At 42.0% G+C, this 57671-nt stretch carries 51 protein-coding genes, 1 tRNA gene, 1 pseudogene and 1 other annotated feature (2 of these 54 running past the window's edge); of the genes and pseudogenes, 27 read left to right on the top strand and 26 right to left on the bottom strand.

Features of this window, described 5'->3' with window-relative positions; all coding sequences use genetic code 11:
* Positions 1-309 (top strand): annotated as a pseudogene (locus AC1F2U_RS13095) (elongation factor G) (its annotated part extends 1059 nt beyond the left edge of the window); the annotation flags it as partial.
* Between the two features lie 61 nt (positions 310-370).
* Here the strand turns inward: AC1F2U_RS13095 and AC1F2U_RS13090 are convergent.
* On the bottom strand, positions 371-841 hold the full coding sequence (locus AC1F2U_RS13090; RefSeq protein ID WP_480261501.1) for a hypothetical protein: 471 nt from the start codon (positions 839-841) through the stop codon (positions 371-373).
* 188 nt (positions 842-1029) lie between these two features.
* On the opposite strand from AC1F2U_RS13090, the gene AC1F2U_RS13085 reads away from it, so the two are divergent.
* Positions 1030-1680, top strand: a complete 651-nt coding sequence (locus tag AC1F2U_RS13085; protein WP_480261500.1) for a Uma2 family endonuclease — start codon at positions 1030-1032, stop codon at positions 1678-1680.
* Between the two features lie 136 nt (positions 1681-1816).
* On the opposite strand, the gene rplL is transcribed toward AC1F2U_RS13085, so the two are convergent.
* From rplL to rplS, 8 genes are all read right to left on the bottom strand, one after another.
* Positions 1817-2206: a 50S ribosomal protein L7/L12 gene (gene rplL / locus AC1F2U_RS13080; RefSeq protein WP_322703945.1), complete on the bottom strand. Its 390-nt coding sequence runs from the start codon at positions 2204-2206 to the stop codon at positions 1817-1819.
* 86 nt (positions 2207-2292) lie between these two features.
* Complete coding sequence (gene rplJ / locus AC1F2U_RS13075) at positions 2293-2907, bottom strand: 50S ribosomal protein L10 (RefSeq protein ID WP_480261499.1); 615 nt, start codon at positions 2905-2907, stop codon at positions 2293-2295.
* A 63-nt stretch (positions 2908-2970) separates the two neighbouring features.
* Positions 2971-3138: a sequence feature (ribosomal protein L10 leader region), on the bottom strand.
* A gap of 56 nt (positions 3139-3194) precedes the next feature.
* The gene (gene rplA / locus AC1F2U_RS13070) at positions 3195-3908 is read right to left on the bottom strand and encodes a 50S ribosomal protein L1 (RefSeq protein WP_194043412.1); all 714 of its coding nucleotides are present in this window, start codon (positions 3906-3908) and stop codon (positions 3195-3197) included.
* Positions 3909-4041: 133 nt separating this feature from the next.
* Entirely contained in the window at positions 4042-4467 is a 426-nt protein-coding gene (gene rplK / locus AC1F2U_RS13065) for a 50S ribosomal protein L11 (protein WP_094348918.1), read from the bottom strand.
* A 6-nt stretch (positions 4468-4473) separates the two neighbouring features.
* A complete protein-coding gene (gene nusG, locus AC1F2U_RS13060; protein ID WP_094348919.1) occupies positions 4474-5124 on the bottom strand; it encodes a transcription termination/antitermination protein NusG in 651 nt (216 codons plus the stop codon).
* Positions 5124-5345 (bottom strand): preprotein translocase subunit SecE, encoded by a 222-nt coding sequence (gene secE / locus AC1F2U_RS13055; protein WP_480261498.1) that lies wholly within the window; start codon positions 5343-5345, stop codon positions 5124-5126. Before secE ends, nusG begins: the two co-directional genes overlap by 1 nt.
* Positions 5346-5532: 187 nt before the next feature.
* Positions 5533-5605: transfer RNA gene (locus AC1F2U_RS13050), tRNA-Trp, on the bottom strand.
* A 152-nt stretch (positions 5606-5757) separates the two neighbouring features.
* A complete protein-coding gene (rplS, locus tag AC1F2U_RS13045) occupies positions 5758-6120 on the bottom strand; it encodes a 50S ribosomal protein L19 (protein ID WP_094348921.1) in 363 nt (120 codons plus the stop codon).
* A gap of 153 nt (positions 6121-6273) precedes the next feature.
* On the opposite strand from rplS, the gene AC1F2U_RS13040 reads away from it, so the two are divergent.
* Complete coding sequence (locus tag AC1F2U_RS13040; RefSeq protein WP_480261497.1) at positions 6274-7332, top strand: glycosyltransferase family 2 protein; 1059 nt, start codon at positions 6274-6276, stop codon at positions 7330-7332.
* Here AC1F2U_RS13040 and AC1F2U_RS13035 read toward each other — a convergent pair.
* Positions 7329-7547 (bottom strand): hypothetical protein, encoded by a 219-nt coding sequence (locus AC1F2U_RS13035; RefSeq protein ID WP_480261496.1) that lies wholly within the window; start codon positions 7545-7547, stop codon positions 7329-7331. The genes AC1F2U_RS13040 and AC1F2U_RS13035 overlap by 4 nt on opposite strands.
* A gap of 455 nt (positions 7548-8002) precedes the next feature.
* On the opposite strand from AC1F2U_RS13035, the gene AC1F2U_RS13030 reads away from it, so the two are divergent.
* Entirely contained in the window at positions 8003-9061 is a 1059-nt protein-coding gene (locus AC1F2U_RS13030; protein ID WP_480261495.1) for a glycosyltransferase family 4 protein, read from the top strand.
* 102 nt (positions 9062-9163) lie between these two features.
* On the opposite strand, the gene AC1F2U_RS13025 is transcribed toward AC1F2U_RS13030, so the two are convergent.
* Complete coding sequence (locus AC1F2U_RS13025) at positions 9164-9820, bottom strand: hypothetical protein (RefSeq protein WP_480261494.1); 657 nt, start codon at positions 9818-9820, stop codon at positions 9164-9166.
* Positions 9821-10147: 327 nt separating this feature from the next.
* Here AC1F2U_RS13025 and AC1F2U_RS13020 point away from each other — a divergent pair, with 327 nt between their 5' ends.
* Positions 10148-10657 (top strand): hypothetical protein, encoded by a 510-nt coding sequence (locus AC1F2U_RS13020; protein ID WP_480261493.1) that lies wholly within the window; start codon positions 10148-10150, stop codon positions 10655-10657.
* An 8-nt stretch (positions 10658-10665) separates the two neighbouring features.
* Here the strand turns inward: AC1F2U_RS13020 and AC1F2U_RS13015 are convergent, their stop codons facing one another.
* Positions 10666-11493, bottom strand: a complete 828-nt coding sequence (locus tag AC1F2U_RS13015) for an ABC transporter permease (RefSeq protein ID WP_480261492.1) — start codon at positions 11491-11493, stop codon at positions 10666-10668.
* A 355-nt stretch (positions 11494-11848) separates the two neighbouring features.
* On the opposite strand from AC1F2U_RS13015, the gene AC1F2U_RS13010 reads away from it, so the two are divergent.
* On the top strand, positions 11849-12388 hold the full coding sequence (locus AC1F2U_RS13010; RefSeq protein WP_480261491.1) for a DUF3172 domain-containing protein: 540 nt from the start codon (positions 11849-11851) through the stop codon (positions 12386-12388).
* 114 nt (positions 12389-12502) lie between these two features.
* Here the strand turns inward: AC1F2U_RS13010 and AC1F2U_RS13005 are convergent, their stop codons facing one another.
* A complete protein-coding gene (locus AC1F2U_RS13005; RefSeq protein ID WP_480261490.1) occupies positions 12503-13267 on the bottom strand; it encodes a DeoR/GlpR family DNA-binding transcription regulator in 765 nt (254 codons plus the stop codon).
* Between the two features lie 296 nt (positions 13268-13563).
* On the opposite strand from AC1F2U_RS13005, the gene AC1F2U_RS13000 reads away from it, so the two are divergent.
* Complete coding sequence (locus tag AC1F2U_RS13000) at positions 13564-15483, top strand: transketolase C-terminal domain-containing protein (protein ID WP_480261489.1); 1920 nt, start codon at positions 13564-13566, stop codon at positions 15481-15483.
* Between the two features lie 128 nt (positions 15484-15611).
* Here AC1F2U_RS13000 and AC1F2U_RS12995 read toward each other — a convergent pair whose 3' ends face one another.
* The 7 genes from AC1F2U_RS12995 to AC1F2U_RS12965 form a co-directional block, all read right to left on the bottom strand.
* Positions 15612-16445 carry an AMIN domain-containing protein gene (locus tag AC1F2U_RS12995; RefSeq protein WP_480261488.1) on the bottom strand — a complete coding sequence of 278 codons (834 nt, stop codon included), beginning with the start codon at positions 16443-16445 and terminating at the stop codon, positions 15612-15614.
* 106 nt (positions 16446-16551) lie between these two features.
* Positions 16552-17034, bottom strand: a complete 483-nt coding sequence (locus AC1F2U_RS12990) for a hypothetical protein (protein WP_480261487.1) — start codon at positions 17032-17034, stop codon at positions 16552-16554.
* A gap of 4 nt (positions 17035-17038) precedes the next feature.
* Positions 17039-19225 (bottom strand): cation:proton antiporter, encoded by a 2187-nt coding sequence (locus AC1F2U_RS12985; protein ID WP_480261486.1) that lies wholly within the window; start codon positions 19223-19225, stop codon positions 17039-17041.
* Positions 19226-19495: 270 nt separating this feature from the next.
* A complete protein-coding gene (locus AC1F2U_RS12980; RefSeq protein ID WP_480261485.1) occupies positions 19496-20782 on the bottom strand; it encodes a cation:proton antiporter in 1287 nt (428 codons plus the stop codon).
* Between the two features lie 407 nt (positions 20783-21189).
* Positions 21190-21624 carry a hypothetical protein gene (locus AC1F2U_RS12975; RefSeq protein ID WP_480261484.1) on the bottom strand — a complete coding sequence of 145 codons (435 nt, stop codon included), beginning with the start codon at positions 21622-21624 and terminating at the stop codon, positions 21190-21192.
* 312 nt (positions 21625-21936) lie between these two features.
* Complete coding sequence (locus tag AC1F2U_RS12970; protein WP_480261483.1) at positions 21937-22683, bottom strand: GDSL-type esterase/lipase family protein; 747 nt, start codon at positions 22681-22683, stop codon at positions 21937-21939.
* Positions 22684-22865: 182 nt separating this feature from the next.
* The gene (locus tag AC1F2U_RS12965) at positions 22866-23123 is read right to left on the bottom strand and encodes a hypothetical protein (RefSeq protein ID WP_480261482.1); all 258 of its coding nucleotides are present in this window, start codon (positions 23121-23123) and stop codon (positions 22866-22868) included.
* Between the two features lie 173 nt (positions 23124-23296).
* Between AC1F2U_RS12965 and AC1F2U_RS12960 the strand changes: the two genes are divergently transcribed.
* The gene (locus AC1F2U_RS12960; protein ID WP_480261481.1) at positions 23297-24862 is read left to right on the top strand and encodes a P-loop domain-containing protein; all 1566 of its coding nucleotides are present in this window, start codon (positions 23297-23299) and stop codon (positions 24860-24862) included.
* Position 24863: 1 nt separating this feature from the next.
* A complete protein-coding gene (locus AC1F2U_RS12955) occupies positions 24864-27218 on the top strand; it encodes a WD40 repeat domain-containing protein (RefSeq protein WP_480261480.1) in 2355 nt (784 codons plus the stop codon).
* Between the two features lie 14 nt (positions 27219-27232).
* Here the strand turns inward: AC1F2U_RS12955 and AC1F2U_RS12950 are convergent, their stop codons facing one another.
* Positions 27233-27796 (bottom strand): Uma2 family endonuclease, encoded by a 564-nt coding sequence (locus tag AC1F2U_RS12950; protein ID WP_480261506.1) that lies wholly within the window; start codon positions 27794-27796, stop codon positions 27233-27235.
* A 45-nt stretch (positions 27797-27841) separates the two neighbouring features.
* On the opposite strand from AC1F2U_RS12950, the gene AC1F2U_RS12945 reads away from it, so the two are divergent.
* Together AC1F2U_RS12945 and AC1F2U_RS12940 are read left to right on the top strand one after the other, a co-directional pair.
* Positions 27842-29134, top strand: coding sequence for a TniB family NTP-binding protein (locus tag AC1F2U_RS12945; RefSeq protein ID WP_480261478.1), 1293 nt, complete (start codon positions 27842-27844; stop codon positions 29132-29134).
* 401 nt (positions 29135-29535) lie between these two features.
* Positions 29536-30738 carry an AAA family ATPase gene (locus AC1F2U_RS12940; RefSeq protein ID WP_480261477.1) on the top strand — a complete coding sequence of 401 codons (1203 nt, stop codon included), beginning with the start codon at positions 29536-29538 and terminating at the stop codon, positions 30736-30738.
* Positions 30739-30747: 9 nt separating this feature from the next.
* On the opposite strand, the gene AC1F2U_RS12935 is transcribed toward AC1F2U_RS12940, so the two are convergent.
* Both AC1F2U_RS12935 and AC1F2U_RS12930 read right to left on the bottom strand, forming a co-directional pair.
* On the bottom strand, positions 30748-31620 hold the full coding sequence (locus tag AC1F2U_RS12935; protein WP_480261475.1) for a response regulator: 873 nt from the start codon (positions 31618-31620) through the stop codon (positions 30748-30750).
* 124 nt (positions 31621-31744) lie between these two features.
* Complete coding sequence (locus AC1F2U_RS12930; protein WP_480261505.1) at positions 31745-33724, bottom strand: scytonemin biosynthesis sensor histidine kinase; 1980 nt, start codon at positions 33722-33724, stop codon at positions 31745-31747.
* A gap of 1662 nt (positions 33725-35386) precedes the next feature.
* On the opposite strand from AC1F2U_RS12930, the gene scyA reads away from it, so the two are divergent.
* From scyA to scyF, 6 genes are all read left to right on the top strand, one after another.
* Complete coding sequence (gene scyA, locus AC1F2U_RS12925; protein ID WP_480261474.1) at positions 35387-37264, top strand: scytonemin biosynthesis protein ScyA; 1878 nt, start codon at positions 35387-35389, stop codon at positions 37262-37264.
* Between the two features lie 311 nt (positions 37265-37575).
* Complete coding sequence (scyB, locus tag AC1F2U_RS12920) at positions 37576-38637, top strand: tryptophan dehydrogenase ScyB (protein WP_480261473.1); 1062 nt, start codon at positions 37576-37578, stop codon at positions 38635-38637.
* 25 nt (positions 38638-38662) lie between these two features.
* Positions 38663-39631, top strand: a complete 969-nt coding sequence (gene scyC / locus AC1F2U_RS12915) for a scytonemin biosynthesis cyclase/decarboxylase ScyC (RefSeq protein WP_480261472.1) — start codon at positions 38663-38665, stop codon at positions 39629-39631.
* A 104-nt stretch (positions 39632-39735) separates the two neighbouring features.
* A complete protein-coding gene (locus AC1F2U_RS12910) occupies positions 39736-40995 on the top strand; it encodes a ScyD/ScyE family protein (RefSeq protein ID WP_480261471.1) in 1260 nt (419 codons plus the stop codon).
* A 157-nt stretch (positions 40996-41152) separates the two neighbouring features.
* Positions 41153-42526 carry a ScyD/ScyE family protein gene (locus tag AC1F2U_RS12905; RefSeq protein WP_480261469.1) on the top strand — a complete coding sequence of 458 codons (1374 nt, stop codon included), beginning with the start codon at positions 41153-41155 and terminating at the stop codon, positions 42524-42526.
* 171 nt (positions 42527-42697) lie between these two features.
* The gene (scyF, locus tag AC1F2U_RS12900; protein WP_480261468.1) at positions 42698-43894 is read left to right on the top strand and encodes a scytonemin biosynthesis PEP-CTERM protein ScyF; all 1197 of its coding nucleotides are present in this window, start codon (positions 42698-42700) and stop codon (positions 43892-43894) included.
* 4 nt (positions 43895-43898) lie between these two features.
* On the opposite strand, the gene AC1F2U_RS12895 is transcribed toward scyF, so the two are convergent.
* Positions 43899-44324 (bottom strand): hypothetical protein, encoded by a 426-nt coding sequence (locus AC1F2U_RS12895; protein ID WP_480261467.1) that lies wholly within the window; start codon positions 44322-44324, stop codon positions 43899-43901.
* A gap of 376 nt (positions 44325-44700) precedes the next feature.
* On the opposite strand from AC1F2U_RS12895, the gene AC1F2U_RS12890 reads away from it, so the two are divergent.
* From AC1F2U_RS12890 to AC1F2U_RS12870, 5 genes are all read left to right on the top strand, one after another.
* On the top strand, positions 44701-45990 hold the full coding sequence (locus AC1F2U_RS12890) for a glycosyltransferase family 4 protein (RefSeq protein WP_480261466.1): 1290 nt from the start codon (positions 44701-44703) through the stop codon (positions 45988-45990).
* Positions 45991-46008: 18 nt separating this feature from the next.
* Entirely contained in the window at positions 46009-47100 is a 1092-nt protein-coding gene (gene tyrA / locus AC1F2U_RS12885) for a bifunctional chorismate mutase/prephenate dehydrogenase (protein WP_480261465.1), read from the top strand.
* 12 nt (positions 47101-47112) lie between these two features.
* Positions 47113-47757, top strand: coding sequence for a DsbA family oxidoreductase (locus AC1F2U_RS12880; RefSeq protein ID WP_480261464.1), 645 nt, complete (start codon positions 47113-47115; stop codon positions 47755-47757).
* Complete coding sequence (locus tag AC1F2U_RS12875; protein WP_480261462.1) at positions 47754-48950, top strand: 3-dehydroquinate synthase; 1197 nt, start codon at positions 47754-47756, stop codon at positions 48948-48950. Before AC1F2U_RS12880 ends, AC1F2U_RS12875 begins: the two co-directional genes overlap by 4 nt.
* A gap of 357 nt (positions 48951-49307) precedes the next feature.
* Positions 49308-51518, top strand: a complete 2211-nt coding sequence (locus AC1F2U_RS12870; protein WP_480261461.1) for an anthranilate synthase — start codon at positions 49308-49310, stop codon at positions 51516-51518.
* On the opposite strand, the gene AC1F2U_RS12865 is transcribed toward AC1F2U_RS12870, so the two are convergent.
* A complete protein-coding gene (locus tag AC1F2U_RS12865) occupies positions 51499-51714 on the bottom strand; it encodes a hypothetical protein (RefSeq protein ID WP_480261460.1) in 216 nt (71 codons plus the stop codon). The genes AC1F2U_RS12870 and AC1F2U_RS12865 overlap by 20 nt on opposite strands.
* On the opposite strand from AC1F2U_RS12865, the gene trpC reads away from it, so the two are divergent.
* Positions 51703-52530, top strand: a complete 828-nt coding sequence (trpC, locus tag AC1F2U_RS12860) for an indole-3-glycerol phosphate synthase TrpC (protein ID WP_480261459.1) — start codon at positions 51703-51705, stop codon at positions 52528-52530. The genes AC1F2U_RS12865 and trpC overlap by 12 nt on opposite strands.
* A 46-nt stretch (positions 52531-52576) precedes the next feature.
* Here trpC and AC1F2U_RS12855 read toward each other — a convergent pair whose 3' ends face one another.
* Positions 52577-52843: a hypothetical protein gene (locus tag AC1F2U_RS12855; RefSeq protein WP_480261458.1), complete on the bottom strand. Its 267-nt coding sequence runs from the start codon at positions 52841-52843 to the stop codon at positions 52577-52579.
* A gap of 102 nt (positions 52844-52945) precedes the next feature.
* Between AC1F2U_RS12855 and trpA the strand changes: the two genes are divergently transcribed.
* The 4 genes from trpA to trpD all read left to right on the top strand — a co-directional run.
* A complete protein-coding gene (gene trpA / locus AC1F2U_RS12850) occupies positions 52946-53779 on the top strand; it encodes a tryptophan synthase subunit alpha (RefSeq protein WP_480261457.1) in 834 nt (277 codons plus the stop codon).
* A gap of 260 nt (positions 53780-54039) precedes the next feature.
* Positions 54040-55266: a tyrosinase family protein gene (locus AC1F2U_RS12845; protein ID WP_480261456.1), complete on the top strand. Its 1227-nt coding sequence runs from the start codon at positions 54040-54042 to the stop codon at positions 55264-55266.
* Between the two features lie 71 nt (positions 55267-55337).
* Complete coding sequence (trpB, locus tag AC1F2U_RS12840; protein ID WP_480261455.1) at positions 55338-56567, top strand: tryptophan synthase subunit beta; 1230 nt, start codon at positions 55338-55340, stop codon at positions 56565-56567.
* Between the two features lie 72 nt (positions 56568-56639).
* On the top strand, positions 56640-57671 hold the 5' portion of the coding sequence (gene trpD, locus AC1F2U_RS12835; RefSeq protein WP_480261504.1) for an anthranilate phosphoribosyltransferase. Its footprint extends 66 nt past the window's final position; the window shows 1032 of its 1098 coding nt (coding positions 1-1032); the start codon lies at positions 56640-56642; the stop codon falls past the right edge of the window.

Raw genomic sequence — 57671 nt, 5'->3', positions numbered from 1 at the left:
TTAGAACCAATTCTGCGGATAGAAGTGACTACACCGAGCGAATTTACCTCCAAAGTGCTGCAACTGTTGAGTGGTAGACGGGGGCAAATTTTAGGCTATGAGGGTAGAAACGATTGGCAAGGCTGGGATAATGTCTCTGCATACTTACCACAAGCAGAGATGCAGAATTTTATTGTAGAGCTGCGATCGCTCACCTTGGGCGTTGGTTCCTTCCACTGGGAATATGACCATCTCCAAGAAGTGCCAGAAAAGCTTGCCGAACGTGTCATTCATAGCAATGGCAATGGTGGTAATGGCAACGGCAAGTAATTAATTTTGGATCTATATAAAATCAAAACCCTGCATTTAAATTTGCAGGGCTTTTTGTTTGTTAATGAATATTTAATTCGTTTTGGACGTGCTGTTGAAACGTTAATCCTTCTGTACTCCACCGGTCTTGGAATGCTCGTATATTTTCCAATTTTATTGCTTTTCCAGTAGGAGGGAATTTAATCGCACAATCAAATATTTTACTGTTATCTGGAGGATGCTCCCAATTATCCGTCATCCAAATCACCTGAACAAGGCGATAAATATTAAATTCATCTCCAGCATTTTTATCAGGATAAACTTGCTTATTCAGCATTTTAACAATGTGCGTTACTTTGCTACGTTGTCTTAAAATCATCAGTTCACCTTCTTGTGGCACCCTTGCACCTTTTTCATCTCTATTTTTTAAATTTCTCCAATGTAATGCAAATATTTTTAATTCTGGATGTATATTAGGTATGCTGGGATAAGCCCAAGGTTCACCATTTAAAGGTTTTACGTTTTTAGTCCAAATTAATCCATTTAAATCCATAACTATTTCTCAATCTTGTTTTAATAGAGAAGCTTCAGTTATAGTTTTCCCTAAAATCTTGCTAAAATAACAAAACTTCGTTTTTGCACATATCATCAATAAAAAGTTTGATAGTTAAATATTATTTTTTGCTACGATAGTTACATCTTGGCTTTTACAATCTAAACCTGAAATTTCAATGGTAAATAATGGTAACACTTCAATTGCGACAATTAAGTGTTCCGCCGGGACATAGAGTAATACTCCACGATGTTAGCTGGCAAGAATTTGAGGCAATTTTAGAAGAACTTGGCGACCATCGAGCCACTCGATTGGCTTACAGCCAGGGAACTTTGGAGATGAGAATGCCATTACCAAAGCATGAAAAAGCCAAAGTCATCATTGGGGATTTGGTGAAAATTTTGTTGGAAGAGCTAGAGATTGACTGTGAAACATTTGGCTCAACCACTTTCAAACGTGAAGATATGGCTTTTGGTGTAGAGCCTGATGACTCTTTCTACATTCAAAATCATGCTCAAATGATTGGTAAAGAGCGAATAGACTTGACGGTTGACCCGCCACCTGACCTTGCAATTGAAGTTGATGTTACTTCCAAAACTCAACTAGATGCTTACGAAGCATTGCAAGTTCCTGAACTGTGGCGATATGAAAATGGCAAGCTACAAATTAATATTCTTCAGGATGGCAAATACATTGAGTCTGAAATTAGTTCTACTTTTCCCAACTTACCCATTGTTGAAGAAATTCCCCGATTTGTCGAACAAAGCCGAACTTTAGGTAGAAGTCCAACCCTTAGAGCATTTCGTCAATGGGTAAGAAAGCAAATCAATCCAACTTAATATAACCCTTGCTTTTTTAACAACAAATGAACGTTGTAATACTTAATAGTATTTTTATCTACAACAGAAGACTCTACGATAAAAAAAAGGAGCCTAACTTAGGCTCCTTAATAAAAAACTGGTAATAGAATTGTGACTACTTAACAGTCACCTTACCGCCAGCTTCTTCGATGCGCTTCTTAGCATCTTCAGCAGCATCCTTAGCAATACCTTCTTTAACTGCCTTGGGCGCAGCTTCTACCAAATCTTTAGCTTCTTTCAGACCCAAACCAGTCAATTCCCGAACAATCTTCAGTACGGCAATCTTCTTATCAGCTGGGACTGATTCGAGAATCACTTCAAACTCAGTTTGCTCAACAGCTTCTTCAGCAGGAGCAGCAGCAGCACCAGGACCTGCAAACGCTACGCCAACAGGTGCAGCAGCACTTACACCAAAAGCTTCTTCAATTTGCTTGACTAATTCAGAAGCTTCCAGCAAAGAAAGAGTTTTTAGTTGTTCTAAAATGTTATCGGTTGTAGCAGACATTGATATAACTCCTGTAATTTTGATTATTTATTTGTCATGGGTCATTAGTCTTTAACTATAGACTTTTGACTGATGAACCACGAAGTCTATTCAGCAGCAGTTTCAGTGCTACTATCACTTTCAGCAGTGCTTTCGGTGCCGCTATCTTGTACAGCAGCAGTTTCGGTACTACCACCACTTTGCTCTTGGTCGGCCACAGCCTGCAAAGCACGAGCCAGTGAACCAGGAACTTCGTTGATACCCACAGCAATCTTGGTAGCCAAGGAATTGATAGCCCCAGCAATTTGTGCGATGAGTTGTTCCTTAGATGGCAAGTCTCCTAGTACCTTGACATCAGGTTCTTTGAGTAGGCGACCTTCCAGTACACCACCGCGAAGTTCTGTCTTCTTGGTGACTTTTTGGAATTCTTGGTACGCCTTAATTGCCGATGAAAAATCATCTTTTACCAGCAAAAAGGCGGAAGAACCATTGAGCAATTCTGACAAAGGCTGCCATTTTTCATCGTCTTTGATGGCAATGCCCATTAAGGTGTTCTTCGTCACCTTACAAACAGTGCCACTGGGACGTAACCGCCGCCGTAAGTCTGTGATTTCCGAAACTGTTAACCCCTGATAATCAATTACCAGTGCCAGAGTTGACTCACTCAAAGTTTCTTTGAGGTCAGCTACTATTTCTTGTTTATTTTCTAGTGTTCTACCCATTCCAATCTCACCTCCTTAAAACAATCGGGGAAGTGCCCTAGTTGTGTGTTTTTTCTCAACCTGAACCCAAACAACAAACCCCAGCTAAGTTAGCCGGGGTTTAGTAGTAAGACTCTTGACGCCATAGTTATCACACCTTTATGGGTGGTAATTCTGACAATTAGAGTTTTAACCTCGGCAGGATATTAAGTTATTAGCACCTGCTGTCTCCGGCTTTGCTTATTTAATTTTGTCATTTGTCCTTAGTCATTTGTCCTTTGCCTTTACAAATGACTAATGACTAAAAATTAACCTGCTTGGCTCAGTTTCAAATCTCGTAGGGCACTGATATCAACTTTAATTGATGGCCCCATAGTGGCTGACACATAAAATGTGCGCCAATAACGACCTTTAGCTCCTGAAGGACGGTTACGGTCAATCGTCTCCTGCAATGCCTTCAGGTTGACTAACAAATCTTCAGGCGAGAAGGTTGTCTTACCAAACATAACATGGACAATACCAGTTCGGTCAGCCCGGAATTCTAATTTACCAGCTTTGAATTCTGCGATCGCACCTGCTAAGTCAAATGTTACGGTTCCACCCTTGGGGGATGGCATCAAACCACGCGGACCAAGCAATTTACCCAGCTTTGCCACTTGTGGCATCACATCGGGTGTGGCAATCAGCTTGTCAAAATCCATTCTACCTTTCTGGATTTCGTCAATTAGTTCTTCTGACCCAACTAAATCAGCACCAGCGTTGCTGGCTTCGTTTACCTTTTCGCCTCTGGCTATCACCGCCACTCGGACGATTTGTCCTGTACCTTTGGGCAGTGCTACCGTTGTCCGCAACTGTTGGTCTGTATACTTAGGGTCAATTCCCAACCGGATATGCGCTTCCGCAGCTTCGGTAAATTTAGCTGTTGCTGTGTCTTTAAGAAGAGCTAAAGCCTCTAGGGGATGATAATCTTTTTCTTCTACTTTTGCTTGCAGACCCTGCAAACGACGCGATATTTTTGGCATTTGTTCTCCTGGGGTAATTCCGAAGCCTCGCCTCTCCCCCGATAATTTTTAGTTATTTGTCCTTTGTCATTTGTCCTTTGTCTTTTGTCATTTGTTGATTTTTTACTAATGACCAATGACCAATGACCAATGACTAATCTGTAACTGTTACACCCATATTTTTAGCCGTTCCTGCCACAATCTTCATTGCCGCGTCTATGTCGTTGGCATTGAGGTCGGGGAGTTTTGTTTGGGCTATTTCTTGCAATTGTGCTTTGGTAATTGACCCAACCTTCTTTTTGTTGGGTTCATTCGAGCCTTTTTCAACTTTCGCCGCCTTCCGAATCAGTACTGATGCGGGTGGCGTTTTGAGTACGAATGTAAAACTCCGGTCTTCAAAAACCGAAATTTCTACAGGTATCACCATTCCAGCTTGGTCTGCTGTTTTGGCGTTGTACTCTTTACAAAACATCATGATGTTGACACCATGTTGACCCAAGGCGGGACCAACTGGCGGTGCTGGGTTGGCTTTTCCAGCATTCAGGGCCAGTTTAATGACCGCCACTACTTTCTTCGCCATTTGTATTTAACTCTGTTTCTCTACCTGATTAAATTCCAATTCTACTGGTGTATCCCTGCCGAAAATTGAGAGCAAGGCTTTAAGTTTACTCCGTTCTGGAGAGACTTCAATCACCTCGCCTTCAAAGTCTTTAAATGGACCAGAAAGCACCATTATCTTATCACCAGTAGCCATGTCAATTTTGACAACAGCTTCTTGTTCGCTGGTTTGTTTGAATATACGTTCAACTTCTGAAGAACTCAGTGGTATGGGGTTGACATGACCGCGACCCTTGCTGCTACCACGTTTTTGTTCTGAACCGACAAAGTTAATTACATGAGAGGTGTTGCGTACCACCTGCCAAGTATCATCATCCATCATCATCCGCACCAGCACATAACCAGGGAAAACTTTTTCTTCTGTATGCTGGCGACTGCCATCTTTACGGATTTTCACCGCTGGCGTCTGCGGAATTTCTACCTGGATAATTTTGTCAGCGACATCAAAAGTTTGAATGCGTTGCTCTAAGTTAGTCTTTACACGCTTCTCACAGCCTGAAGCTACTTGTACTGCATACCAGCGTGCTTCTTTTGACGCTGCCTCTGCTGCTTCTGCTGCTTCTGCTGTTTCTTCTGACTGCAACATTGAGTTGCGTGGTTCATCTGTTGCAAAACTCATTAGAACACCTGTTTTGCTGCCCAAGCAAACAATCCATCGACCAAGTATATCAAAGATGCGGAAAGTGCCACCATTAACAACACAGCGGCGGATTCGCTCACTATCTGTTTCCGACTGGGCCAAACTACTTTTTCAAGTTCTTCTTTGGTTCCCTGTATGAAGTTGCCAAAGCTAAACCCATTTGGGGTTTCTGGCAATTCTGCTTCACTTTTTTTGGCCACGACCGTTATCCCCCGTTTCTTATACTAGATCCTGTTTAATTGTCATCTAGGTTTGCAGTTTCGACTCTATTTCACTTACTGGAAGCAAAACAACTACAAATACAATAAGTTTACCCGAAATTATTAGCGCTAACTGCTATATTAGCAGCAGCGTAATTATTTCGGGCTTTGTTTTTTTGCTCTTGAGCGCGCCCTGGAGGACTTGAACCCCCGACATCAGGTTTTGGAGACCTGCGTTCTACCAACTGAACTAAGAGCGCACAAGCTGTTTTTGATTCAGTGATTGCGCTGAACTAAATTTCAGTTTAACGCAATATGCGATTTATATCATACCTTAATTTTGTCGGGAAAACAAGTCAGCGGCAGATGCCGCTTGCAGCTTGAGATTTCTCCCATACTTTTGCAGGACGAATCACAAAGGGCGGTCAAACCGTTGCTTGATTCGGGTTGCTTTACCTACGCGATCGCGGAGATAATATAGTTTAGCACGGCGCACTTTACCGCGACGTAACACCTTAATGCTGTCAATCCGGGGAGAATGCAACAGAAATACCCGCTCAACGCCCACGCCTTGAAAAACCTTACGAACTGTAATAGTTTCGTTGATGCCGCCATTGCGCTTGGCAATCACAACTCCCTCGTAGGGTTGCACGCGGTATTTTTCGCCTTCCTTGATTTTCACTCCCACTTTTACAGTGTCGCCCACATAAATGTCGGGCAGATTCGATTTTATCTGTTCCGCTTCAATGGAGCGGATAATCTCTTGAGCGTTCATAGTCTTTCTGTCTGCTTAAAAAAAACTCACGATCATCAATGATAAATCGATAATCCTATTTCAGTCTACTTGTTAGGATTGATAATTGTACTGATACAACAGCCTGCATATCGAAGCTATATTGCAAAATGCCGTACTACAAAGGAAAAATTTATGAAATTTAGTATCGTTATCAGTACCTATAATCGCTTGAATTTACTGAAAAGAGCAATTGATTCGGCTCGTAACCAAACAATCGAGTGCGAGGTAGTTGTTGCCGACGATTGTTCTTCTGATGACACCCAAACCTATCTCAAAAGCTTAGGGGACAAGGTTGTTTATCATCGTAACGAAGTAAACCAAGGTCATGCAGCAACAGTAAATGCTGGAGTTGCCAAAGCTAGCGGCGACTGGATTAAGTTTTTAGATGATGACGACTATTTAGCGCCTAACTGCATAGAAGAGATGGCAAAGGCGATCGCACTTCGTCCCGAAGCTGTAATCTGCTCTTGTGTGGCGGCTCAGGTGGATGGCAATGAAGTTGAACTCTCTCGCACCCCCCAAGTTGGCCCCGGTTTAGCTTTTTATATCCCCCAAGCCGATATTCACTACGGGATGCTTTTAGAGCTTGTACCCTTTGGCACACCTGTACAAGTAGCTTGTCGACGTGATGCTTTCTTACAAAGTGGTGGTTGGGACTCCACACTCGATGCTAACTGTGATGACATCGATTCCTGGATTCGAATTGCTCAGTTTGGCGATGCTATTTTCTTCAACCAGTGTCTTGCTTACCGCACTATCTGGCCGGGTGCGTATAATCAGAAGTTTTCTTTGTCTCGGCGGTTGGCGACAAATATTTTAATGAAGGAAAAAATTTACGCCTTGGTAAATGAGCAACATCGCTCACAGATTCCCGCCTTTCAGGATATAAAAAATTACCTGAAACTCCATTGGATTTTAGTAGCACTGAAGCAAAAAAATCTCAAGAGTTTTCTTTCAATGATAGATCTATCTATACTTTCTCCTCGGTCTTGGAAGTTTTTGCTAACTGCTATTTCATCACGCCGCTCTCAGGGAAACAATTCTCAGGTTCGTAAACTTGTATTGATTGAGTTTTACTATGATGTCTGGCAAAATTCCCAGGATAAAAGCGCCAGTTTTCAGAACTTAAGATTAGATTCTGTGCCACTGGTGGACTTGCCTGTGAGCGCTCAGTCGAACTCTGAACGCTAGACGAGGAAGTTACTACCAACTACCAGATTTGTCGTAGTGAAATTATCCGAAGTCTCCAAGGTGTAAAAAGAATAATAACCAAGGACTTTAACTTCTGTAAAAGTACCCGATTGCAAAAATTGTAGGTTGCCATCAGACCAGGTTATGTGTATATGAGGTGGTAATTGTGGAATTTGATTAGCAGTGTGGAGTCTGTAAAGTTGCCATTTTGTCACCTCAAACTAAGGTTATGAGTTCAACTCAAACTGACTGAAGCTTTATCATTACCGGGCTTTCACACAATTATTAACAGTAATAATGAATTATTTGTTACCATTAATTTCCTTCTTTATCATCAAGCAAATTGCTGTTTCTTAAGCGGTATATAAAAGCTTTTATTCTCTGTTTTGGCTGCCATGCTGTACTAGAGTTTCGATACTAAGTATTGGGAAATATAAAATTTAAGATAACAGATTCAGTCTTCAGAATTTTGAAGTTTTACCCCGATTTATCGAGCCGTTACTGAATAAGTCTTTAAGCTAAGTAACTGGTAATAAGCGCTCTTAATCAGTAGAAAGTGGTTAATTTTACGCACTACTGACTACTTTTTAGTTGTCGCTGAAGACCTCAATAATTATGTTGATTTATACTCTGTTACTTATCTTTATTTTTTATATACATGTCAAAGATTATGCGAATCATACATATTTTGAACCACGTTCAAGAAATAGGTAACGGTATTGTGAATGTGGCTGTGGATCTGGCTTGTCTACAGGCAAAATCTGGTTATGAGGTAGCGGTTGTTTCTGCTGGTGGAGAATACGAGGCTTTACTAGAGCTTTGTGGTGTCAAACATTACCACTTGAACCAAAGCAGGAAACCGATAAATACGATTAAAGCAGCTATACGTTACCGAGCGATCGCAGCTGAATTTCAACCAGATATTGTTCACGCTCACATGATGACGGGAGTAATATTAGCACGCATTTTTAAAGGAAACAAATATGCTTTAGTTTCTACAGTCCACAATGAATTTCAGCGTGCCAGCCTGCTGATGGGTTTAGCTGACAGAGTAATTGCTGTTAGTCAGGCTGTATGTGATTCTATGATTAGGCGTGGTATTCCAGAAAACAAGTTGCGGGTGGTATGTAACGGCACTTTAGGTAGTCCCCGCACCCGACAGATACAAGATTATCTACCTTTACCATTACAGCATCCAGCGATCGCCACTGTAGCCGGTATGTATCAACGCAAGGGAATTGCTGAGTTAATTGCTGCCTTTGAACAAGTTGCTTCAGATTTTCCCCAAGCCCATCTTTATTTGGTAGGAAATGGCCCTGATAAACAGCTATTTGAAGCACAGGCACAAGCAACTTCTGTAAAAGAACGCATTCACTTTGAAGGTTTCCAACCAGAACCTCAACGCTATCTGATATCTTGTGACATATTTGTGCTGGCTTCCCACCGCGACCCTTGCCCTTTGGTACTTTCAGAAGCTAGAGAAACTGGAACTGCGATCGTCGGCACTCAGGTAGACGGGATTCCTGAAGCTTTAGACAACGGGCGAGCAGGTCTTTTGGTGCCAGCAAAAGATAGTCATGCTTTAGCTGGGGTTTTAGTGCAATTACTGAGTAATGCCGAGATGCTGCAAGAGTGGAAACAGCGGGCAAAGAAAAACCTAGACAGGCTGAATGTTGCCCGCGTTCATCAGGAAACTATGACAGTGTATCGGGAGCTAATTACAGAATGAAGGCAGAGGGGCAGAGGGGCAGAGGGGCAGAGGGGAAAGACTTACTACAACTTCTCCCTTGCTCCCCTGCTCCCCTGCTCCTCTGCTTTTTCCCCAGTCCTCTTAACAGAGCGATCGCTTTAGTTTTAAAGCTACGCCTAAAGCGCCAAAAACCAGTACGCCCAAAACGTTAGTTGATTCAGGAACAGCCGTGTAATAAGAAGCCACTCTGATCGGCCCGTCTTTATCTTCTTGCTCTGCTGGAATTGGTGGAATGATTCCAGCACCCGGCGCTAGATTAGGCAGGGTAGCGAATGGATTGTAAAACAAGCTTCCGTTTGGGATGACGCCACCACTAAAAGTGATAGTACTACCAGCAATGGTAATGTCTGTAAAAATATCCTTGAGATCGGGGTTAGCAGAGTTACCAATCTTCCCATCTCCATTAACATCTCCCCACTGCACTGGTTCATTATCAAATGGTGGAGTTGAATTCGGATTACTATAGGACAGTGTTTTTAAATCAAAGACCAAGCTTTTTATATCGTAACCAGTGGCATTTACAAAGTTATTAGCTACATCTGGAACACCATATTCTATTACTTCCCCTGGTAGAAAACCTGTAAGGGTTCTTGGTTTTTTTGCCTCGAATACTTCTTGATTTTTAGTCGTCACAATGGGTTCTACAAAAATGACGGCTCTTGCTGGTGTCGAAGACAAAAAACTAATTCCTGCTGCTCCGAGAACAGACAAGGCTATTTTTGTGGCAATTCTAGTCATATTTGTGTCCTTTGGATATTGATTTGCAGAATGCTATACCGCATGGTTTAAATCAAACAACAAAAACTCACTCTAAAACTGCTATCTATCTGCTAGATAAATAGTGGTTAATGTGTTTTTGCTCACTGAGTTGATATCTACTCATAGGTTGATTTATAAAGCAATTCTTGTAATGCTTTATCATGATAACTAGTAATTTCACGCAATCTTTATAAAAAATCCAAATTATCACTTATACATTGACAGATTAGACAATATGTGAAAGATAAATAATTAATTGGTTAATTGCTGTCTTAATAGGACGCTACATAGCAGGTTTGAGATGAAATGGTTATAAGATTTAGAGCCTATGGCAAACGACTTTCTGATTTTGAGCAAGAAATTTTAGTACGTTGTCCCCAATGCGAGCGCATTGCCAAGATATTGACTCTAAGCTCTGAGCAATCAAGCCTCAGTTCCATCAAAAGAATTACCTGTCAGCACTGTAGCTATACAAAACAACAGTCAAAAGATGGCAATCGAAAAGCCGCATTGCTACTGTGGCAGAACAATTATGGAAATAAAAGAAATTCCAGCTATGAAATATTAGACCATTTTTTTGGCTTGCCCCTGTGGCTGCAAATCTCTTGTTGCGGTCAGTTACTATGGGCTTATAATGAGGCACATTTGAACTTTCTGGAAAGCTATGTTCGATCGAGGTTGCGAGAACGCTTGCCAGATGAGTCATTAGGCTGGCACAATGGCAGTCTTGCCAGTCGCTTACCCCGATGGATCAAGCTAACGCACCATCGGGAAAAAGTTTTACAGAAAATTCAACAGTTAAAGCACAAGTTGTAATGCAAGCTTTAATCTTGTTGATGAGCAAACTTATAACCACCCCAGAGAGAAAGAGCGATCGCGATCGCCAACAAAATCGGTATGCTGTACCAAGGGAACTGAGACAAGGGTAAATGAGCAACTGCACGCAATCCAATGCTGGCGTAGGTTAGTGGCAGCAGGTAAACTAAAACTTTGAGAGCCGCTGGTAATGTAGCAGGGTCAAAGAAAGTTGCTCCTAAAAAGGACATGGGGATAATAATAAAATTATTGTAAAGTCCGACTGATTCGAGCGATCGCACACTCAACCCTACAATCACCCCCAATCCAGCAAATACCGCGCAATTTAGCACTACTAACAGTAAAAACAGTGGGTTGAGAAAATTCCAGTTTCCACTAAACAGCAGCGCTACCAAAATCACGGAACCAGAAGTCATCAAACCCCGCACGACTCCCGCCAGCATTTTACCGATGTACAGCGCTAAGGGATTTATGGGAGTTAACAACAATTCCTCAAAGGTTTTGGTAAATAGTCTGTCTCCACAAATTGAAAATGTTGTTCCAGCAAAGCTAACCGTCATCGACGACAGCGCCACCATTCCCGGTAATATAAATTCCAAATAGTTGTCATAGTTACCACTAATTCCCGAACCGGGTTTGATGGAACTACCTAAACCCAAGCCAAAAGCTAAAATATATATCAGTGGCGATATTAAGCCTGATGCAGCAACTGGTAAAATTCTCACGCGTAAATCTAGCCAATCTCCCCAGAAAATAGTCAGACTATCAGCTAGGAAGATTTGAAGTTGCGAATTTTTGAACCTCTTGCCCGAAGGTAGCGCTCTTTGAAATGTCACTTGCTTTCAATTAGTTATTAAAATTTCATTAAATCTTAATTTACATTGTTTTACACATCAATTACTAGGGGAAAAAAAATATTTCATCCGAAAAATTGAAAATTAACAACAAAAGTTAGATGGTTTAAGCATTCTGACTAGATTAATTGTGAAAACTAAATTAGCTATATTTGATAACAATTAAAAGTATTAAAATTTTGTGCCAATATCTAGATAAACTAGTATTTTTCTCATTTAACAAGAATATCGCAGAGAAAATCACAGGCAATTACAGTCAAGAATAGGCATACTGAAAGAGGGAGAAAAAACTTTAAACCACTCCCTCCCAAATCGGCGTGAAGGTGATTAAGCAACAATGACACGTAAATCTACTGGTAGATCGGCTACTACTTCTAAACCCTCTATTTTCCAATCCCCTCTATTTAACTTCACCACCATCGCAATTATGGGAGGGGTGTTGATTTTGGGAATTGGGATTGGCATTGCTTTTAGTTCTACAACCACATTGGCTCCATCAAATGTGGCTTCTCGTGAATTTATAGACACCAAAGCACCGAACCCTGAAATTTGCGTGCAGTACGGAGCCAGCGCGATGGTGATGGACGCTAGACTGTTTGTTACTCTCAACCCCTTTAATGTTTATGTTGCCCAGCCTAGTATGCGTCCTGGATGTGTGATCCGACAAAATAACTGGGCGCTTTTAGAGCAGCGTAAGCTAGTAACATCCGATCAGGTAAGAGATTGCAAAAATCGCCTGAACACCTTTGGTTTTACAGGTAACTTGGATAGTGGCCAACCTGATATTAGGTGTATATATCAGAATGAAGCTGCTCAAAACTTCTTCACCGCTCAACCGGGAGCAGTTGGAACACCTCAAGAAACGGATAGATTTTAGATTTGGGTATTGGGTATAAGAGGTAGAGGTGCGGAGGGGCAGAGGGGCAGAGGGGAAAGAACTTGGTATTTGAATTCTCCCCCGCTCCCCTGCGATCGCATCTTCAAAATCAGATCACTCGTACTCATCACGTATAATTGTCAAACCCAAAGTTTTGTAGGCACTCAGCATATTATTCGATACTGTTGGTGCTGTTACTAGGTAAGTCAGGGCATGAATAGACTCCACGAGATAAGGAGCAGCCGTATCTAATTTTTCTGCTGTCACTAATCCTACGACCTCAGCCGATCCAGCAATCATGGCTCGTTTGACGTGCGCTTCGTCTAGGTTCGGTACACTAATCCCAACTTCTGGATGCAAACTGCAAACCCCCAACATGCACAAATCTGCACGAATCATCCGTAATGTCTCAATCGTGACAGTACCCACGTTCACCAAGGCTTTTTTGTAGAGTTGTCCACCTAACATCACAACCTCTATATGGGGATGTTCTGCTAAAGCAACTGCTATTGGCGGACTATTTGTGATCACCGTTGCGTGCAAATCTAGAGGCAAATGACGGGTTACTTGGAGAGTTGTTGTACCTCCATCTAAAATCACCACCTGTCCTGTACAAACTAATTTTGCTGCTGTCCGAGCGATCGCTTCCTTTTCTTTTGGCGCTTGCTTTTGGCGATCGGCATAACTGGCGGTGGCTGGAGATTTGAGGAGCGCTCCCCCATGAACGCGTTGCAATAGTCCGGTTTCTGCCAGTTCTCGCAAGTCCCGGCGAATCGTATCCTCAGAAACCTTGAGAACAGCACTAAGTTCTGTCGAAAGTACCTTTTTATCACGACGCAGAATTTCTAAGATGAATTGTCGTCGTTCAGCAGTTAACATAATTAATTTTCCTGAAATTGCGTTTTTGGACTTGAAATTGCACGTTTGTGAGTTTATACTTATTGATATGCAAGTCTTTGTACGGTAATCCGTAACTTCAATTGAATTCAAGCACATTCATGCACAATTGAATGTATTGATTTTGGTATTTGATGAAATCACACGGTTCCACAATGGTTCCAAGTGGTTGGCTTGAGCTTGGATAATTGTTGCCCAATGAGGGTTTTAACAATTTTTGTTGTAGTGCGATCGCGCATTCGGTCTGTTCAAATTGTTTTTTATTCAATCAGTAAACCATGACTATTATTAATACCCAATTTCCAATCGATCTCGGTGCTTACAAACCTTTAGCGCTCAATCCCGCAAATTCGAGCCTCACCGGCGAACAGCGAGAGACTCTCAAAGCGAATATTCAACTCTGCCGGGATGCGATCGTGTTTTTTACAGCGACTGGCGCGGCTAGCGGAGTCGGCGGCCATACTGGTGGGCCTTATGATACAGTGCCAGAGGTAATGATTCTCGATGCCTTTTTCCGGGGAGCATCGGAGCAATTTGTACAGATTTTCTTTGATGAAGCAGGACATCGAGTTGCCACTCAATATCTGATGGCAACATTGCATGGTGACTTACCTGCGGAGCAACTTTTACGTTATCGGCAAGCACATTCCAATTTACCGGGACACCCCGAACTAAAACTAACTCCTGGTGTGAAATTTAGTTCTGGGCGCTTGGGCCATATTTGGCCTTACATCAATGGTGTGGCAATGGCGAATCCAGGCAAGGCTGTTTTCTGTCTCGGTTCTGATGGTTCGCAGCAGGAAGGCAATGATGCCGAAGCTGCTCGCTTGGCTGTTGCTCAACATCTCAACGTTAAGCTGCTTATTGATGACAATGATGTAACGATCGCCGGACATCCTTCTAAATATTTACCTGGTTTTAATGTCGCCAAAACCTTAGAAGGCCACGGTTTGAAGGTTCTTCAGGGAAACGGAGAAGACTTAGACGATTTATACCGTCGTATTTGCGAAGCTGTGAATACTCCCGGAGCGATCGCTATTATCAATAAACGCCCGATGTGTCCTGGTATTGAAGGTTTAGAAGGTTCCATTCATGGTCATGATGTAATTTCTGTAGATTTAGCAGTTAAGTATCTAGAATCTCGCGGACAAACTGCGGCTGTCGAATACCTTAAAAGTATTGAGAAACCCAAACAAACATATACGTTTCTGGGTTCTGGTGACAAATGGGGCGCTAACCGCAGTGTGTTTGGTGAAGCCGTGGTGGGTGTCCTCAGTCGCATGAGTGAGACGGAGCGTAAAGAAAAAGTCAAGGTCATTGATAGCGACCTAGAAGGCTCCTGCGGTTTGAAGACAATTCATGAAACATACCCAGAAATATTTATTTCCTCCGGGATTATGGAACGGAGCAACTTCTCTGCTGCGGCTGGATTCGGGATGGACGAGGGCAAGCAAGGTATTTTTGCCACCTTCAGCGCCTTCTTAGAAATGTGTATCTCAGAAATCACGATGGCACGGCTGAACTATTCCAATGTTCTGTGTCATTTTTCCCATGCGGGTATAGATGATATGGCAGATAACAGCTGCCACTTTGGTATAAATAATATGTTTGCCGACAATGGCTTGGATGATGGCTACCCAACACAGTTGTACTTCCCGGCAGATAATAATCAAATGACAGCTTGTGTAGAAGCTGTGTTTTTTGAGCCTGGACTGCGGTTTATTTTCTCCACCCGTTCCAAAGTCCCCAATATTCAGGACAGCAACGGCAATGACTTGTTTGGAAGTGGCTACAAATTTGTTCCTGGTAAAGATGAGGTTATACGAGAGGGGACGCAAGGCTACATTATCAGTTTTGGCGATGCTCTCTACCGTGCCGTTGATGCTGTAGAGCGTCTTAAACAAGAAGGGCTAGACGTTGGTTTGATTAACAAAACAACTTTAAACACCATTGATGAAGAAATAATTACCAAAGTTGGTAACGCTCCTTTTGTGCTTGTAGTAGAACCCTTCAACCGTCGCACTGGCTTAGGTAGTCGTTTCGGTTCTTGGCTGCTAGAGCGGGGGTTGACTCCCAAATATGCCCATCTCGGAACTTATAAAGAAGGTTGCGGCGGTTTGTGGGAACAGTACCCATATCAAGGTATCGATCCAGTCGGCATCATCAACAAGGTGAAGGAGTTAGTTGGGAAAAGGTAATTCATTTATTAGGGCATAGCAGGGGAGCAGGGGAGAAGTGGCAGTAAGTTTTTCCCCTCTGCCCCTCTGCCCCTCTGCCCCTCTGCCCCTCTGCCTCTTCTCCATGCCCCATGCCCAATTCCCAATTTTTATTTAGTTTTGGGTAAAGGTTGACCAAACTCGATTACCTGGGGTTCGGGATCGTTGGGGATTGTTGGAACTGGAAATTCCGATACCCCGAAAGGAGGAATGTTATTTAAATTGCCGAGTTGATTTGGAAAAGAAGGAGGGGGAAGAATCGAAGCAGGTTGTTGAGAGGGAGAGGATGGATTTGGATTTAAAGCAGGTACGGTGACAAAAGGCTGCCCTGAGTTAGTAGTAGTTGAGGGCAGTTCATTGGATGGAGGCGGAGCTGTGAGTAAGGGTGATTGTGGGTTAGTAGTTACGGGTAGGTTACTAGGCGGTTTTTGGAGTGTTTGAGGTTGTTTCTTGGCTGAAGGTGCCGACTTTGCTGGTTTTACAGCAGTAGTTTTACCAGAAATAACCGGACGTAACACCCAGCGAGTGGAATTTTTTCGGGAAACGGGTTGCAGTTGTACCTTTTTGGGATTAAAAACAGTCCCTGCTGCTAAATCTAAGACAATACGTGTATCGTTTGCGTTTAGCTGAGAAATACGAATGCTTTTGATTGCTCCAGAATAATTTTGTTGCGTGGTAACTTTGCCCAACTTAGTATTCGGTAAATCTACAACCAAACGAGAGGGTTGAGCTAGGTAGAAATAACGAGGGGTTATGCCTGCTGAGAGGGTAATTTCGAGTTGCTGTGTCTTGGGAGAAAAACGCCAATTATTTAGCTTTGCCCCTGGTGTAGCAGCAGTAGTGAAAGTTTCGAGGGCGATCGCTGCATAAAAACTTAATATACTGATGCTAAATAACTGCTTGCCCCATTGGTAAGATTGCTTAGTTTTTAGTTCCCGATTCATTCTGTTTATTTGCTCCATAAAACCCATACAATGCGCTCACATTGCTGTTTATTTCGCGCTTCCAATTCCGTAGACGCGATGAATCGCGTCTCTACCCATCCCCAATTTAATTAGCTTTTTGAGGCACAGCAGTAAATTTCAGAGTTTGTGGAATACTATTTACGGTTAATTGACCTGTCATATTACCTTTATCCACAAGTTGCATTTGAATTGTGACTGAGGTTAGAGGATCGTTTTGGGGGCGAGAAATATTACAAAGGATTGATCTGCCAACTTTCCCAGATAAATTTAATTGTTGATTTCTGAAGATGCCTGCCAGAGAGTGCTTTTCGTCAGTGTCGGCGTTAGCGTTTGCCGGTAATACAGAGGCATTTAAGTAAATACCTGACTGCTCAATGTTTAACGTCAGAGTATCCGATTTTTCACAGTTAGGCAAATTTTCCGCTAAGGTTAGACGATAGCGACCGTTAACTGGCGGAGGAGCCTTGAGTTTGTTTTCTCCGTAAACACTGACAGTTTTAAACAACAGTAGCACTGAACTTATTGCTACTCCGTAAAAAGCTAAAGATTTGAAGTTGAAATGATTCATGTTCTCAGTTCCTCAATGTTGGCTCTTGACTACTAACATCAGGAAGCATGGAAGCCAGATGAGCGGTGACTTGACTGTAACGGCGGGTAATCAGCAGAGAGGAGCAACATTGAATGGCTAGTTGATCTGTATATCTTCCCAAGGTTTGACGCTCGATACCCCAAGCGCGGCTGGTGCCAGCAATTGTTAGGTCGACATTTTTTGAGGCTTCGACTACAGCTTGGATTGGATCTGGAGCTTGAACAATTTTGATTTCAATGCGATCGCGTACACTACTCGGTAATTGCTCCATCATCGTATTTAGTTCGTAATTCAATTCTTCCTTGGCGTCATTTGCTACTATCTGTAATATCTGCAACACACAAGTCTCACGATTGATTAGCAGTCTCAAAGCTAGTATTAGTGCTAAATCATCATGGATGTTGGCTGAATAAGGTACTAATAAAGTTTCTAATTGCTCTTTACCTTTATCTACAAACACTGCTACATCCACTGGGGCAGTAGTAAGCATTTGTCCGACTCGTCCACCTAAACGATTACTACTAAAAGCTGGGCGATGCCATCCAACAAGAATTAAATCAACTTGTTTGAGTGCGGCAATCTGTGCAGTTTCCCGTGCAACATTACTAGATATGCGAATGATCGGATGCACGTGAGAGCGTATTTCTAGTGGTTCGAGGGTATCAATCAATTCTTCTAGCTGCTGGCGGCGCTGGGCAATTAATCGGTCTGCTTCAACTGGCGTACTTTCAAAGGCATAATCTTCTTGAAATTCAATCAGGCTCAGAGGGTTAACAACGGCGGGATATTGGGAGTTGATGGCGATATTTGCTGCCAACTGTACCAAGCCTTTTTGGGTACTTGGATTAGCCACTGGCACCAAAATTCGGTAGGGACGAATGTAAGTTTCGGCATCAGCAGCGCTGGTAGCTGTTTGTGCTTCTAACTCTGGTTCCACCACATCTAACCTGATCAGCTTCTTCGGATATGTCCATTCCAGTAGTGGCGAGGTCATGAAGGTAGTTACCAATGCCATAATTACCAGCATGGTAAATATTAAGGGGGAAATTACCTTTAACTCTAAACCAATGTTTAGCACTATCAGTTCGGTTAAACCGCGAGTATTCATTAACCAACCGAGTGCCGAGGCTTCCCGTTTACTAATGCCACTGACACGCGCTGCTACATAAGTACCAACATACTTGCCTGCGATCGCTACTGCTAAAACCAACGCACACAAAAGCCACAATTCGGGACGGTTGAGCAAGCCTATCTGCGTTTTTAAGCCACTGTAGGCAAAAAATATTGGTAGCAAGAAAATTAAGACAAAATCTTCCGTTTTTATTGCCAATTCTCGCACTAAATCTTCATTTTTGGGCATAGCTGCTCCCAGCAAAAATGCGCCAAAAATTAAGTGAATCCCAATTAATTCGGTGATTAGTGCCGACGCAACTACTGCCATGTAAATCCCAGCTAGCAGTAATTGGCTGAGTCTTCCCGCACGGAGGTAGTGTTTGGCAAGGCGTTGCAGGAACCAACGACCGACTGTCAACATCAAGCCGATGTAAACTATACTGGCGATAATTGTAGGTATAGCACCAGCAAAGTCACCAGTTCGCGCAACTGCGATCGCAACTGCCAAGAGACACCAAGCTGTCACATCATCTACTGCTGCACAAGTTAACGCCAAAGTTCCTAAACGCGTTCCTTGTAAATTGTTTTCAGTAATGATTCGCGCCAACACTGGAAAGGCAGTAATTGACATCGCCGCCCCCAAAAATAATGCAAAGGCGGTGAATGATACACTTGCATTGGAAACTAGGGGATAAAGTATCACCGCTAGCAATGTTCCTAGAGAAAACGGCACCAAAATGCTGACATGAGAAGTTAAAACTGCTACTTCTAATTGTCCGCTGAGGTATTTGGGATTTAGTTCTAGCCCAATCAAAAACATGAAAAATATTAGTCCCACCTGAGACAAAACATTCAGAAAAGGAAAAGTTTCTGGTGGAAACAAGCTAACTGCTAGATGGGGGGCAACTAAACCAAATAAAGATGGGCCGAGCATAATTCCGGCGACAATCTCACCAATTACTAGTGGTTGCTTAATGGAACGAAATGCTAGCCCTACTAGCCGTGAAAGTCCAATAACAATCAGCACCTCAACCAGAACGAGAACAACTATGTGCATGGTTTCCTCAAAATTAACTATCTGGTTTCCCTAAGATAATTCTTTAAAAGACTGGAAAATGTCAAGCTTGTTAGATACAACAAAGAATAATTTGTGCTTCCTTGTTATATTAATTATTGTTACGATGCAGTTGCAGCCGTTATGGGTAAGGAAGTTAGTAGTAAGGACTTGAGTCCTTAATTTTCTCAGCACTAAAGCGCTTACTAAAAACCCTCAAAACTAGCTGAGATATTGTACTAGATACTTAATTAATCTAATATTTAATTTTGCTTAAGTAGAAGATTTCTCATAGCTTGTACCGTGCAATAAAAAGGCAATCAGTGGTGATGCCATAAGAGTAGTAATGACCGCCATAATAACCATTATCGTGAATAAAGTTGGGGTAATTATACCTTGTTCCAGACCAATATTGAGGATGATTAACTCCATCAAACCACGAGCATTCATCAGAGCGCCGATTGTTGCAGATTCGCGCCAATTTTCCCCCGCCAATTTTGCAGCCAACATACAAGCAACACCTTTACCGAGAATTGCGATCGCAATAATTAATAGCGTCACTCCCCATAAAGTAGGTGTGTTTACCAATCCAATTTGAGTGTTTAATCCAGAGAAAACAAAAAAGATCGGTAACAAAAAAGAAGTAGTTAAAAATTCCGTATATTGGCGAATTTGTTGGGCGAATTCTCCGCGTGGTGTCACTGCTCCCAAGACAAAAGCACCGAATATTGCATAGATACCTGTAACATCGGTAAACCACGCACAAAACATCAAAATTATCAACATTAAAGTCAGGGTTTGTCTGTTCACACCTTCGCGTTTTGTCATGCGTGTGAACGCTTTCAGTAAAGGTTGTCCGAGAAAAATCGCAAATAGCACATAGCAAATGCCACCACCAATTGCTAATATAGCTATGCTCAGAGAATTTTTCACGCTAGCAAGCACGATTGCCAACAAACACCAAGCAACTGCATCATCTACCGATGCTGCACCTAAAGCCAAAGTACCGAAGCGAGTTTGTGTAAGACCGCGTTCGTAAAGAATACGAGCTAACATCGGAAAAGCCGTAATTGTCATCGACGCACCCAGATACAAAGCGGCTGACCAAGGCATAACTTTTGGTTGAAAGAAATCGCCATTGCGATAAAACCAAAAAGATGCGATCGCTCCTAAAATAAAAGGAGTGATAATCCCAGCCGCAGATAGCAAACTTGCACTTTTGATATGATGTTTTAAGAGTTTGGTATTGAACTCTAAACCAATCAAAAACATATAAATTACTAACCCAATCTGGCTAATAGCATATAAAATCGACATCGATGGATTGGGTATCTTGAGTCCAACAGCAGTGATGATAGGAAGCTTAGGAAATAGCCATTGCTGAAAATCTGGTGCAATCAATCCTAAAAGTGATGGCCCTAGCATTACACCTGCGATCATTTCGCAAACAACATCGGTTTGACCAAGATAGCGGCGTCCTAAAATCGTGACAATGCGACAAGTGGTTAAAATAACTGTGAGTTGCAGAAATAGCTGAATAACCAGATCAAAATTTGACATTGCACTTCCTTAATTTATGTCTCTGCATTGAAGAATCTCCCTAGACCCTAAAGTTTGTCCTGTTTTACTTATATATGACTACTACATCAGCACAAATGCCAATTTTGTAAACATAAAAAATAGCTGTTTGTAATTTTATGAGATACAACAGGCTATACGTTGCTTTGGTTTCTCAAGTCATCTTGTTCTTAAAAACGCAACTGTACGTCAATACAACATATTGCATCCAAACTAAAACCGCCATATATGATTTTTTATGATTTGTTAATTTGCGATTTATAGCCTTTTTTATCTATTTGAGGCACAATCGATTGTAGAGACGCACAAATGTACGTCCCTAAGCTACGGCTCAATTACCTGAAAATTGCTAGAATTTTTGATTAAATTAGTTTCGATAATTTGAAATTTTACAACCACTCCCCGCCCCGGAAACGCCAACGAGGGAAGATAATTCGCATCAGGCTTTGGGAACTAATAAAAACCGCTAGCCACACGATGCTATAGTGCAATAAAAAAGTTCCTGGCGAAAGTTCTTCTTTCGGTAAAGGTATTGGCAAGAAGCCAATTAGCTTAACTCCACAAAATATAAATATTAATTCCCATATACCAGCTAAGAGTTGATAGGCTGCGGGCCAATCTCTATCCCAACGGGATTTTTGGAGATAGTCATAAAGTACATCCCAACCTAAGCCAAAAATGGCGACATAAGCAAGTATCCAAAAATAAACCGAGTTAGCACCAGGGCCAATCCAACCTATTGCAAAAGGCAAAGATACGAGTATGCCGACAGTTGCCAGTAATAATAATCGAGTTTGCCAGCGACCAAATAAAGTTGGTGTCATAGGAGTGCTGAGTTAAGAGTTAGGAGTTAGGAGTTATGAATAATATAGATAAATTAGAGTTTTTATAGATAGATTTTGACTCACTTCATTAAAAAATTAGGAAGATTGTGGTGCTTTTTGCGAGGATGGCAAATACGAGAATATCGGCTACCTCCAAAGCACCAACACATCTTCTATATTAGACCTCTTGGCATTTGTACTTTTTGCACTCTCGTGGGAAAAGGGTAAAGGTTAAAGGGGAAGAGAAAATACAAAACCTTTACCCCTTCCCCCTTCCCCTTTTCCCGACTTCTGCAATAAGTCTATTAATTATTAGGATGGTTTAAGGTGATAATCAAATTTAGAATGGTAAGCTGCATTGGCAAAGTCCATTGAAGGTATGGCATCCCAATTGATTACATCTTCTAACAAAGCTTGATAACCTAGTGTATTGGGATGGAGTCCATCTTCACTCAAGCGTTTGAGGCGCCAACTTTCACCGCGTTCCATCCATTGCTCAAAAATATCCAAATAGGGAATCTGCCGTTTGCTGCAAGCAATTCGCGTTGCTTCTTTGTAGCGGTACTGGTCGGCATGATTGTAGTAAAAACAATCTAAAAATGGCATCTTGGCTTCATCCACTGGCACCATGCCCACGAATAACACAGGACAGAGTTGCTGTGCTAAATCTAGCAGAGACGCAATTTCCTTTTCAAACAATGTAAAATCTGTGTAACTTCGACCATCGGGACGCGCCAACCGCGCTGAGTCATTCACGCCTACTGATAAAATAATCAAGTCGGGGACACGATTTCGCAGTTCACCCCGGTGGCGGAACTCAACTTCTAGTCTTTGGGCTACTTGTTGCGTGCGATCGCCTCTTACCCCTAAATTATAAAGAATATGACCGGCACTATCCGGCAACATCCACCATCGCCGTAGTTGCTCAATCCAGCCTCCTTTTTCCGGGTCGCCAAATCCATAAATTAAGCTGTCCCCCAGTGCGACAATCTTCATGGGTTGAAAGTGATTTGGTGGTACAGACAGCTGCATTGAGGAAGAAGCAAGAAATGTGTGCATTTCAAAACTATATTTTATATCTTTACAAGATTCTATACATTTCTATACCATAGATAGCTATCTTTAGTGTCCAAGCATTTATGCAGTTCCAAGATTAATAAGCTAAACCACATCTAGTTTGCATATCTAAAATTTATATAACTCTTGTGGGGTGGGCAACATGAGCGCCGTAATTATGCAATTTAAATGTAGAGCAGCTTATTGCAGTTGAACCTCAGAAGGTCAACGTCGAGCCTCAGAAGGTCAAAATTGAGCCTCAGAAGGTCAAAGTCGAGCCTCGAAAGGTCAACGTCGAGCCTCAGAAGGTCAAAGTCGAGCCTCAGAAGGTCAAGGTCGAGCCTCGGAAGGTCAACGTTGAGCCTCGGAAGGTCAAAGTTGAGCTTTGGAACTCGAAATAGCTGGTAATGTCTACGAAGGGTTATGCTTACGCGCTTTGGCAATGAGTGTGAGAATCGAACCGCAGAGGCGCAGAGGGCGCAAAGGAGGAGTTTGAGAGGGTGGGTTAGCGCAGCTCATTAAAGGTATCGCTATTATATGTGTGTATTTGCTTAATTTTGGCATCAGTCGTTAGGATAAGTTGCAGGTGTAAAAATTATCTCTACTGCTAGCGAAGATGAATATTGACCCTGTAGTTAATGCACTTAAAAGTATTGCTAAACCTGCGGCTTCTCTAGTTATTAATCAAGCTCAACGCAATGAAACTGTAGTTAGAACTTTAAAACAATTCAATTTTGACCCAGTACAACCACCTAAAGATGTTGATGGTGTTTATGTTTATTCTTTAATTGAGTATGGTGTGGATAAGCCCGAAGTACTGCTGAATCTTTTTCGAGAAAGAGAAATTAAAAATGCTTTTTGGAGTGCTTATACTTCAAATAATCCTTTGGGTTTCTACAAGGAAGTAGAAAAGTTTTTGCAGGGAACGGATTCAGAATATGATATCCGATTGATGAGAATTGAACTGCGATTAGAGTTGGAGGAGTTCGGGGAAATATTTATTAAGGTTGCCAAAAAAACTAAATCGAAAGAGTTTGAGTCTTTCCCTGAATGGAATTTTGATGAGTATCCAACAGAATTTAAGTCGTTAATTAGAGAAAAAATTCGCTCGTTTTGTGGTCGTCAGTTTGTTTTTGACGCATTTAAACAATTTTGCAATAAAAATCGCAGTGGTTATTTTACAGTAGTGGGTGATGCGGGGATGGGGAAGAGTACCATTGCTGCAAAATACGTCTGGGATAATAAATCACCATGCTATTTTAATATTCGCCAAACTAGTAGCAATCGAGCAGAGCTATTTCTTGAAAGTATTCGCAAGCAATTAAGTAAGCGTTACCAGTTGCAGAATGTCGATAAGGCTAATTTAGCTGATTTACTAGAACAAGTTAGTAAGAAAATTCCTGTTAGTGAACGTCTGGTAATTGTAGTTGATGCTTTGGATGAAGTGGAGCAAGAAGCTGGGGGAAATCTTTTAGATTTACCAACGGCGCTACCGGAACGTGTCTATTTTCTGCTGACTAGACGACCGTATACTATAGATAAAAAACGCTTGTCTGCACCAGATGTCCCGATAGAGGAGCTAGATTTAAGAGCAAATGACTATGTTAATTTGAGCCGTGAAGATATCAAAAAGTATATTGGGTTATTTTTGAATGTCGATGAAGATCATAAGAAGGCACTTAGACAATGGATTCAAGACCGCAATATTTCTGATAATGATTTTGTTGAGCAGGTAGCAACTAAGAGTGAAAATAATTTTATGTACCTGCGCTATGTGTTGCCAGGTATTGCTAATGGTTACTATGATGACCTGAGTTTAAAGCAATTACCCGATGGTCTTCAGAATTATTATCAAGTCCATTGGCAGCGCATGGAAATGGAGGAAAAACCCCAGGAAGAAAAAGTATTTATTCTGTTTATTTTAGTGGAGATTGGTACACCAATTCCCTGTGAGATTATAGCGGCGATCGCCGAACGGGAAGAATATGATGTGCAATCAATTTTAGATGAATGGGTTGAGTATTTAAAGTCGCAGGTTCTAGGGGGAGAAAACTGCTACAGCATCTATCACAGTAGTTTTTTAGACTTTTTGAAAGCAAAACGGGTTTTAGATTCTAAACGGAAGCTATTTCAAGAGGTTAATCAACGCATTGCCGACTACCTTGTAAGGAAGATGGCGTGAGATGGGAAAATTTGCTGACAAGTTAGCGACACAAAGTGCCGCTTTCCAACGTGCTTACTTGGGTAGTTTAGCGCCAAACTTAGTGAAGTCGGGAAGTTTGGAGAAGTATTACCAAACCCTTACTGATTTTGATTTTCTAATAGCAAAGATTAACTATCCTGAGTTTGGAGTGCAGCAGCTAATTGAAGATTATGATTTGATTGATCGTGTAGAGACATTAAATTACCCAGAATACAACTCTGATAAAGTCAAAAGTCTGAAATTAATTCAAGGAGCATTGAGACTATCATCTCATATTTTAGTGACAGATAAGCAACAGTTAGCAAGTCAATTGTACGGACGGTTACTACATAAAAAAATTTCAGAAGAAATTCAGGTTTTATTGTCAAAAATAAAGCGGGGAGAAACTATTCCTTGGCTGTGTCCCTTAAGTATTAGCTTAACACCACCAGGGGGAAGCTTACTACGTACTTTCATTGGTCATAATTCTTGGGTAAATGCAGTTGCAGTTATCCCTAATAGCAAGCACGTAATTTCTGCTTCTTCTGACTTTACCCTTAAAGTTTGGAATCTAGAAACAGGAGAAGAACAGTACACCCTTTCTGGTCATAATGATTCGGTACTAGCAGTTGCCGTTACCCCTAATGGTAAGCAGGCGATTTCTGCTTCTTCTGACTTTACCCTTAAAGTTTGGAATCTGGAAACAGGAGAAGAACAGTATACCTTTTCTGGTCATAATGATTCGGTACGAGCAATCGCAGTTACCCCTAATGGCAAGCAGGCAATTTCCGCCTCCTCCGATAACACACTCAAAGTTTGGAGTCTGGAAACAGGAAAAGAACAGTCTACCCTTTTTGGGCATAAAAACTCGGTACTAGCAGTCATCGTTACCCCTGATAGCCAGCAAGTGATTTCCGCTTCTTCTGACTTTACCCTCAAAGTTTGGAATCTAAAAAGAAGGGAAGAACTATTTACCTTTTCTGGTCATAACGACTCGGTACTAGCAGTCGTAGTGACTCCTCATAGCCAGCAGATGATTTCCGCTTCCTCCGATAACACACTCAAAGTTTGGAACTTAAAAACTAGAGAAGAAGAATTCACCTTCTTTGGTCATAATGACTCGGTAAATACACTCGCTATTACCCCCAATGGTCAACAGGTAATTTCTGGTTCATTTGACAAAACTCTCAAAATTTGGAGCTTAAAAACTAGAGAAGAAGAATTCACCCTCTCTGGTCATAATAACTCGGTAGAAGCAGTCGCCGTTACTCCCAATGGCCAGCAGGTAATTTCTGGTTCATTTGATAAGACCCTCAAAGTCTGGAATTTAAAAACAACTCAACAACAGTTTGCCTTCTCTGGTCACTTTTCTCCAGTACTAGCAGTTGCCATTACTCCCAATGGTCAGAAGGTGATTTCTAGTTCATTTGACAAAACTCTTAAAGTCTGGAATTTGGATACAGCTGAAGAACAATTCACCCTCTTGGGTCATGATTCCCCAGTACTAGCAATCGCCATTACCCCCAATGGCCAGCAGGTGATTTCTGCCTCTGATGACAAGACTCTCAAAGTCTGGAATTTGGATACAGCTGAAGAACAATTTACTCTCTTTGGTCATTATTCCTCGGTGCTAGGAGTCGCCGTTACTCCTAACGGGCAGCAGATAATTTCTGCCTCCGATGACAACACCCTCAAAGTCTGGAATTTAGAAACAGATAAGGAACAATTCACTCTTTCTGGTCATCATTCTTCAATCACAGCAGTCGCTATTACTCCAAATGGTCAGCAGGTAATTTCTGGTTCATTTGACAAGACTCTTAAAGTCTGGAATTTAGAGACAGCTGAAGAACAGTACACTCTATCTGGTCATCATTCCTGGATTAATGTACTGGGCATGACTCCGAATGGCAAACAGGTGATTTCCGCATCCCATGACAACACCCTCAAAGTCTGGAATCTAGAGACTGGAGAGGAATTATTCACCCTCACTGGTCATTATTCTTCGGTAAATGCCGTCACCGTCACTCCCAATGGGCAACAGGTGATTTCTGCCTCCGATGACAACACCCTCAAAGTCTGGAATCTGGCAACAGGGAAGGAACAATTCACCCTCAATGGTCATAGTTCCTTTGTAAATGCCGTCGCCGTCACCCCCAATGGGCAACAGGTGATTTCTGCCTCCGATGACAACACCCTCAAAGTCTGGAATCTGGCAACAGGGGAGATCATTGCCACGTTTACAGGGGAAAGTTCCATTTCTTGCTGTGCAGTTGCACCAGACGGCATGACAATTGTGGCAGGCGAACAATCAGGTAGGGTGCATTTTTTGCGCTTTGAAGGGATGAGAGAGGAATGAGGGGAGAAGTAATTTTACCTGCCAAAGATTTCATTGACGGTAATGTTTACATTAGGAAAAGCTTTAATTGATAAAGTTTGACCGCTAGCGAACTTTTGCATAAGCTGATATCTTGCGGCTGTTGGTTGTTGATAAACTTCCACAATTTGCTCGTTAATATCTACTAACCAAACTTCAATTATGTTTGCTTCTGCATATAAAGGAATTTTCTCTTCCCGGTCATACATCACAGTGGAATCAGATACTTCAATTAATAAAAAAATATCCTGGGGTTGGGGGTGTGCAGTGGCGTAGAAATCATCACGGGGTTTAAGTAATGCGACATCTGGCTGAGGTTCTGAGTTATTGTTCAACGCGACCGGATTTTGAGCAGCAAGTATAACGCCTTTACCCAACAGCTGCACCAACAGATTAACTAGTCGATTTACACAAGCAGCATGTTTTGTCCCAATAGGCGACATATCAATAATCTCTCCCCGAATCAATTCCACTCGGTCATCTTCTATGAGAATCCCCGACTCAACCATTTTGTGATATTGCTCAACTGTGAATTTTCGTCTTACTAACTGCACAGTTATAATTACCTCCACTGTTGCCTTATCTTTTAATTATTCTCCAAAATTATGAACTCACCACCCAAACCACCCACTGCAATCAATTCCAGAGGACATCCAAGGGAGTTTGAGCAAATCATTCAAGAAAAAAGCCTAAACTTTGTCGGTCGTGAATTTGTCTTCACGGCTATTAACAACTTTCTCGACCGCCATCGCCACGGTTACTTCACTATCATTGGCGCACCCGGTAGCGGTAAAAGTGCCATTCTCGCCAAATATGTGACAAACAATCCTCAAGTTATTTATTACAATGCCGAACTTGAGGGTAAAAATCGTGCTGACGAATTCCTCATAAATATTTGCACGCAACTCATTAATCAATACTCGCTTAATTACACTTTTCTCCCTGATAACGTCACAGAGGGAAGTTGGTTTTTCTCTAGTCTTCTCCAGCAAATCAGCGATGAGTTAGAACCTCATCAAAAACTGATAATTGCCATTGATGGGTTGAATTGCATTGACCGCAATAGCCAACCACCTAGTACAAATCTGTTTTATCTCCCCCGCTATCTCCCGGATAAGGTCTATTTCCTCCTCACTCGTAGACCTTTCTTGCGGGAGAAGTCGGGTTTATTAATTGAAACGCCGTCGCAAAGTCTTGATTTGGCAGATTATCCAGAAGAAAATCGGCGGGATATTCAAGCATATATTCAAAATTACCTAACCCCCCTAACCCCCCTTCCCTACGAGGGAAGGGGGGGACAAGATTACTCCCCTCCCCTTGTAGGGGAGGGGTTGGGGGAGAGGTCAAATCTTAAATCTTGGTTGAGTAATCACCAGATTAATGAGGAAGATTTCTGCGATCGCCTCACCACTTTGAGCGAAAATAATTTTATGTATCTCAGTCAGGTAATAAGTGCGATACCTTCGGTAAGCTTCTCTACGAGACGCTCCGCGAACGCTAACGCAGAAAATTTCTACCAGGAACCTTTCCACTACAATCAACTCCCGCCTGGTTTAGAAGTATATTATCAGCAGCATTTACACAAAATGTTTCCACCCGAACAAGACACGGAACATAGCACAGATGTGTTAAATGTCTTAACACAGCAGCAAAAAGCAATATCAGTAGAAGCGTTGGCGCAGACTGCACTTCAACAAAGCTCAGTGACCACCGCAGCGATCGCACAAATCATTGATACTGATGAGTATGAAGTTGAAGAAGTGTTAGAAAATTGGCTAGAGTTCTTACAGCAACAAAAAATCGCCTCAGAAACCCATTACAGTCTCTATCATTCCAGCTTTCGAGACTGGCTAGGTAAACAGCAAATAAAACCTTCTGAAAAATATCCACGGACATGATATACAGCAGAATTCAGGAGTCAGAATTCAGGAGTCAGAATGAGCTACGCTGCGCTAACAGAAGTAAAACAAGCTTTGTACGTTCAAACTAGCTTGTGTACTTCATCAACTAGAAATCTGCTGTAAGTCTTCATCTACAGACGGCTAACTAGTGCAGGTACATCAATCGCTAAAAATAAACAGTCACTTACCGATTGGTTTGTCAAAAAAGTTGACACAAGTAGTTATTTTGTAATACAGTGTACTACAATAGTAATGAGTTAAATTAAAAAGACTTCTTCGCCAGTACAGTGGAAATAAAATTACCATTTACACGCAATTAGTTGATATTACGAGAAAAAATTTTCAAAACTTTCTACTTAACACAAAATAACTTAATTAACGCTGCATAACCGATAAATATGGATTTTGACTATTTTAGAAGCAATGAAGGCACTCCTACAAATAATACTCGGCAAAGCTTACTTGCTTGCGGTTGGCGACCGTTTAATCGAGAATTAGACTGGGGGTTTTTGTGGCAACTGTTGTACAGTGACTCCCGCGAATTAAGTCAAAAAAGTTTGAATTTGGCGAGTAATATTGCCGATCTTTTAGGACGAAATAATTATGCTTGGTGGGCTAATTTATTAAGTGTTGTATCTGATAATACCCGTTACGAAGTTGAAAAGTTTTGGAATTACATCACGCCAGATCCTCAATCACCAGATCATCGCTACAAAGATGTTTTGAGTACGGAAACACCTATTGTGCAATTTGTCAGTCGTAGTAGCATTCCGATTGATTATGTACTGAATCGACTGCAAGAAATTACTGTACTGCGAGTTTTAGGTGTATTGGGTAATCCTGATATTATTACTCAGTATTACTCAGAAAGAGATTTTTACTTTCCTATAGAGAAATTTGTGAGCTGGGAACGCTTAGACGTTATTAATACTGTTTACGCTTACTGGTCTAAATATGACATTTGGTTGCAAATCGATCCCTACGATCGCGGCCGACGACAATATACTTTAATGGCGAAAAATCTCGCGCCACTAATTAACAAAGCAACTTACGACTTAGCAGTGATGCTGAGTGGATATCAAAGTCGTGTAGGCAAAGTTCATAGTCAATTTAACATTCGGACATTTCCCGCAGATATCCAAAACTTTACTGATTCTGTACAGCAAGCGATTTTAAATCAAAACCAGTTAGCTGTTGTTGTACATGGGCAACCAGGTACTGGTAAAACAGTCTGGACACAAGCAGTAGCAAAAGAAATTCTTGTACCTTTAGGGTATGTAATTTTTATTTTAGATCATGATGCGATCGCTAATTTTGTCCCACCTACTTACATAGAGCGCATTTGTATCGTTATTAACGAAGCTGATAATCTAGCGCAAAATCGAGCTTCGGAGGTAGCGCAATATAATAACAAAACCGAACACATTCTGAGTTTGCTAGATGGCACTTTGTATCAGAGTGTAATTGATGACTCTGGTATTCAGATGCAGCAACGGTTAGTTATCTTGATGACTTGTAATACTACTGAAAGATTAGATCCAGCCATGTTACGTAAAGGTAGGGTGGATTTAATATATGAGTTTACACAACTATTTGTATAAAATCTACTTTCACCACAGTTTCACCTGTTTTTGCGATACAAGCTGATGCTCTTTGCGCCAAGCTTGGGGAGGTAAACCGTGATGTTGGCGAAACTGGCGGGAGAAATGAGACACATCCTGATAGCCTAATGCTTTCGCTATCTTCTCGACTGTGTGATTATTATTTTGGAGTAAAAAACAAGCTTCCGCCATCCGGCGTTTGACAATCCAGCAGTTTACAGTCTCTCCACTTGTCTCCTTTACGCGGTTAGTTAAGTAAGCTGATGAGTAACCAACAGCAACAGCCACATCACATAAAGTAATTCCTTCATGATAATGGGCTTCGATAAAGTCGAAAACTTCTTTTAATTGCGGAATGTTGGGAAAGATTGACTTAGGAGGAATGTTGACTTCTTGATCAAAGGCGACGGCAACACCGGAAGCGATCGCTGTAGTATTATCTGTAAATACTGATTTTGCAGCTTTCTCGAATCGAATATTGCACCAGTATTGGAGAGTAGCTTGCTTTTCTAAGCGAGTAGCGATCGCTCTGAGCAATTCGTCTAGTGTCGAGGGTTTGCTAAGATAGTCATCTGCTCCCAATTCCATAGCTTTGCGAACATCTGCTCTGGTACTACTGCCAGTCAGAAAAATGAAAGGAATAATTGCTGTCAGAGGATCTTGGCGTAGCGTAGTTAAAACGTTATAACCATCCATATCGGGCATCGTGATATCGCAAATCACCAAGTCGGGTATACGCTTTTGTGCTTGATGGACGCCAGCAAGACCGTTGTCAGCACCTATTGTATCAAAACCTTTAGCCTCAAGACCCTTTAAATAAAGATTGCGAGTAACGTTATCATCTTCAATAACGAGAATTTTCTTTGACGATTCGGACATCATTTTTTATTACAATAAACTTTTGCAGAAGCTAATTACTAGACTCTTTTGTGACGTATCTAAATAGACTCGTTCCGAGAGTTATGATTGTTAAGTTTTTAATTAACAACTATCTTCATTTCAACACTCATAACTCGGAACAGGTCAACTCTGATTTGATTAATGGCAGCATTACAGTAAACGTAGTGCCGACATCAACTTCACTTTCTACAGAAACTTGACCATGATGTAAATCTACAAGGGTTTTAAGAATCGATAGCCCTAGTCCAGTTCCAGGTATATGATCGATATTACTACCACGGTAAAATGGTTCAAATATTCGTTGTTGATCTACTACTGAAATACCGATCCCCTTATCTTTGACTTGGAAAACTAATTTTTCATTTTGGCAAGATAGTTCTAAGTTAATTGTCAGATTCGAGGGAGAATACTTAATCGCGTTATCAAGCAAATTCTTCAAAATCGGCTCTAACAGTTTTTTATCTATATAGGCTGTTAAAGAGTTATCTTGACTGACAAAGTTAATTGTTTTTTGGCTAACAATCATCTGCATTTGTGCAACTAAATCCTCACAAAACTGAACTAATTCAAGCGGTTTTGGCTCGAAGTTTAATTTTGCTGATTCTGCTTTAGAAAAGAATAAAATATCATCCAACATCAAGCTCAGTTGTTCGGTGGCTTTTTGAATATGATCGAGTAATGGTTGGATTTTTTTCTGTGTACGTTTGTCTACTTCTTCTTTAAGTAAGCTATTAGAAAATGAGACAATATTCAGTGGAGTTCGGAATTGATGGCAAACCATAGAAAGAAAACGCGCTCTAAGTTCGCTAAGTTGTTTGGCTTGTTCTAAAGCTTGGTTAAGCCCTAATTCTGCATATTTGTAATCAGTAATATCGATACCTGCAATCAGTTCGACTGGCTTTCCTCCAAAATCCAGCCCTCCATCAAGCTTGGCAACTGCACAAGCTAGCCAGCGCTCCGTGCCGTTTTTTGTTAAAATATTCATCTCCTGGTATTCAAAATCAGTGGCTTCATCCTGCTTACGTATTTCCCTGCGTTTTTTGCTCTTAATCAGTCGGCGAAGATCGAAACCCGTTAGCAGTTCCTCTTTTGTATAGCCAGTGAGTTGCTCTACTGCCGGATTTACATAGCAAAGCCGCGTACCTTGAATCAGAAAAGTGCTGGCATCTGTCGTTTCTGCTAAAGTCCGAAATCTAGTTGCGTTCAGTCGTAATGCTTCTTCAGTCTGTTTCGATTCAGTAATGTCCCAAATACTCCACACTCTCCCAATAATTTTACCCTTAAGCAATTGAGGTTTAGAATAGTGCGCAAAAACTCTTCCATCTTTTAACTCTAGAATGTCGTAGCTCTCGAAATCAGATTGGCTAGACACTTCCCAAATCAGCCGACTAAAGGCTTGTGGATCTTTAAGTTGGTTCTCAAAAAATGCTTTGCATCGAGGACATTTCTTAGATAGTATTAGGGATTCTGGGATTTGCCACATATCCACAAATTTCTGATTCAAACTCAGAATATCTCCCTCAAAGTTAACTGCAACAATACCAATGGCAGTAGACTCAAGAGTAGAACGAAGTAAAGAAAGAGATGTTTCTAGTTCTACTTCTTTTGCCTTGACTTGAGAAAATTCTTGTTGCAAATTGTCTTTGGCATCTTTTAATTCATTAGTCCACTTTTGCACGCTCAATTCTACTATTTGATCAGTTTTCTCACGAGCAAAGGCACAGCCAAATTCCATATCTTGGTGTTTTACATAGTTCATGGATATTTCTACCAGAAATATCCGACCTTTTTTTGTTCGATAGCGAGATTTAAAGGTAAGGGAACCCTGCGAGCTAATATCTGACCAATTGTGCAGAGCAAAATCTACATCTATATCATGCAGCCTCATAGACAGTAATTCCTCACGGGAATACTCAGTCATCAGACAAGTGGCATCGTTGACGTAAAGAAACTGCGCGTTTGCTCCTAAACAGAAGGCAGCATCTACAGCGTGATTTATTAGAAAGTGAGCAAACTTCATCTCTATTTCTGGTTGTAGTGCCCATTGATTGTTCGATCTAGCTAGTGTATATTCGCCAGAATTCATATTCATACTTCCTCCTGGTAATCAATCAGCACCATTCCCATTAATGAGTTAATAGTCATAACTTACTAAAATTTTTGGTGTACTGTTCGGCTGTTAAAAAATAAAATTAGTTAGGATATTATAAAATATTACTAATTAACTTAATAAAAATTATCATACCAAAAAAATGTAAATTATTAAACTAAATATTCCTAAAATAACTAAATTTTTTTTAAAAATTTTATTGGCTTAAACAGCTTTTTATAGCAATACAATATTTAGGCAAATCAAATCTAGATTAGCCAATCAACCTTATAGATTAAGAATTTTGAACTCTTATCTAATAAGTAGAAAAGATATTTTAAATTTAAACTCGCTCTGCACCAAAACTAATTCATAGATATCTCCACAAATTAAATATGCGTTACCAATAACTCTTGTAGAGACGTAGTACTGCTACGTCTCTACAAGAGTTCACCAACCTAAAATTCCTGGGTTTCCACGGAGAAAGGTTAAAGGATAAAAATTTTTATACTTTAATATTTTCTTTACCAAGGACTTTGGCGGACTACTCGTGTAGATTCGTTTGATTTTCAACATAAATGAATTTGCAGTGCTGAACCTGGCTTAAATGAATAAACTTCAACTTATCAATTCATTTTCTTAATTTATCTTAACTTACTCTTTCAGGGATTTAACTATACAAGAATATGCTTGGTCATCCGTCGTAAGAAGTACATTCGTATTAACGCTATACGTAGGAATTACACACTGCATTGTATATTTTTTGTCAAACATAAAGTTTGTACCCGTGTATTAGGTATATACTGCTGATTTATCTATTATCAAAAACACTTTTTTAAAAATATTCATGTCCTGAATGCTTTGTCATCTGTCAAATGAAATATAAAAAATTAAAAAATAATGTCTTTATCGTTACAAATAATTGACTCAAGGAGTTTTTGGTGGCAATATAAAGACCGCTAAATCGCCTCATGCTTAAATTTGGATAATTAAGTTGTGTAAGTTATAAAGCAAAAGAATTGACAACTAAATCAAAAGATTTCCTATTGCAAATTTGGTAATGTGCCGCTTCTGCGATCGCAAAATATCAATCTTTCAGGTGACTGAGTTGCAAATGTCACAATCACGAAAAAAGCAAAAGAATTGACACATACATCAAAAGATTTTTCATTGCAAATTAGTTTTTTATTGTAGCGGACAAGAAACTCACCAAGCGTTTATTAATCAGATCGGTGCTATTAAAGCTAGCTATATTAAGTTCTGTAAAGATTATGAGACACGCTTAACTTCGGGTTAGTTACCAGTTTCTACACTTTTACACAACTTACTTTTTTCCCGCCGATCTACTTAAGTACTATAGTCATCATCATAGAAGCGAAAAATTTGACACCCCCATCAAAAGATTTTTGATTGCACCATAGTCTTCATCTCCTTTATTCTGACCGTATGAAGCACAGCCTCAACTGTTGTATGCTTTTGGTCAAAATTTTTTGGTACTGCGCTCACAAGCATCAATCAGCAGCAATCAACCATTTCTACTATCGTCCAAGCTAGGTCATAGCTGTAGTAAACAACAGAGTCGTTTGTATTAAATATTTCTAGCGCTGTGATTGTAAACTAAAAAGCCTTTGTGTAACTTTCTAAAATTACGTGAAACCAATGAGTCAAAACTATACTGGTTCAAATCCTCTCATCACCACTGAGCCATACAAAGAACTTCCAGCAAACAGATATGTAGAATCTGTGTCTGACTCCCGCCAGCTTGATGAATCGGAGAATAATGGGGGAATTCAGCCTTTTTTAAACGATGAAATAGCTCCAACACTCTCAGTTGCCGATGCGATCGCTCAAATGTTGGAAAATTTGGGAGTAAACTACGCTTTTGGTGTCGCTGGTGGTGCAATGGCCAGCCTTTGGGGTGCGCTATCCAATAGCAGCATAGAGGTGTTGAACTTCCGCCATGAAGCCGGAGCAGCCTTTGCAGCGACCGAAGCTTACTTTGCCAATAATCGCCCGACTGTAGTTTTTACCACAGCAGGGCCGGGGATCACCAACGCCCTCACCGGGTTATTTGCGGCTCGTGGTGAAGGTGCAAAGGTGATTTTGTTGTCGGCTTGCACCTCCGCACCGCAGCGTGGACGTTGGGCTATTCAAGAAACCAGCACTTATACATTGCCAAGTGGAGGGATTTTTACCCCAGGAGCGTTATTCAACTATGCAATCACGATTGAATCTGCGGCTCAATTACCGCAGATTTTTCGTAAATTGGCTTTAGCTATGGCGCAACCAGGCGGATTTGTGGCCCATTTGAGCATTCCAACTGCTGTGCAAACAAGTTTAGTTGAGAATATAGCTTTACCCCAGCTAGATATTACTCCGTTTCCGATGACTGCTTCCAAAGAAGCGATCGCTAAATCTGTAGAGTTATTATCATCTGGCCCCTTTGCTATCTGGGTTGGTTTCGGTGCGCGTGATGCAGCAGAGGAAATCCTTGAACTCGCTGAAAAAACCGGAGCAGCCGTTATGTGTTCGCCTCGTGGTAAAGGTATTTTCCCTGAAGATCATCCCCAGTTTGTGGGTGTCACAGGTTTAGGGGGTCATGCTTCCGTTTTAACTTATATGGAACAGCAACCTCCACTACGCACCCTCGTATTAGGAACCCGTCTTGGCGAACCGACTTCTTTCTGGAGTTCGGCGCTAGTTCCAAAAGGAGGTTTTGTCCATGTTGATATTGACCCAGAAGTGCCAGGTGTAGCCTATCCCCACGTTGAAACTTTTGGAGTTCGCTCTGATATCAAAGCTTTTGTGAAAGAGTTGTTGCAGCAATTGCCGGATGCTCCTGATTCCACAACGTCGCTACCTCGTCCAGAACACAAAGCAATTGAACCTGCTACAGAGGTAGATTATCCAGTGCGGCCAGAAGTATTGATGGCAGCAATTCAAAAAATAATTGTTGAAGAAACCGATGCCGTAGTCATGGCGGAGTGTGGTAACTCGTTTACTTGGTCAACGCATCTACTCAAATTTGCCGAAGCCAATCGTTACCGAGTCAGTACCGGAGTTGGCGCAATGGGTCACGCCGTTACCGGAGTATTGGGTGCAGCGCTGGCCAGCAAAAGCAAGGCTGTAGGGATTGTCGGCGATGGAGCAATGCTGATGAATAACGAAATCAGCACAGCCGTGAAATACAAAATTCCGGCGATTTGGATTGTACTCAACGATGCGCGTTACAACATGTGCCATCAAGGGATGAAAACCTTGGGATTAAAAGGCGCGGATGCAACACTTCCACCAACAAATTTTGCCATGATTGCTCGTGGGATGGGAGCAGAAGCGATCGTCGTCGTCAGAGAGTCGGATATTGAAGCCGCATTAGAACAAGCGATCGCATCAAATGTTCCTTTTCTCATTGATGTAGTGATTGATGCCGATCGCCCAGCACCTTCTGGCGGACGCAATAAGAGTTTGGCAGCACAAGGAGTTAAATCAAGTGCCGCGAAAAATCCAGCCAAGCAGGTATCATTTCCAATGGTTTGATTTTAAAAGTTTGCAATTTCATTCAATTGTTATAGACACTAAAACACTGCAATAAAGCGGAATTTACAATGCAGTTTGGATTAGTTAATTCAGTAAAAGAGAAAGGATGAGTTTAGAAGTGATAAAAGCTTTATTTTAGTCAAAAACTCCACTCAAAAAGCTGGAATCTAAAACTTCTTTTTTTAAACTCTAAGTTTTTTCTTTACTCCATCTAATCTTAATGTTCGAGAGTAGTTTTGTGTCTATATATTTACACTTTGTAATGTTCATTACTTTCTCTAAACAATTCCAACCGATATCAAGAGGACAAGATGCTGCTATTTGAAACTGTTAGAGAAATGGGTCATGAACAAGTTCTATTTTGTCATGGTAAAAATCCTGAAATTAAGGCAATTATTGCTATCCATGATACGAGCTTGGGCCCAGCAATGGGAGCGACAAGGCTATTACCTTATGTCAACGAAGAAGCTGCTTTAAAAGATGCGCTTCGTCTCAGTCGTGGGATGACATATAAAGCTGCCTGTGCCAACATTCCGGCTGGTGGCGGTAAAGCAGTAATTATTGCTAATCCTGAAAATAAAACAGACGAGCTGCTGAGAGCTTACGGACGTTTTGTTGATAGTTTAAATGGACGTTTTATTACCGGGCAAGATGTCAATATTACTCCTAACGATGTGCGGACAATTAGTCAAGAAACTAAATATGTCGTTGGCGTATCAGAAAAGTCCGGTGGCCCTGCTCCGATAACATCACTAGGAGTTTTTCTCGGAATGAAAGCCGCTGTAGAATCACGTTGGCAGAGTAAAAGACTTGATGGCATGAAAGTTGCAGTTCAAGGATTAGGGAATGTAGGTAAGAATCTCTGTCGGCATTTACACGAACATGATGTCCAGCTTTTTGTTAGTGATGTAGATCCAGTAAAAGCGGAAGAGGTAAAACGGCTTTTTGGTGCAACTGTTGTAGAACCAAGCGAAATTTACTCACTTGATGTAGATATATTTTCTCCTTGCGCTTTAGGAGGAATTCTTAATAGCCATACAATTCCTTTTTTGCAAGCAAAAATTATTGCTGGTGCAGCTAATAATCAATTAGATAATGAGCATTTGCATAGTCAAATGCTTGCCAAAAAGGGGATTCTTTACAGCCCTGATTATGTAATTAATGCCGGAGGGCTAATCAATGTTTACAACGAAATGATTGGTTATGACGAAGAAAAAGCTTTCAAGCAAGTGCATAACATTTATGACACCCTATTAGCAATTTTTGATATTGCTAAAGCGCAGGAAGTTACTACTAACGATGCTGCCAGACGATTAGCAGAAGACCGAATCAACAATAGTAAGCGAACCAAAACTAAAGCGATCGCAGCTTAACTATTATTATCTTCAGGAGTGAGAAGTGGAAAAAAATACCTTTGCTACATCAGCTTATATTGCGACTTCACCAGAAAGCGCCTTTGACTATCTTTGTAGTTTAAAGAATTTAGATGAATGGACGCTTTACAGCCGGATGAAAGAGCAAATTGACGAAGATACCTGGCTGGGAACTGCGTCTGGTTATCACAAAAATCTTTACTATCACGTTAAAAAATTAGAAAATCCACTTTTCTACGGCATTGAGTGGCACTGTGGATTAGAGTATCAGAAATATTTTCAGGTTTACCCTGTCTTGCTATTTCCCACCGACTACATAGAGCCGGGAACAGATGAAAAAGGTGTGTATTTTCACTGGTTGAGCTTTGTCGATCCCAAACGGCAAACTCAGATGATTATGCAGGGAATTCACACCGTACACACTTCTGAATGTCGTTCTCTAAAAGGTAATTTGGAACGCAAAGCTGGTCTGACCTCAGCAGCCAAAGGAAGCCACTTTATTGATACAGACACCATTTATGTTGATGCCCCAGTTGAAATTGGTATTGAATACCTAAAAGACCTAAAAAATGTAGATGAGTGGGCACATTTACTGCGACCAAATGGCGATATTACTTCTGAATCAGGTGAATTCAAAGATGAATATGACCAAAAAGTAAAAGTTTCTGTGCGAGTTCATTCGTTGAGTAAATATTACTTACTTGAACAGGAACACTATTATCCAGATTACGAATATTATCAGCGTTCTGTAGCGTTATTGATTCCAACCGCTTACGCTTTCGCCGATCCAGAAGCCTCTGGTTTCATCCTACATCGAATCACATTCTGGAAAACAGATGGAACTGTAACCCACGGCAAACTTCAAATTGAAGACTATGGCGCTGAGAGCATGAACATTAAACGTTTGCTCGAAGCCAAAGCTGGCAACCTCAAATCATTTGACCGAGGAATGAGCTATCTGCCAAAAAATCAAGAATCACTAGTTACTAACTAAAACCTCAGCGTTCCTCTGCGTTTGCCTTAGCGTCCCTACCCTACGGGAAGGCGAAGCGCCTATGCGTTTCCCTCAATTCCACAAGATTACCTGTATTGCAACACATGAAACTCAAGCCACTTACTATTACTATCCTCACCTTTTGTGTTGCCGCTTTTTCGGGAATGAAAGCTGCCTCAGCTGCATCATTTTCAGTAATCGCCGACGGGCTATATAATGCCGGAGGACTAAGCTTTAGCCCTGATGGTAATCTCTATGTTACAGAGGCGGGAATCGGGGGAAGTGGCGCTTGCGTCCCACCAGCAAGCGGTCAAGGTGACTCTTTATGCTATGGCACAAGTGGGGCAGTTACCAAAATCGAGAATGGTAAAACCGAACGCATACTTACAGGACTTTCTTCCATAGCCTTACCAGATGGTAGTGGAGCCGGTGGCCCTCGTGACATCCAATTTGATGCTACAGGTAAACCTTATGTTCTGATTGGGTATGGGGCGAATCCAACCTTTCGCGATCGCAATTTAGGTAACACTGACCTCGGTAAAATCATTGCTCCCGACTTTAAAACCAATTCCTGGACGAGTGTTGCTGATTTAGCTAACTATGAACTCGCCAATAATCCCGATGGTGGTGATGTCGGTAGCAATCCCTTGGGTTTTGTAATAGATGGCAATAAATTGGTTGCAGCTGATGCGGGTGCAAACGACTTACTCAGCGTCAATACTGACGTTAGTAATTTGCAAGCTATTACTACCTTTCCCGAAGACATATTAACTAATCCCGTCTTTCCACCTTCTGATACCCCATCCAATGAACCGGCACAGGTGCCATCTCAAGGGGAAGTGGTGCGATCGCAGTTTGCAACTCAACCAGTACCTTCAGGTGTGGCAAAAGGGCCTGATGGTGCTTATTACATCAGCCAATTTACTGGTTTCCCTTTCCCAGAAGGCGGGGCAAAAATCTATCGAGTCGGTGCTGATGGGAAATCATCAGTCTTCGCTGATGGTTTTACCCAACTCACAGACTTGCAATTCGACCCTGCGGGCAATTTATATGCTTTGCAATACGCCAATCAGTCAGCCTGGAAGGGTGATTTTGATGGTTCTGTCATCAAAATAGCTCCCGATGGCACACGCACAACTCTTCTGAGTGGCAATGGATTAGAGTCGCCTAGCGCCCTGACTATTGGTGCTGATGGTGCAGTATACGTCACCAACCGAGGCGATCGCCCAGGACTTGGACAAGTTCTCAGAATTGAAAATAGCAAGTCTATTCCTGAACCTGATTCTGCTTTAGGTGTATTAGCGATCGCTGCCTTGGGCGTTGGTTGGTTGCACAAAAAGAGAGAGCTACCAAACCTCCCATAAATAGAGTCGTGGCGCTCAAATAAAGAGTTTCAAACCAATATCACTGCCACTCAATAAAGGCATTATTTGCCCAGCGTTTTTTAAAGACTAGGATTCGTTGTCTTTAAAACCATAAAAGTTTCCACAAACAAATTATTTAACTCTAATCTCCAAAGGTATGAAACTCAAGTCATTTGCTCTTACATCTCTTACATTTTGTTTTACCGCTATTTGTGGAACACTATCTGCACAAGCTGCAACATTAACAACTATTGTCGATGGAGTTAGTAATGCACGGGGGGCTAGCTTTGGCCCTGACGGCAGCCTCTACGTAGCAGAGCCAGGTATCGGAGGAAACGGGAATTGCCAGCCATCTCCGAGTACCCTGTTTCAGCCTATCTGTGCTGGTAATAGTGGTTCACTAGTCAAAGTTTCACCAAACGGCACAAAACAACGTCTACTTAATAACTTTCAGTCTCTAGCAGAGCAACCCACTGGCAACCAAGGTGCTGGTATTCAAGACATACAATTCGACTCTAAAGGAAATGCTTATCTGCTGACTGGGTTTGCTGGTTATCCAGGAAACCGCGATCTAGAAACACTTAACCTTGGTTCTAAATCCCCTATCCCACCACAACAACTTGCTACTTTCCCGCCATCAACACCCGATAAAGTTTTGAATACGCCGCTTCTAGCACAACTATACCAAGTTGACTTGAACACCGGATCTCTCAATAGTATTTTTGACTTTGCCAAGAATGAAATCACCAAAAATCCAGACAAAGGGGATGTAGTTACCAATCCCTATGACCTGGCTATTAGTGGCGATAATGCTTATGTGGTTGATGGGGGCGGGAACACTGCTTATAAAATCAAGCTTGACGGAAGTAAGTCCGACGCGATCGCAATTCCTAAAAATACTATTAGTAAGTCAGATTTGCCACCAGGATTACAATTACCTCCTGGGCTATTAGAGGAGCTTCCAGGAGGAAAAATAGCAATTCAATCAGTACCTACAGGTGGCGCAATTGGCCCCGATGGAGCTTTATATGTTGGTGAATATACGGGTTTTCCTTATCCAGAAGGTAAATCACGGATCTTCCGCATTGGCGAAGATCAAAAACCAGAAGTTTTTCTCGATGGCTTTACGCACATCACCGACCTAACCTTTGATGAAAAAGGTGATTTGCTCGTCTTACAGTTCAGCGATACCTCCCAGTTAGGGGGTGACATCACAAATCTACCTGGATCTCTCATCCAAGTTGCTCCTGACGGCACTCGCACAACACTTGTTGCCGCAGGTCAAGGGCTAGATTCGGCTGATGGAATTGATATTGGCCCTGATGGCAAGATTTATATTACCAATCGCGGTGTCGGCCCACGGCGAGGAGAGGTTGTTCGGGTGGATGGTGTCGTTGTCGAAAAAGTCCCCGAACCTGGTTCAGTAGTCGGCTTACTAGCACTTGCTAGTGTAGGGGCAACTGCTGCTTTCGCCAAGCGCAAACGCCAAGAAAAGTTGGGTGAATTGCTAACCGAAGCAGAGACTGTCTAATCCCTCTTTACCTGACACCAGGTAAAGCTTACAGAATAGGCTGCTGCCCAAGAGAGAAAGTTGCATTTCCAATAAGAGGCAGCAGCCCAAATTTCAAGGTTCCCAAACTAGGACGGGGAACGAAATTAGTCTAGGAACGAGTATAACTTATACAACCAGGACTTAAAACTCATGGGATTAGTCAAAAATTTGTCAATTGGCATTCTCGGTACTGGATTCATGGTCTTGGCAGCAGCAGCCCAAGCCAAAGCTGTAACATTAACTTACGACAGAAGTATCGGCAGTCCTGGCTTCGGCCCTGGGCAACTGTTTGTTCCCCAAGGTATAGCGGTAGATAGCCAAGGCAATACCCTTATATCTAACGGACGCGGTGTTAACCCGGATGGTACTCCTAACTACAACCTCGGTGACAAAATTGAAAAATTTAGTCCAAGCGGTCAGTATATTGGAGCAATTGGCTCCGGCGGTACAGGGCCCGGACAGTTTGACGAGCCAACAACTGTAGACTTTAATCCCGTAACAGGGGATTTGTATGCAGGTGATGTTTACAACAACCGCATCAATCAATTCGATTCTCAGGGTAACTTTATTAGATCCTTTGCAAATGGACAATTTACCGGTCTCATAGAGGGTAGATTGTTTTTTGGGCCATCTGGTGTGACATTTGACAAAGCTGGCAACGTTTACGCAGGTGATTTTAACGGCGAAAGGATCTTTAAATTCACACCTGACGGAAAACAAATTGGTGTCATTGGTGGCACTGTTGGCACTGCACTTGGGCAATTCCAAGGTGTAGCAGGTGTAAGAATTTCCCCAGTTAGTGGAAATATCTTTGTAGCTGACCAGTATAACAACCGCGTTCAGGTACTCGATCCAAATGGTAAACCTCTGTACACATTTGGTTCAGCAGGTAGCGGGCCTGGACAGCTTCTTCAGCCAATTGGCATCGAAGTGGACGACCAAGAGAATGTTTATGTAGCTGATTCTATCAACAGCCGCGTTCAGGTATTTGATAAAAACGGTAAGTTCTTGACTTCCTACGGTCAACCAGCCCTAGATGCATCAGGCAACCCTGTACCGCCTCCAGCGTTAACTGGCCCTCCTTTTGGCAATCCCCTCGACCTGACACCAGGCAGATTTAACTGGACGGGTGGTACAACCCTCAAAGATGGCAAGCTTTATGTAGGCGATTTCTTCCAAGGTCGCGTCCAAGTGTTAAACGTAGGGGGCAGAAGGCAAGTACCAGAACCTAGTTCAGCATTGGGTTTAGCATTGCTTGGACTTGGGGCTGCTACCGTCACATTGCGGAAACGTGGGCAACAAAAGCCAGTCTTCAGTTTAGAGAAGACGTTGCAAAAACAGTGCTAAGTTCTCATGATTGAGTACCAGTAAAGTGACCGAATCCGAGTTCAAAGACTGAAGTTCCGAGTTCAAAGGCTGAAGTTCCGAGTTCTAAACCTGAAGTTCCGAGTTCAAAACCTGAAGTTCCGAGTTCAAAACCTGAAGTTCCGAGTTCAAAGGCTGAAGTTCCGAGTTCAAAGGCTGAAGTTCCGAGTTCTAAACCTGAAGTTCCGAGTTCAAAGGCTGAAGTTCCGAGTTCAAAGGTCGAAGTTTCGAGTTCAAAGGTCGAAGTTTCGAGTTCAAAGGCTGAAGTTCCGAGTTCAAAGGCTGAAGTTCCGAGTTCAGAGGCTGAAGTTCCAAGTTCAAAAGCTAAAGTTTCGAGTTCAGAGGTTGAAGTTTCGAGTTCAGAGGTTGAAGTTTCGAGTTCAAAGGCTGAAGTTCCGAGTTCAGAGGTCAAAGTTCCAAGTTCAAAAGCTGAAGTTTCGAGTTCAGAGGTTGAAGTTCCGAGTTCAGAGACTGAAGTGGATTAAACAAAATCTAAAACTCTGTTTCGTGGGGTGCGTTATGCCCTAATACGGTTCGGTTAACGTTTTCATATTTTAAAGATCCCCCAACCCCCCTTAAAAAGGGGGGCTTCTAAGCCTCTTGTATCCCCTTTTGAAGGGGGGTCGCCGCAGGCGGGGGGATCTTAACCGAACCGTATTGCGCTATGCCCTTGGGTAACACACCTTACGAAAATTTCAGGTCATTAAATCTGGAATAAGGGAGATAAAAACTGGATAACACTAAATAAAGCCAACATTATCAAGGCGCTTTTAGGACATTAACGGTTAATGCACATTCTGATTTATTCATACAACTACCATCCAGAGCCAATTGGTATTGCACCTTTGATGACTGAACTAGCAGAAGGGCTGGTGAAGCGAGGGCATCAAGTGCGGGTAATCACAGGTATGCCTAACTATCCTCAGCGTCAGATTTACGATCGCTATCGGGGTAAGTTATACGTTACTGAAGAGAAAAATGGTGTCAAAATTCAGCGTAGTTACCTGCGGATTAAGTCTAAACCTAACCTTATAGATCGGCTACTGCTAGAGTTGAGCTTTGTCTTTACAAGTTTGCCACAAGCTCTCAAGGGTGAGCGACCTGATTTAATTCTCTTAACAGTGCCACCGTTACTCGTTTGCTTACCTGCAACCTTAATAGCTTGGCTATACAATTGCCCAGTAGTGCTGAACGTGCAAGATATCCTCCCGGAAGCTGCTGTGCGTGTTGGGCTAATTAAGAATAAGTTGATGATTCAAGCTCTGGAAGCTTTAGAAAAATTTGCCTACCGAACTGCACATAGCATTAGCGTGATTGCCGATGGTTTTGTAGATAATTTAATAAATAAAGGTGTACCTGTTAATAAAATTGCCTGCATTCCAAATTGGGTAAATCTAAATTTTATCCGCCCTTTACCGAAGGAGAATAACTCCTGGAGAGCTTCCCATCAACTCGATGGTAAATTTGTAGTACTTTATTCAGGTAATATTGCTCTCACCCAAGGTTTGGAGACAGTTATAGAAGCAGCAGCTGGCTTGCGTCATATTAATGATATTGTCTTTGTCGTAGCCGGCGAATCTCAAGCCCTGGAAAGGTTGCAAAAACATTGTCTTGCTTGTGGGGCAGATAACGTTTTGCTTTTACCATTGCAACCGCGAGAAAAACTACCGCAAATGCTGGCAGCCGCAGATGTCGGGTTGATTGTGCAAAAGCGCAATGTGATTTCCTTCAATATGCCTTCTAAAATACCACTGCTGTTAGCCAGTGGTCGCCCAATTGTCGGTTCAGTTCCCGCCACTGGTACTGCTGCCAAAGCTATTCGAGAAAGTGGCGGCGGTATTATCGTTAAGCCAGAGTCAGCAGATGCTTTAGCCACTGCGGTATTGGATTTATATAATCAGCCGGAACTAGCAGCAAAATTAGGGCGTGAAGGAAGAAAGTTTGCCGTAGAAAACTACTCCTTTGAGCAAGCGCTAGATCGGTATGAAGAGTTATTTTATGATGCGATCGCCAAAGGAGCAACAACTTTGGATATCTTGCCAGAATTGAGTTCTAAGGAATCACTTGTTGATATTTGAAAATTGGGGACAGGAAAAATGCCTTTGAAATCCTCTGATTCAGATCGACTGAAAAAAACTGACCAAAGGTTGATCGCCTTATTGAGCGATCGCATATCATTATTAGCAGCATCAGAACAACCTTCTCTAGATGAGCAACTGGCTGATGTCGCTCCCCTACTCGCTCAAGCTGGTATTCCTGAGTCTGTTTGGACAGGTGTGCTAAATAGTTGTCATGCTACTCTAATTCCTAAATATAAAACAAATCATGTCAGTCCCCGACAAATTACCATCATCGGTGGACGCGGCAGGATGGGAAAATTATTTAAAGAGCAGCTTTCGCTAGTAGGTAATAATGTTAGCGTCCTCGAATACGAGGATTGGGAATACGCAGAGCAACTATTAAGTCAGACAGAACTAGTTTTAGTCAGCGTTCCTATTGAACATACAGTTGATGTTATCAAGCGTGCAGCTAAATACCTCGCTCCAACTACCGCTTTGTGTGACATTACGAGTATTAAAACACAGCCAACTCAAGCAATGCTCGAACACCATTCCGGCCCAGTCATGGGTTTACACCCAATGTTTGGGCCAAATATAAAATCGTTTTTTGGACAAAAAGTAGTAGTGTGTCCAGGTCGAAACGATGATTCATTTCAATGGTTTTTAGACTTTATTAAAAGCCAAGGTGGAGAGTTAATTGTTTGTACGCCTGAAGAACACGATCGAATAATGGTGATTGTGCAAGCAACGCAACATTTCTGTAGATTTAGTCTTGGCGTTTTCTTAGCACAAGCAAAAATCGATATACAGCAGAGTCTAACAATGTCAACTCCTAACTACCGTCAAGAAATTGACATTGTTAAACGTTTATTTTCCCAAAACCCTCACTTATGTGTGGATATTATGCTCGCTACAGAAGAAAGGTGTGATGCAATTAGCTTTTTAGCTGATACTTATAGCCGTTTGGCGAAACTAGTAGCAAAGAAAGACAGAGACGCATTAATTCAAGAATTTGAAAAGGCTCAAAGTTTTTTTGAAGATAAAATCAACAATTTTATCCAGCCTTTAAATACGATGGCTATTAAACGAGATTTTCAACCACAAATACACACAAATATTAGCATTTAAATAAACAAAAATATGCTGATAGATATCTTTCATGATACCGTTTGCCCTTGGTGCAGAATTGGCAAAAAGCATTTGTTTGATGCACTGGCACAACATCAAGAACAAAAAGTGCATATCCGTTGGCATCCTTTTCTTTTGGACAATACTGTTCCCGCAGAAGGATACGAATTTCGCAGTTTTATGCAAAATAGAAAAGGTATGAAAGCGGAAGAAATACAACAGATATTTGATAGTACGCAACGCGCAGGTGAGGCGGCTGGAGTTAAGCTAAATTTTGATAAAATCCGTTTGGCTGTCAATACTAAGCTTTCTCATCAACTGATTGCACTTGCACCCACAAACGTAAAAAACGATGTCGTCGAAGCTATTTATCAAGCTTATTTTGAAGACGGTTTGAACATTGGAAATATTGACGTTATTGTTGCCATCGGTACAGCGTATCAGATGAATGCTAGCGAATTAAAGTTGCAATTAAACAATCGTGCAATGAGTGATGCAGTTATTGCTGAATCAACATTTGCTCGGTTAAATGGCATCAACAGCGTGCCGTTCTTCGTTATCAATGACAAAGTTAAGGTAAATGGTTCTCACTCGGTAGAGGTGTTCCTAGAAACTTTGAATCGTGCTGCACTTTTAGATATACCTGCAAAAATATGATAGTTGACATCAAGCAAAAAAGTAGATTAATTCATCAACGTGTTTCGGTTACTTTTAACTACGAAGTTTACTTCACCCAAAATTTATTTGAGTTGAAAAATCCTACCTTAGCTCAAGTGATTGGTGCGGATGAGGAGACAAAGCCGAAGAAATTAGTTGCAGTGATAGACGCAGGAATATTAAAGTCTCAACCTGAATTGGTAAAGCAATTAGTCGCGTATACCAAGTTTTATGCAGAGGTACTAGCGATCGCAGCTGAACCGATGATAATTTCGGGAGGAGAAGCTGCCAAAAACAATCGCACTTTATTAGAGCAAATCCAGCAACAGATTGAAACCGCTGGATTATGTCGCCACTCTTACATATTAGCGATCGGGGGCGGGGCGGTATTGGATTTGGTAGGATACGCTGCTGCAACTGCTCACCGGGGAATCCGCCTAATTCGGATTCCAACAACGGTGTTAGCGCAAAATGATTCTGGGGTTGGCGTCAAAAACGGCATCAATGCCTTTGGTAAAAAGAACTTTCTCGGCACATTTGCGCCACCTTATGCAGTTATCAATGACTCTGCCTTTTTGACAACTCTAGACGATCGCGATTGGCGTTCTGGGATTGCAGAAGCAGTCAAAGTGGCGCTAATTAAGGATGCTAGCTTTTTTGATTTTATCCACTCTCACACCGCAGCTTTGAGGCGGCGAGATATGGATACTATGCAACAGGTTATCTATCGTTGCGCTCAGTTGCATTTAGAACATATCGCCAATGGCGGCGATCCTTTTGAGATGGGTTCGTCTCGTCCCCTGGATTTTGGACATTGGGCGGCTCATAAACTGGAGCATTTGACAAATTATCGCTTGCGTCATGGCGAAGCTGTTGCGATCGGTATTGCTTTGGATAGCACTTATTCTTATTTGGCAGGATTGCTGGATTGTTCGGAGTGGCAACGAATATTAAATACTTTATCAGCGTTGGGTTTCACGTTGTATGTGCCAGAACTGGCTGATAAATTATCACAATTGGAAGATCCTAATTGTTTGTTTCGGGGTTTGACTGAATTCCGCGAACATTTGGGGGGAGAGTTGACTTTGACGCTGTTAAAAGGGATTGGAAAAAGAATTGAGGTTCATGAGGTGGATTTGTTTTTGTATCGGCAAGCAATATCGCTGTTGGGGGAATTGAGGGGGGAATTTTAAACGCAAAGGAACGCTGAGGGAAGCGCGGAGTAACGCAGAGGTTTTATGAGACGATTTACTACTTTTGGGGGAGGCGGTTTTTTTTAATAGTGTTGTTGGTAAATGTACTAGAAAAGCAGTATAAAAAGCGAATAAATTGACACCCAATCGAAAAATTATTCAATGTCTTATCTGCTTGATATCTAGTATTGTTAAGGAAGAAGCAAAAAGTTTTTGATTACATCTTTTAAAAAGAATATGTTGACTTAGATTGAGAAAAAATTATCTAAGTCTGTTCTAGGTTTGAAAATAACTACTAATAATGATTAATGGTTGCTGCTTAATGATTGACTAACAAATATTCTAGAGAAATTACTCATGGTTTTTGATTCACGTTCTTATAAAACTCTTGGCGGTGTCAGTGTTTCTCGCTCCATCACTGAAGTTAAGATGGACACTGCCCTCGATGATATTCTGTTCCATTTAAATTCTCAGCGTGGAGGGTTACTAAGGAGTAGCTACGAATATCCAGGCAGATACAAAAGATGGGCGATCGGATTTGTCAATCCACCGTTAGAGTTGACTACACAGGATAATGCTTTCACTTTGATAGCATTGAATGAACGCGGTCAAGTACTTTTGCCATTTCTTTTAGAGCGCCTATGCCAGTCAGAACAACTTGAGAACGTCACCCAAGAAGATAACTGTATTGTCGGCTTTATTAAAGCTACAAAAAAATTATTTACTGAAGAAGAACGTAGTAAACAGCCTTCATCATTTACCGTTGTCCGCGAAATTTTATATACTTTCTCTAGTCAAGAAGACGAGCATTTAGGCTTGTATGGTGCGTTTGGTTATGACTTAGTTTTTCAATTTGAACCAATTACCCAACATCTGGAACGTCCTACAGATCAGCGCGATTTGGTGCTTTATTTGCCAGATGAATTGATTGTTGTTGACTATTATCAGCAACGGGCATTTCGTTTACAATATGATTTTAAAACAGCGCACGGCAACACCAAGAATCTTCCGAGAACTGGTGAGTCTGTAGATTATCGCGGCAAACATCTTTTACCAAATCAAACTGCTGACCATAAAGTAGGCGAATATGCGAAAAAAGTTGAGGTTGCACTCGATTATTTCCGCAGAGGCGATTTATTTGAAGTTGTTCCTAGTCAAAACTTTTTTGAAGGCTATGAAGACGAACCCAGCAAACTATTTAATACCTTAAAGGAAATAAATCCCAGTCCTTATGGATTTATTTTTAATTTAGGTGGCGAATATCTGATTGGTGCATCTCCAGAAATGTTTGTGCGGGTTGAAGGTAGGCGGGTAGAAACTTGTCCAATTAGTGGCACTATTAGCCGAGGACAAGATGCTCTTGACGATGCGGTGCAAATTCGTCAGTTACTCAACTCTCATAAAGATGAAGCTGAGTTGACCATGTGTACTGATGTCGATCGCAATGACAAATCCCGAATCTGCGAACCTGGTTCAGTACAAGTCATCGGTCGTCGCCAGATTGAATTATACAGCCACCTGATACATACAGTAGATCATGTTGAGGGTACTCTGCGATCGCAATTCGATGCTTTAGATGCTTTTCTTTCGCATACATGGGCGGTTACAGTCACCGGCGCACCCAAAAGGGCAGCAATCGATTTTATTGAACAGCACGAAAAGAGCGCCCGACGTTGGTATGGTGGAGCAGTCGGCTATTTAAATTTCAACGGGAATTTAAATACTGGCTTAATTCTGCGGACAATTCGATTAAAAGACTGCATCGCTGAAGTGCGAGTCGGGGCTACTGTCCTTTATGACTCCATACCCCAAGCAGAAGAACAAGAAACAATTACCAAAGCTGCTGCTTTATTTGAGACAATTCGCCGTGTAAAGCAAACGAGTCAAAAAATTGATGAGTCCAGTTCTCTAAAATTAACTAAAATCCTCCCAACTGCGGCAGATGGCAAACGTATCTTATTAATAGACTACGAAGACTCATTTGTTCATACCCTAGCCAATTACATTCGCCAAACAGGTGCAAGCGTCACCACACTGCGTCATGGTTTCTCGGAATCGTTATTCGATACAGAACGCCCTGACTTAGTTGTATTATCTCCTGGCCCTGGTAGACCAAGTGATTTTAGAGTTTCCGAAACTGTCGGCGCTCTTCTGCATCGCCAAATTCCTATTTTCGGAGTTTGTCTAGGACTGCAAGGCATCGTTGAAGCTTTTGATGGCGAATTGGGAGTTCTCAACTATCCTCAACATGGAAAATCCTCACGAATTTTCGTCACCGATTCCAATTCTGTCACCTTCAACAACTTACCGGAATCCTTTGCAGTGGGTAGATATCACTCATTGTTTGCCCTACCGCAACGTTTGCCAAAAGAACTCAAAGTAACAGCGATTTCTGATGACGACGTAATTATGGGCATTGAACATCAGACACTTCCCATCGCCGCCGTTCAGTTTCATCCAGAATCAATCATGACTTTAGGCGGAGAAGTCGGTCTGAAAATAATTAAAAATGTGGTGCGTGCATATACGCAAACTGTAGAATCATTGGTTATTGGGCATAGGGTATAAGAGGCAGAGGGGCAGAGGGGCAAAGGTGCAGAGGGGAAAAACTTACTGCCACTTCTCCCCTGCTCCCCTGCTCCCCTGCTCCCCTGCTCCCCTGCTCCCCTGCTCCCCTGCTCCCCTGCTCCCCTGCTCCCCTGCTCCCCTGCTCCCCTGCTCCCCTGCTCCCCTGCTCCCCTGCTAACAGATTATGACTAATCAAGTTGCCACTTCCCGCCATATTCTTGAAGAAATTGTGTCGCATAAAAGGCAAGAAGTTGCACAAATGCAGCAAAAACAGCCTTTAGCCTCCTTGCGACAACAGTTAAATGCAGCCCCGACTGTGCGAAATTTCTTGACTGCTTTGCAAGAAAACCCCAACCAACCTAGCTTAATTGCTGAAGTAAAAAAGGCATCACCTAGCCGTGGGGTTATCCGTGCAGATTTTGAGCCGGTTGCTGTTGCTCAAGCTTATGAACGAGGTGGTGCAGCTTGTTTATCAGTCTTGACTGACGAAAAGTTCTTTCAAGGCGGTTTTGATAATCTGCGAAAAGTGCGTCAACAAGTTGCATTACCTTTACTGTGTAAGGAGTTTATCATTAACTCCTATCAAATTTATTTAGCACGGACAGCAGGTGCAGATGCAGTATTGTTGATTGCAGCTATTTTATCAGATCGAGAACTCCAAGACTTTTTGCGAGTAATTCACGATTTGGGTATGATTGCACTGGTAGAAGTCCATACCTTAGCTGAACTAGATCGAGTGCTAAAGCTTGATAACCTAAGTTTAGTAGGAATCAACAATCGCAATTTAGAAGACTTTACCCTTGATTTAGGAACCACACAGCAACTTTTAGCAGAGCGTCAACAACAATTACAAAGTTTGGATATCACCGTCGTCAGCGAATCTGGACTGTATACACCTGCTGATTTATCTCTTGTTGCTGAGGCTGGTGCGCGTGCGGTTTTGATTGGCGAGTCTTTAGTTAAACAAAGCGATGTAGAACAAGCTGTGCGTGAAATTTTGAGCCTTTCTTAAATCTGTTACCTAATTACTAAAATCTACAATCTACAACAATGAAGCTCTAATACTCGTCAACGGAGCTAAAAGACTCGTTAACGGAGATAAAAGCCTCATTCACGAGTATAAAAGACTCGTTAACGGAGATAAAAGCCTCGTTCACGAGTATAAAAGACTCGTTAACGGAGATAAAAGCCTCATTCACGAGTATAAAAGACTCGTTAACGGAGATAAAAGCCTCATTCACGAGTATAAAAGCCTCGTTAACGGAGATAAAAGCCTCATTCACGAGTATAAAAGCCTCGTTAACGGAGATAAAAGCTTCATTCACGAGGATCAAAGACTCGTCAACAAAAAATTTAGCATGGGCATCGCTAATTGCTAAGTGTAAATTATTCTAAAACTATTAACCAATCATTAACTATTTTTCAGCATGACCTCTATCTCCGATTCCTTTCAAACTTTACGCGATCGCCAACAGTGTGCTTTAATCCCTTTTATCACAGCAGGCGATCCTAATTTAGAAACCACTGCCGAAGCCTTACGCATCTTAGATCGCAACGGTGCTGACTTTATCGAGTTGGGCATTCCCTACTCCGATCCTCTCGCAGATGGGCCTGTGATTCAAGCAGCAGCAACCCGCGCTTTACAAAAAGGCACGAAATTAGAGCAAGTGCTAGAGATGTTGCACATAGTAATTCCTAGCCTAAAAGCGCCGATAATTCTATTTACTTACTACAATCCCATTTTGCACCGGGGTATTAAGACGTTTTTGGCGCAAATTGCCGTTGCTGGGGTGCAGGGATTGGTAGTACCAGACTTACCCTTAGAAGAAGCAGAAGAATTAATCCAAACTGCTGCATCTTTCGGAATTGAGGTAATTTTACTCGTAGCTCCTACCAGTTCTCAAGATAGAATTGTTGCGATCGCTCGTCAATCTCAAGGTTTTATCTACTTGGTAAGTGTTACAGGCGTTACAGGTATCCGCGCTCAAATCCAAAACCGCGTAGAACATTTAATTACCGAGTTGCGAAGCGTCACCGATAAACCCATTGGCGTTGGTTTTGGCATCTCAGAAGCAAAACAAGCACATCAAGTAATGGAATGGGGTGCAGATGCAGTGATTGTTGGTAGCGCCTTTGTCAAACGGTTAGCTGAAGGTAGCCCCACAGAAGGATTGCAAGCCGTGGAAGAATTTTGTCAAGAACTTAAAGCAGCCATCACAGAAAGTCAGCGCAAAAGTCCATCTCTTCAAGAGGTGAGATAAATTCACCGCAGACCTGGGGAGTAGGGAATTATAGCGGTTTGCAGTTGAGTCCAATACAGACCTAACCCCCAACCCCTTCCCTACGAGCGTTGGGGAGTAAGATTCAAAGCCTCTCTCCTCTTAGGAGAGAGGTTTGGAGAGAGGTCAAAACTGTACTGCACTCAAACGAGAACCGCCATATTATCAATTATTTCTCTTTCTGCCTCTCTGCTCGCTCCTCTGCCCCCCTGCCCCCCTGCTCCCCTGCTTCCATTAAGATAATGAAATCCCTACTAAAATCCTTCAAAATATTCATTTATAGCCTACTTCTAGTTAGCACCTGTGCTATTACAGTCTTTGCCCATGATCGCACCGATCGCGGACAATACAAATACCATTGGAATTACAATTTACCAGGACAACAGGGTTATCTAACTGTAAGAAAGAACGTAACTGACCTAACATCAGCAGAGAAGACAGCCTTCGTTAAGGCTATCAAAACCTTAAAAACTGTCATACCCCCAGGTAGCAAGGTCAGTATTTACGACCAATTCGTTGCCATACACATAGGGGCAACACGCTTAATTCATAACCATAAAGGACATTCCGATGGTTCCGTCCAAGAACTTGCTCATGAAAATGCCGCATTTTTCCCTTGGCATCGAGAATATATCCGCAGATTTGAACAAGCTCTGCAAGCAATAGACCCAACTGTTACTCTGCCATATTGGGATTGGACAGACGCTAAAGCACTTGATGTAATTTTTAACGATGACTTTCTTGGTTCTAACGGTCAAGGAGTAACCATCAAAATTCCAAATCAGGGAAACTTTACAGGCGGCGCTGTGCCTGGGGCTTTTTCAGCTGCAAATGGCTGGGTTATGAATCCAGCATTAAATATTGACCCAGATACCGGAACATCATTAGGTACATCACTTGTACGCTTTCTAAGACTACCTCCTGCCATTGATTATCCTGTGCCCAAAAAAGATGTTGAGCGTGCCCTTCGTCTAAATAACTATTCTCTATTTCGCCCAGCTTTAGAAGGATTTATCTCTGTAGATGAGCAGGGTAAAGTCACCCCCGGAGGATTCATCCACAACTACATTCATGGTTTAGTCGGTGGTGTACAGGTAGACGCTAGCACAAGACCCATAAAGTTTAAGGGTCTGGGTACGATGAGCAATATCCCAAGTTCGCCTTATGACCCAGTGTTTTGGTTGCATCATGCCAACGTAGACCGCCTCTGGACCCAATGGCAAGAAAACGGTCATCAAGGTAGCGATTTTTATCCTGCTGATGGTGGTCAGCCTTATGGACACAATCTTAAAGACCTAATGTGGCCTTGGGACGGCGGTATGTCTACCCCCAAAGCTACGACGCTAGGAGATTTACTATCCCTATTACCAAATTTTGACTCTAACGATTTGGTGCGCCCTATAGACGTTTTGAATCACCGGAAACTGGGCTATACCTACCAAACCGGGGAAAAGAAAACGCAAAGATGATTTCAATGGCATAGGTTCTAAAAAGTTAGAACGAAACTAAAAAATACTTGAAAATGAAAGGATTTTAACCAGTGGTAAACATACTAAACAGCAAAACTGCAACTCAACAACCAGATTCTTTGGGCAGGTTTGGAAAATTCGGCGGTAAATATGTCCCGGAAACCTTAATGCCTGCATTAAGTGAATTGGAAGCGGCGTATCAACAATATCGCAATGAGCCGAGTTTCCAAGCAGAACTGCAAAATTTAATGCGTGATTATGTCGGACGACCCAGCCCATTATATTTTGCTGAACGCCTGACAGCAAATTACGCTAGACCAGATGGCACGGGAGCGCAAATTTATTTAAAGCGCGAAGATTTAAATCATACAGGCGCTCACAAAATAAATAATGCTTTGGCTCAGGTTTTGCTAGCCAAGCGCATGGGTAAACAACGAATTATTGCCGAAACAGGTGCAGGTCAACATGGCGTAGCAACTGCAACTGTGTGTGCGCGATTTGGTTTGAAATGTGTGATTTACATGGGCGTCCAGGATATGGAACGCCAAGCCCTGAATGTGTTTCGCATGAAATTAATGGGTGCAGAAGTTCGACCAGTGGAGGCAGGTACAGGAACTCTCAAGGATGCGACTTCTGAAGCAATTCGGGATTGGGTGACGAATGTAGAAACAACCCATTACATCCTGGGTTCCGTTGCCGGGCCTCATCCCTACCCGATGATTGTGCGTGACTTCCACGTGATAATTGGTGTAGAAACTCGCGCTCAATGCCTAGAAAAATGGGGAGGACTACCAGATATTTTACTGGCTTGCGTGGGTGGAGGTTCCAATGCGATCGGCTTATTCAGTGAGTTTATGCATGAACCTTCGGTGCGTCTAATTGGAGTGGAAGCTGCGGGTGAAGGTGTAAACACAGAAAAACACGCTGCTACCTTGACAAAAGGAAAAGTAGGTGTATTGCACGGTGCAATGAGCTATTTACTGCAAGATGATGACGGTCAAGTAATCGAAGCCCATTCAATTAGTGCCGGATTGGATTATCCCGGTGTTGGGCCAGAGCATAGTTATTTAATGGATCTTGGTCGCGCCGAGTATTACAGTGTGACTGATAAACAGGCTTTAGATGCATTTCAAAGGCTTTCGCAATTAGAAGGGATTATCCCAGCCTTAGAAACTGCTCATGCGATCGCTTATCTAGATACTCTTTGTCCCCAGTTAACAGGCAATCTCCGCATCGTCATCAATTGTTCCGGCAGAGGTGACAAAGATGTACAAACTGTCGCCAAAGTCTTAATTCCTTAATTTTCTCTTCAGGGCATAAGGCAAGACAACCATGCCCCATGCCCCATGCCTCATGCCCCATGCCCAATAAATATGATAGCTTTAACTCAAACTCCACCTGAAAACATCTCCATCCCTCCCGATCTCTACAACTGGTCAGCTTTATTACAACAGTTGCTAAATCGGCAATCATTGACAGTTTCCCAAGCTGCGGATTTGATGCAAGGTTGGCTCACAGATGCCATTCCCGATGTTCTGTCAGGAGCGATTTTAACCGCAATTCAAGCCAAAGGCGTATCTGCCGAAGAATTAGTCGGCATGGCCACCGTTTTACAAGCCCAAAGTTCCCCACTCAGCACTCAGCCCTCAACACTCAGCACTCTAATTGACACCTGTGGAACTGGTGGAGATGGAGCTTCAACCTTTAATATTTCCACTGCTGTTGCTTTTGTTGCCGCAGCTGCTGGGGTAAAAGTTGCCAAACATGGCAATCGTTCGGCATCCAGCAAGACTGGTTCTGCTGATGTGCTGGAAGCTTTGGGTATAAATCTCAACGCCACTCCTGAAAAAGTACAAGCCGCAGTTGGCGAAGTTGGAATCACCTTTTTGTTTGCTCCCGGCTGGCATCCTGCACTCAAAGCGATCGCTACTTTGCGAAAAACTTTGAAGGTGCGGACTGTTTTTAATTTGCTCGGCCCGCTAGTAAATCCGATGCGACCGACGGGGCAAATTATTGGTGTGAACGACCCGCTTCTACTAGAGGAAATTGTGCAAGCTTTATCCCAACTGGGATGTCAGCAAGCGATCGCCCTCCACGGACGGGAACGTTTAGATGAAGCTGGTTTGGCAGATGTCACTGACTTGGCTGTACTCCAGGATAAAAAAGTGCGTTCTCTAACCCTCAATCCTCAAGAATTGGGTTTGAGTTTTGCACCAACTGCGGCGTTGTGTGGTGGAGATGTCCAAGAAAATGCCGAAATCTTGAAGGCAGTTTTGCAAGGTAAAGGCACGCAAGCGCAGCAGGATGTAGTCGCTTTAAATACAGCCTTGGCCCTGCAAGTTGGTGAAGCCATTCATGGGGAAACTGATGTTTTAGCAGGTTGTGTTAAAGGTATTGCCCTTGCC

The sequence above is a fragment of the Nostoc sp. LEGE 12454 genome, assembly GCF_056620565.1.
The sequence above is the reverse complement of the archived record's forward strand: the minus strand, read 5'-3'. Positions and strand labels throughout refer to the sequence as shown.

Bases quoted from the DNA above. Each gene is read 5' to 3' on its own strand.
- AC1F2U_RS12955 (WP_480261480.1), top strand. From the start codon at position 24,864: ATGGGAAAATTTGCTGACAAGTTAGCGACACAAAGTGCCGCTTTCCAA.
- AC1F2U_RS13000 (WP_480261489.1), top strand. From the start codon at position 13,564: ATGACTATTATTAATACCCAATTTCCAATCGATCTCGGTGCTTACAAA.
- AC1F2U_RS12930 (WP_480261505.1), bottom strand. From the start codon at position 33,724: ATGAATTCTGGCGAATATACACTAGCTAGATCGAACAATCAATGGGCA.
- AC1F2U_RS12880 (WP_480261464.1), top strand. From the start codon at position 47,113: ATGCTGATAGATATCTTTCATGATACCGTTTGCCCTTGGTGCAGAATT.
- AC1F2U_RS12935 (WP_480261475.1), bottom strand. From the start codon at position 31,620: ATGATGTCCGAATCGTCAAAGAAAATTCTCGTTATTGAAGATGATAAC.
- rplS (WP_094348921.1), bottom strand. From the start codon at position 6,120: ATGAACGCTCAAGAGATTATCCGCTCCATTGAAGCGGAACAGATAAAA.
- AC1F2U_RS13040 (WP_480261497.1), top strand. From the start codon at position 6,274: ATGAAATTTAGTATCGTTATCAGTACCTATAATCGCTTGAATTTACTG.
- AC1F2U_RS12975 (WP_480261484.1), bottom strand. From the start codon at position 21,624: ATGACACCAACTTTATTTGGTCGCTGGCAAACTCGATTATTATTACTG.
- AC1F2U_RS12845 (WP_480261456.1), top strand. From the start codon at position 54,040: ATGAAATCCCTACTAAAATCCTTCAAAATATTCATTTATAGCCTACTT.
- AC1F2U_RS12985 (WP_480261486.1), bottom strand. From the start codon at position 19,225: ATGCACATAGTTGTTCTCGTTCTGGTTGAGGTGCTGATTGTTATTGGA.
- AC1F2U_RS12940 (WP_480261477.1), top strand. From the start codon at position 29,536: ATGGATTTTGACTATTTTAGAAGCAATGAAGGCACTCCTACAAATAAT.
- AC1F2U_RS12960 (WP_480261481.1), top strand. From the start codon at position 23,297: ATGAATATTGACCCTGTAGTTAATGCACTTAAAAGTATTGCTAAACCT.
- AC1F2U_RS12945 (WP_480261478.1), top strand. From the start codon at position 27,842: ATGAACTCACCACCCAAACCACCCACTGCAATCAATTCCAGAGGACAT.
- AC1F2U_RS12995 (WP_480261488.1), bottom strand. From the start codon at position 16,445: ATGAATCGGGAACTAAAAACTAAGCAATCTTACCAATGGGGCAAGCAG.
- AC1F2U_RS13020 (WP_480261493.1), top strand. From the start codon at position 10,148: ATGGTTATAAGATTTAGAGCCTATGGCAAACGACTTTCTGATTTTGAG.
- rplA (WP_194043412.1), bottom strand. From the start codon at position 3,908: ATGCCAAAAATATCGCGTCGTTTGCAGGGTCTGCAAGCAAAAGTAGAA.
- AC1F2U_RS12910 (WP_480261471.1), top strand. From the start codon at position 39,736: ATGAAACTCAAGCCACTTACTATTACTATCCTCACCTTTTGTGTTGCC.
- scyA (WP_480261474.1), top strand. From the start codon at position 35,387: ATGAGTCAAAACTATACTGGTTCAAATCCTCTCATCACCACTGAGCCA.
- AC1F2U_RS12890 (WP_480261466.1), top strand. From the start codon at position 44,701: ATGCACATTCTGATTTATTCATACAACTACCATCCAGAGCCAATTGGT.
- rplL (WP_322703945.1), bottom strand. From the start codon at position 2,206: ATGTCTGCTACAACCGATAACATTTTAGAACAACTAAAAACTCTTTCT.
- scyF (WP_480261468.1), top strand. From the start codon at position 42,698: ATGGGATTAGTCAAAAATTTGTCAATTGGCATTCTCGGTACTGGATTC.
- AC1F2U_RS12980 (WP_480261485.1), bottom strand. From the start codon at position 20,782: ATGTCAAATTTTGATCTGGTTATTCAGCTATTTCTGCAACTCACAGTT.
- AC1F2U_RS13090 (WP_480261501.1), bottom strand. From the start codon at position 841: ATGGATTTAAATGGATTAATTTGGACTAAAAACGTAAAACCTTTAAAT.
- AC1F2U_RS12870 (WP_480261461.1), top strand. From the start codon at position 49,308: ATGGTTTTTGATTCACGTTCTTATAAAACTCTTGGCGGTGTCAGTGTT.
- AC1F2U_RS12990 (WP_480261487.1), bottom strand. From the start codon at position 17,034: ATGAATCATTTCAACTTCAAATCTTTAGCTTTTTACGGAGTAGCAATA.
- rplK (WP_094348918.1), bottom strand. From the start codon at position 4,467: ATGGCGAAGAAAGTAGTGGCGGTCATTAAACTGGCCCTGAATGCTGGA.
- nusG (WP_094348919.1), bottom strand. From the start codon at position 5,124: ATGAGTTTTGCAACAGATGAACCACGCAACTCAATGTTGCAGTCAGAA.
- AC1F2U_RS13085 (WP_480261500.1), top strand. From the start codon at position 1,030: ATGGTAACACTTCAATTGCGACAATTAAGTGTTCCGCCGGGACATAGA.
- AC1F2U_RS13025 (WP_480261494.1), bottom strand. From the start codon at position 9,820: ATGACTAGAATTGCCACAAAAATAGCCTTGTCTGTTCTCGGAGCAGCA.
- AC1F2U_RS12905 (WP_480261469.1), top strand. From the start codon at position 41,153: ATGAAACTCAAGTCATTTGCTCTTACATCTCTTACATTTTGTTTTACC.
- AC1F2U_RS13005 (WP_480261490.1), bottom strand. From the start codon at position 13,267: ATGTTAACTGCTGAACGACGACAATTCATCTTAGAAATTCTGCGTCGT.
- trpC (WP_480261459.1), top strand. From the start codon at position 51,703: ATGACTAATCAAGTTGCCACTTCCCGCCATATTCTTGAAGAAATTGTG.
- AC1F2U_RS13030 (WP_480261495.1), top strand. From the start codon at position 8,003: ATGCGAATCATACATATTTTGAACCACGTTCAAGAAATAGGTAACGGT.
- tyrA (WP_480261465.1), top strand. From the start codon at position 46,009: ATGCCTTTGAAATCCTCTGATTCAGATCGACTGAAAAAAACTGACCAA.
- AC1F2U_RS12875 (WP_480261462.1), top strand. From the start codon at position 47,754: ATGATAGTTGACATCAAGCAAAAAAGTAGATTAATTCATCAACGTGTT.
- AC1F2U_RS12970 (WP_480261483.1), bottom strand. From the start codon at position 22,683: ATGCACACATTTCTTGCTTCTTCCTCAATGCAGCTGTCTGTACCACCA.
- AC1F2U_RS13010 (WP_480261491.1), top strand. From the start codon at position 11,849: ATGACACGTAAATCTACTGGTAGATCGGCTACTACTTCTAAACCCTCT.
- scyB (WP_480261473.1), top strand. From the start codon at position 37,576: ATGCTGCTATTTGAAACTGTTAGAGAAATGGGTCATGAACAAGTTCTA.
- trpA (WP_480261457.1), top strand. From the start codon at position 52,946: ATGACCTCTATCTCCGATTCCTTTCAAACTTTACGCGATCGCCAACAG.
- rplJ (WP_480261499.1), bottom strand. From the start codon at position 2,907: ATGGGTAGAACACTAGAAAATAAACAAGAAATAGTAGCTGACCTCAAA.